Below are 56,915 nucleotides of genomic sequence, written 5' to 3' on the forward strand. Positions count from 1 at the left end.
CAGATTAAGTCGAGACTAATTCAGGTTAAAGCAACGCGGGATTACTCCTCGTCGTCTTCGTCCCACTCTTCGTCTTCATCACCTTCAAAGTAGGTACCCCAGCCGTCATATTCGACCTGATGCTTTTTCGCTAAGGCTTCCAGCTTGATCGCATCAGCAGTAATACTGGCCGCTTCCAGTGATTGCTCACGGATGGCATCAAATACCCAGGCACTGCCGCCGTCTTCAAATTCCACTTCTTCAGCGTCAGTCACTTCATAGCCCAGCTTAAATAATTCAACAGCCAGCTTTTCCAGTTTATTAAAATCCTGGTCATAAAAGTGATGCTCAATGGTGTACATCGCATCCGGGTCGCTGCCATCTTCTAATAAGGCAGCGATAGTTTCTTCAGTAAATTCTTGCCAGTTTTCCATGGGTTATTACTCTGATTGCGGTTGTTGCTGCGAAGTGTAGTCGTTACCCAGCTCAGCATCAAGGGCGCTGATCTGCGCCGCCATCTGGTTGCGCAGATCTTTGGCGAACTGACGGATATTCTGCTCTTTGCTCAATTCTACCGGTGCCTGCATCTGAATAATCACCTTACCATTATTCCAGCGATTAAGCTTAAACTGCTGATGGGTGCTGCTCATACAGACCGGTACCAGCGGGACTTTAGCTTCCAGCGCGATATGAAAGGCGCCCATCTTAAAGGGCAGTAAACCCCGGCCATAGCTGCGGGTGCCTTCCGGGAACATCCACACCGAGATCTTTTGATTCGAAATCCGCTCGGCCGCCGCCAGCATAGTGCTTAGCGCCTTAGTTTTATCATCACGGTCAATCAGGAAATTGCCACTTAGCCAATACAGCTGGCCAAAAAACGGAATATATTTCAGGCTTTTCTTACCAATGGTTACGGTACGCGGCAGCACTGAACCACTTAAGGTAAAGAGATCGAGATTATTCTGATGGTTGGCGACAAACACATAGGGTTCACCGGCATGGATCGCCGGATCGCGGCGGATTTCCACCTCAATACCGAGGATGCGAGACACACTGCCATACCAGAGGCTAAACCAATACACATTATTGGGATGGAACGGGCGCAGCAAACAGATTAGTAAGCCCGCCACAGTACTGACAATAAAAAACAGCGCTAACAGCAGTAAACGAACAACGGCAACCAAAACAGGCCCCTTGCAAGGTCAAAGAATAACAAGGGGCCTAGTATAACTTATTGCTCGGCGTCTCTGGTTTGATCACTGCTGCCGTTGACAATCACCTCATCAATCCGCTGCAAACCGCGAGGCAGTTTATTACCACGCCGGCCACGCTCACCCTGATAATGCACCAGATCGTCCATTTTCAGACTGAGTTTACGCTTACCTGCCACCAGCGTGACACTGCCGGTTGCCGGCACCACCGCCAGCTGGGTAACATATTCTTCGCGGCTGGCGGCACGAGCCGACGGAATCGACATCAGCTTATTGCCCTTACCCTTACTGAGTTTCGGTAACTCTGTTACCGGGAACAACAGCATCCGCCCTTCGTTAGAGATACACAGCAGCAAATCATGCTCCGGATCGCCAACAATCACCGGCGGCAACACCTTAGCACCAACCGGTAAACTCAACAGCGCCTTACCGGCTTTATTGCGACTGAGTAAATCACTGTATTCGGCGACAAAACCATAGCCAGCATCCGAAGCCAGCAGCAGGCTTTGTTTCTCATCCCCGAGCAGCACATGCTCAATACTCTCACCGGCGACAATGGTAAAGCGACCGCTTAACGGCTCGCCCTGACCGCGCGCCGACGGTAACTCATGGGCTTCAGTGGCAAAGCAGCGACCGGAGGAGTCTAAAAATACCGCCTGCTGGTTAGAGCGGCCTTTGGCCAGTGCTTTAAACGCATCACCGGCTTTATAACTTAACGCATTGCCATCCACATCATGGCCTTTGGCACAGCGGACCCAACCTTTTTCCGACAGTACCACTGTCACCGCTTCGCTGGGCAGCAGCTCTTTCTCGGTTAAGGCTTTGGCTTCTTCGCGTTGTACTATCGGGCTGCGGCGCTCATCACCATATTTTTCGGCATCAGCCAGCAGTTCATCCCGGATCAGTTTGGTCAGTTTTTTCTCGGAGCCTAAAATCGCCTGTAGTTTGTCCCGCTCTTTACTCAGCTCATCCTGCTCGCCGCGGATCTTCATCTCTTCCAGCTTGGCCAGATGCCGCAGTTTTAATTCCAGTATGGCTTCGGCCTGACGTTCGGTAATGCCGAAAAAGGCGACCAGCTCAGGTTTGGGTTCGTCATAGGTGCGGATAATCCGGATCACGTGGTCAATATTCAGAAAGGCAATTAATAAACCTTCTAATACATGCAAGCGATCCAATACCTTATCCAGCCGGTATTGCAGGCGCCGGCGCACCGTATCGCGGCGGAAAATCAGCCATTCGCCAAGAATTTCCACCAGATTGCGGACCTTTGGCCGGTGATCCAGACCAAGGATATTCAGGTTAACCCGGTAGCTTTTCTCCAGATCAGTGGTAGCAAACAGATGCTGCATTAATTGCTCAACATCAATCCGGTTTGAGCGCGGCACTATCACGATGCGGGTCGGGTTTTCATGATCCGACTCATCGCGTAAATCCGATACCATCGGCAGCTTTTTCGCCTGCATCTGCGCAGCAATCTGCTCCAGCACCTTGGAGCCCGAGGTCTGGTGCGGCAGCGCTGTGATCACAATATCGCCGTCTTCCTGCTGATACAGGGCGCGCATCTTAATGCTGCCACGGCCGGTCTGATACACGGCTGCGATATCGTCGGCTGACGAAATGATTTCCGCATCAGTCGGATAGTCCGGACCTTTCACATACTGCAGCAAGTCGGTCACACTGGCCTGTGGGTTATCCAGCAGCGCAGCGCAGGCATTGGCCACTTCGCGGGCATTATGCGGCGGAATATCGGTTGCCATGCCCACGGCAATACCGGTGGTGCCATTAAGTAAGATATGCGGTAAGCGTGATGGCAGCACCTTAGGTTCGTCCATGGTGCCGTCAAAATTCGGGATCCAGTCCGTCGTGCCTGAGCCCAGCTCTGATAACAGCACTTCACTAAAGCGCGACAGCTTAGCCTCGGTATAACGCATTGCCGCGAACGACTTAGGATCGTCCGGCGCCCCCCAGTTACCCTGACCATCCACCAATGGATAGCGGTATGAGAACGGCTGCGCCATTAATACCATGGCTTCGTAACAGGCCGAGTCACCATGCGGGTGATATTTACCCAGCACGTCACCGACAGTGCGGGCCGATTTTTTATATTTCGCCAGATGCGATAAGCCCAGCTCTGACATGGCGTAAATAATCCGCCGCTGTACCGGCTTTAAGCCATCACCGATATGTGGCAGGGCCCGGTCCATAATGACGTACATCGAATAGTTCAGATAGGCGTCTTCGGTAAAACGCCGCAGCGGTAACTGTTCGGTACCGTCAGCGGCAATCAGGGTTTCTGTCATGACTTTTCCTGTTTCGTCAGTTCGAGTTTACGGCGCTGCTGTTGGTTTTTTCTAACTAGCATAAACAAAGCAAGGATCAACGCAATAATACCCATTGCTATTGCCAACCACATCCATTGGATTTGTCTGGCGCGGTTGATTTCAGCCAACCTTAGCGCTTTCACCTGCAATTCTTGCTCTAGCAAGGTCTGTCTTGCCAGTTCCCGTTCGGCTTCAAACCCCATGCGCAGCTTCGCTAACTCAATTTCATTTTCTTTGTCTCGAAATTGTTGAAAGCCACGGACAAAAGCTTGCAAGTTTTGGTAGGCACGTTGATATTGCCCCTGTTCTGCTAACAGCTCAGATTTCAACAACTGCAGCGCTAACAACATATTGCCGGGATCGTCATGTTCCAGTTTTTGTAAATACTCTTCGGAAAGCTGTAGTTGCTGCAAGGCGAGTGAGTTTTGTTGCAGTTTTTGATAAATCAATGCCTTCTCGTAGTGATGGCCAGACAAATAATAAGCAGATTGAATAACATTTAAATACTCCTCTGCTTTTTCCATGTAATTCAACGCAATTTGAGGCCGGCCCATTTCGTTACTTGTGATAGCGAGCCCGCTGTAGGCGTAATACATGCTCAATAAATCATTGGCAATTTGAGCCGACTGCAGCATCCGATCAAAGCTTTGCAGTGCTAATTCAAAATTCTCTAAATAACTGTAATTCCTAGCCAAGTTATACAATACGGTGACCTTATTGCGTTGCCAGCCTAACTCGTCGTACAAGGTCAGAGCTTGTTCCAGAAACTGTTGGGCTTCCTGCTCAAACGCTAAAGACGAATACATTAAACCAAGCTGCGCATTCACCTCTGCCAGTAGCTCTTTGTCTTGCAGAGTAGAAGCTTCTTGATAGGCTTGCTTTAACGCTTGTAAAGCTTGCTGATCGCGATCTTGTAACGTGTCGATAGCTGCGATGTTGACCATCGCACGTATTCGCAACTTGTTATTCTCCAGCGCTATGGCAGTGTCACTCGCCTGCCGGTACAAAGTCAGCGCCTCAGTTAGTGCCAATTGCATTTCTCTGGCATACCCCAGTTCCAGCAACAGTTCTACCTGCAGCAAACTCGGTTGCTCTTCCAGTAGCGCCAATCCACGTTGAGCTGCCTGCTGTTGCTCGGGATAGCGACCAAGATGGCTATATACAGTAGCTTCAATATTTAACCAAAATGCCTGCTGTGTTTTAGTCAGATCGACAAAGACATCTTGCTGTTGTTGCAGTTGCTCCAACACGCTTTCGGGAGAGCGATGCTTTTGTGCATCTAACTGCTGTAACCACTCTGGCACCACAAGGGTTTGAGCCCAGACAGGAAAACTGCTGCTGAAAATTATCGCAGCCGAGATAGCAAGCAGCAAAAAATGATAGCGAAACATAGAGCCCAACATCATGTTCTTCCTTTAATGTCAGGCGACTATTGCCCGATCACCCTTTTGCTCTAACCACTCCTTACGATCATTAGCACGTTTTTTTGCCAGCAGCATATCCATCAGCTCTAGCGTTTGCGGCGCATCATCGATCGTCAGCCGCACCAGGCGCCGGGTATTCGGATCCATGGTGGTTTCGCGTAGCTGTAACGGGTTCATTTCACCCAGACCTTTAAAGCGTTGCACATTGACCTTGCCACGTTTCTTCTCGGCTTCAATCCGATCCAGAATACCGTTCTTCTCTTCCTCATCCAGCGCATAGTAAACGTCTTTACCAATATCAATCCGGTACAACGGCGGCATGGCAACAAACACATGGCCCTGTTCCACCAGATGACGGAAGTGCCGCACAAAGAGCGCACAAAGTAAGGTTGCGATATGCAGACCATCAGAGTCAGCGTCAGCCAGGATACACACCTTGCCATAACGCAGCGCCGACAGATCCTCAGAGTCCGGATCAATACCAATAGCCACCGAGATATCATGCACTTCCTGCGAGGCCAGAATTTGCGAGGACTCGACTTCCCAGGTATTAAGGATTTTACCGCGTAGTGGCATCACTGCCTGAAATTCACGGTCGCGCGCCTGCTTGGCAGAACCACCGGCCGAATCCCCTTCGACTAAAAACAGTTCAGTACGGGCTAAGTCCTGGGCCGCACAATCGGCCAGCTTGCCGGGCAGCGCCGGGCCAGAAGTAACTTTTTTGCGGACGACTTTTTTCGCCGCTTTTAAGCGGCGCTGCGCGTTGTTAATACAGAAATCGGCCAGTGCCAGTGCAATATCGGTATGCTCGTTTAGCCACAAGCTAAAGGCATCTTTCACAATGCCGCTGACAAAGGCCGCCGACTGCCTGGATGACAAGCGTTCTTTGGTCTGGCCGGCAAATTGCGGATCCTGCATTTTCAGCGATAGCACATAAGCACAGCGATCCCATAAGTCTTCCGGTGACAGTTTAATGCCACGTGGTAACAGATTACGGAACTCGCAGAATTCACGCATCGCTTCTAACAAGCCCTGACGCAGGCCATTGACATGAGTACCACCCTGCGCCGTTGGGATCAGGTTGACGTAGCTTTCGGTGATCAGTTCACCGCCTTCAGGTAGCCACAGCAGTGCCCACTCTACGGCTTCGGTACTGGCGACAAACTGACCCACAAAGGGTTGCTCAGGCAAGGCCTGATACTGTTGCACCGCTTCGGCCAGATAATCGCGGATCCCGGCCTGATAACACCATTGGTATTGTTGCTGGTTAACTTTGTCGTCAAATTTAACCGTAAGGCCGGGGCATAGCACGGCCTTAGCCTTCAGCACATGCAATAAGCGACTGACGGAAAATTTAGGCGAATCAAAATAGGACGGTGTGGGCCAGAACCGCACCCGGGTACCGGTATTGCGTTTGCCCACGGTACCGGTTATCGCCAGCTCAGAGACTTTGTGACCATCCGCAAAGGCCATCTCATAAACATTACCATCACGACGGATGCTGACTTCAACCCGGCTGGACAGCGCATTGACCACCGAGATCCCGACGCCGTGTAAGCCACCGGAGAATTGATAGTTCTTATTGGAGAATTTACCACCGGCGTGCAGCCGGCACATAATCAGCTCGACGCCGCTGACCCCTTCCTCCGGGTGAATATCCACCGGCATACCACGGCCGTTATCAATGACTTCGATCGACTGGTCATCGTGCAGGATCACCTGCACCAGATCAGCATGCCCTGCCAGGGCTTCATCGACACTGTTATCGATAACCTCCTGCGCCAGATGGTTTGGCCGGGTCGTATCGGTATACATGCCGGGACGGCGTTGTACCGGCTCTAAACCGGTTAACACCTCAATGGATTCGGCGTTATAGAGTTGTTCAGTCATATTGTTGTAGTTGCTTCCTGTTTACGGCTGTTGCAAACAAAATTCTGCGATCTGTGTCAGATATTGCTGATAGCCAACAAAGCTATGATCACCGCCTTCGACCAGCTCAAAACGGGCGCCCTGATAATACTTAAGAGCCTGGCGGTAATCTAACACCTCATCACCGCTTTGCAAAAGGACAAAATACTGTTCTGGCCGCTTTAACGTCAAGGGCATCAGACTGGCCAGCTGACTCATGTGCTCAGTGCGCACCTGATAGCGTTGCTGTAACACCGGGTGCTGATACTCACCAATGTAATCTGCCAGCACCTTGTGCGGAGCCACTGCCGGATTAATCAGACAGGCGCGGCAGCCATACTGCTCGGCCAGTACCGTCGCCAGAAAGCCACCGAGCGAGCTGCCGATGATGGCGGCTGGCGGCGCGGTGATCTGTTGTTGTAGCGTCGCCATGGCTTCGGCGGGCGTATAGGGTAAGTCCAGCGCCTTTAGCTGCACTCCCGGCAGCGCGGCAAAATAATCCTGCGTCAGACGGGCCTTTTCCGATTGGCTGGAACTGGCAAAACCATGTAAATAATAAAGTTGCTGCACACTAAAGCCTCTTAAACTGCCAACTGACTGCACCTGCTGCGGCAAATTGCCACTCACACCACTGTGGTCCCTGTTCCACGGTCTGCCAGTCGGGCGTGGTTAAAAATTGCACTGAGGTCGCCGGACAACCGACCAGCTGAATACCGTCCTGCACCCGTTGATAGGCCAGGTGGGCATGACCATGACTTAGCCCCCGCACCCGCGTTTCAGCCAACAGCAGCTGCCAGAACTGTTGCTGTTCAGTCAGGCCATAACGGTCGATAAAACACGCCAGCGGCTGCGGATGATGATGCATAAACAGCCAGAAATGACTGGCGGTGCTGGCCGAAAAGTGCTGCTGTAAGGATTGCTGCTTATCGCTGTCGAAGCTACCGGCCGGTGTGGCACCGGTGCTGTCCAACAACCACAACTGCCAATCGGCCAGCGCTAATACACTGGCGGCATGAAAAGGCGGCTGCTGTTGCAGCTCAGCGAGTAGCACCGGATCATCATGATTACCCGGTACAAAAAATACCGGGCAGCGCAATCGCGCCAGTAACTGCGCCAGCAGTTGGTAGCTGGCGCGGCTGTGGTCCTGGGTTAGATCGCCGGTCAATAGTACCGCATCAGGCGGTGACTGCAGCAGTTGTTCTACAATCTGCTGTAAATGTAATGCCGGCTGACAGCCCTGATACCAGCCGTCGGCACTGGCCAGCAAATGGCAATCGGTCAGCTGCACCAAACGATAGCTGGCTTGCGGGGGAAACAGATAAGACTTCATCGTTAGCAAGATACTCTTAAGGCAATGCTTCTGGCTCGGCGCGGTAACCGGCGCGGGCGCAGAGCCGCAACCAGTCGCGGAGCAGTAGATTAATCTGACGTTTTTCATCCGGTTGCGACATGGTCGGGTTCGGATAAGGATAAACCGCCGCAAACCGCCATTGCTGCTGTACCCGCACCACTTCCGCTAAGCGGGCATCGTGATACAGCTGCACATCAAAGCTGGGCTGAAAGTAATGCTGTTGTCCCTGCCAGAGCTCAATTTTTAATTTGGTGGTAAAGGGCGCGACGTCCAGAATAGTCAGCCGGTAAATATCCTGACTACTAAACTGAATAAAGCTCTGCTCTGCCACAGCCAACACCGGCGGCAACAGCCGGTGCAAAGCGGCATAGTTGCGCTCACACAGGCTTAAAAAATCCGGCAGTTTTGGCACATAGACGCTTTTTAACAATCAGTCCCCCAACGTGCAGTTACATCCGCTAAATGCAGCGCCAACCATTGTAGTGCAATTACGGTGGCCGCATTATCAATTTTGCCCTCCGCCAGCAACTGCATCGCAGTGGCGCGGGGTAACAGATGCACCTTAATATCTTCGTGTTCGTCAGCCAGCCCAAACACCCCTGGCGTTACCGCAGCAGTTAACCGCCCCAGATACAACTGGATCCGTTCAGTGCTGCCACCTGGGCTGGAGTAATAGTGTAACATGGGCCACAGCTCTGTCAGCTGAATGCCGGCTTCCTCTTCGGCTTCGCGCCGCGCTGTCAGTTCCGCACTTTGCCCGGGTTCAATCATGCCGGCAATCGCCTCCAGCAACCAGGGACTCTGACCACTACCCACAGCCCCAATCCGGAACTGCTCCACCAGTACCAGCTCATCGGTTTGCGCATTGTACGGCAGCACTACTACCGCCTGTCCGCGCTCAAATAATTCGCGGGTCATGACCCCACTCCAGCCGCCGGCGAAGCATTTATGCCGTAACTGCCAGCGTTCAATCCGGAAAAAGCCCTGAAAAACCGTGCTTTTGTCGATTATCTCCAGATCCGAAGCGGAAAAAGACGGATACTGCTCAACCTTGAATTCTGACATCGGTGTCCTCACATTTTGTTACACTCTTCAGGGTAACTTTACGGTTTAATCGTTCCCTAGTTTACGTTAACAGGTTATCATTTGGGCACTTATACGCACTTTCCTTTACCACCAGGATTTATAAAGATGAAAAAAACCCTTTTAAGCACCTTGGTGCTGTCATCTCTGAGCTTTTTCAGCCTGCAATTAAGTGCTGAGGATTTACAAGCCGTTTATCAGCTAGCCACCCAGAAAGATCCGGTGGTACAGCGCGCGGCCGCTAACCGTGACGCTGCCACAGCCCGTATTGATGTGTCCAGATCACGCTTGTTGCCCTCGGTCAACTTTGGCGCCGATGTCACGCGTAGCAGCCGTGATAACTTGCGCTTTAGCGGCAGTAACACTGTCGGCGCCGGCATCCGGGCCAGCCAAACGTTATTCAATTGGAACGACTGGAAAAGTTTGTCCCGCGCGGAAAAGATCGCACTACAAAGCCAAACCGTTTACAACGCTGAAGTGCAGGATTTAATTGTTCGGGTGACCAGCGCCTACTTTGATGTGCTGCGGGCCCGCGATAACCTGACCTTTGTGGAAGCAGAAAAACGTTCAGTAGAGCGCCAGCTGGAGCAAACCAAACAACGCTTTGCCGTGGGTTTAACTGCCATTACCGATGTACATGAAGCACAAGCACAGTTTGACAGCGTCGTCGCCCGGGGCATCAGTAGCGAGAATGCACTGGAAAACGCCCGCGAAGCACTGCGCGAAATTACTGGCCAGTATCATGCTGAAATTGCCCAGTTAAATACCGATAAATTTTCTGCCTCACGGCCGTCACCAGAGGTGGTCAGCGAGTGGATGAATATCGCTGAGCAGAATAACCTGACGTTACAGGCACAGCGTATTGCGCTGGATGTGTCGTCACTGGATATCGAGTTGGCCAAAGCGGGTCACTTGCCAACCCTGGATGCCACCGCAAACCTGGGCGTATCGAAAACCTCAGGTATCGACCGCGCCGACAGCAGCTCTATCGGCATTAATCTGTCGGTCCCCATCTATTCCGGTGGCGGTACCGAAGCAGGCGTGCGGGTCGCGCAAGCGAATTATGTTGAGGTTAGCCAGGCACTGGAACAAAGCCATCGTTCCGTCGTGCGGCAGGTGCGTAGTTCTTTTAATAACGTCAACTCACAGATGTCGGTGATCCGGGCTTTGGAACAAGCGGTGATTTCGGCGCAAAGCGCACTGCAGGCAACAGAAGCCGGCTTTGAGGTTGGTACCCGGACTATCGTTGACGTGTTGCTGAGCACCCGTAACCTGTTTGACGCCCAGCGTAATCTGGCCGGTGCCTGTTATGACTATATTCTGGCCCAGCTGCAGCTAAAGCAGGCTGCAGGTAATCTGACCGAACAGGACCTGCTGGCAATTAACGCAGCCCTGACTAACTAAGTTGGTTGCGGGTGTAGCTCAGGCTGCACCCGCCCATGCTCCTACCAGTTTCAGCTTTCCCGCAGTCATTTTTCCGTTACAATACCGGCAACCTGAGTTTTCGGATGCGTAGATAGTGGTGAATGCTCCCCGTTTTAGTTGGCGTTTTTTGTTACCGCAATACTGGCTGGTATGGCTGGGTGCGGCCTTTCTGTACCTGCTCAGTTGGTTACCTTACCGCGTATTAATGGGTATCGGCGCCGCTTTCGGCCGCTTATTGTTTAAAGTGCTGAGATCCCGCCAGAAAATTGCACGCCGTAATTTAGAGCTGTGTTTTCCCGATATGCCCGCGACCGAGCGCGAAACCCTACTTTGGCGTAATGCCGAAGAAAGTGGCAAAGCTATGTTGGAAACTGTAATTGGCTGGTGGTGGCCAGATTGGCGGATCCGCAAGCTGGCCCATTTTAAAGGCTACGAACATATTCAACAGGCGCTGGCTGAAGGCAAGGGCGTGTTACTACTGGCCGCCCACTTTCTGCATCTGGAAGCGGCTTGCCGGGTATTCGGCTTAACGCATCCCAGTGTTGGCTTTTACCGGCCGAACAACAACCCACTGTGGGACTACTTGCAGTACCATGGCCGCGCCCGCTCGAATAAATATATGATTGGTAAGCGGGATGTCAAAGGACTTATCCAGGCCCTGAATGAACAGGAAGTGTGTTTTTATCTGCCGGATCAGGACTATGGCCGCAATCGCGCCGAATTTGTGCCTTTTTTTGCTGTTGCTGAGACAGCGACCACGACCGGTACCCTGCTGTTTGCCAATGCCGCTAACTGCGTGGTGATCCCGGTTATCACCAGTCGTTTAGCTGACTATCAGGGTTATCAGATTGAAATTCTGCCACCGTTTCAAGACTTCCCCAGCGGGGACGATAAACTGGATGTGACCCGGGTAAATCAGTGGGTGGAACGGGCGGTATTGCAACAACCGGAACAATATATGTGGCTGCACCGGCGCTTTAAAACCCGACCGGATCCCAATGCGCCCTCGCTTTACTAAATCTGGCGCCGGAGCGACCTATGAAAGTATTTGTTAATGTGATTTTACTGCTGCTGGGCATAGTGCTGATCTATTTTCTGGTGATTAAACCTGATGTGTTGATCAATCCGGAAAAAACCAATACCGCAGCAGAGGGCTTCAGCCGGTTTTATGCCAACTTCCGCAATAGCATTATGCAGGGCAGCTCTAAGAGTGAGTATATTATTACGCTGCAAGATAGCAGCAAAGACCTGATCCCTCAGCTACGCCGGCGCGAACTTCAGGTAACGGCAGCCGATCCAGCCTGGCGCGGCGCTAATACCCGTCGTCGTTTTCAGGCCGGTGAAACAGTCAAGCAGGCGCTGGGCCAATACGCACAACAAGAAAATCTGGTACTGTTTTGGACTCTACCACGCGACTATGTGATTAAGCAGTTCTTTGAAACCAACGGTACCCTGCTGGATACCGTACAAGAACTGGCATTTACCATCAGTCCCGACTTTAAACAACGGGTTACCGGTTGGTACTGCCCGCGGGCACGGGCTCTGGTGATGACCGATCTGGAACATGAGTATCTGCGGCAGAGCTGTATCGCTACGGCACCATCCCTGCCGGCTCGTCGTTAAGCCACTGCTGCCAGGCCTGGTTGACGGCCTGGCGCAATAATACCAACCGCTGTTCGTTACTGTGCTGCAAATTGCTTTGCATGGCCGGCATCAGCGTGGCGCGGTGACCCACCCCTCGTAACAGCTGATAAGCTTCGGCAAGTTGTTCCGCTTGCTGAGGGCTAATTAAGCCAACCTGAGCCGCCGCCTCCAGGATCCGGATATTGTCACTGTATTGATAGAGCTCGGCATGTTGTGCGCCATAAGCCAGTACCAGGTACTGACTGATAAACTCCAGATCAACAATACCGCCGACGCTATGTTTAACATCCGTGCTGTCGGCACCATGGTGCTGGCGCAGCTTTTGCCGCATGTCGCGTACTTCCTGCTGTAATTTCACCAACTCTCTGGGCTGACTGAGGATTTGTTGCCGGATCCCGGTAAAGCGGGCACTCAGGGCCGGCGAACCAACGATCAGGCGGGCACGCACCAGCGCCTGATGCTCCCAGGTCCAGGCCTCTTGCTGCAGGTACTGCTGATACGTATCAATATGGATCGCCAGCAAGCCCGAATTCCCGGATGGTCGCAAGCGGGTATCAATCTCATACAGCACACCACTATTGGTACGGGTGGTACTCAGATGCAGAATGCGCTGCACCAGCTTCAGGTAAAATTGCAGCGAATCAATAGCCCGCTCGCCGCTGGTTGGCGCCTGGCTCTGACATTGATGCACAAACACCAAATCCAGATCGGAGCCATACCCCAGTTCCAGCCCCCCCAACTTACCGTAACCTATTACCGCGAAACCTTTATCCTGCTGACTGGCGCCGGCTGGTAAGCCGAAACGCTCGGTCATTTGTTGCCAGGCCAGCTCAACCAACTGTTCGATAATGACTTCGGCCAGCCAGGTCAGATGATCGCTGACTTTCATCAGTGGCAACACCCCACTGATATCGGCGGCTGCGATGCGTAACTGCTGTGCCTGTTTAAACTGCCGCAGGCTTTCCATCAGCAACTCCAAATCATCCTCCGGCACCCGCAACAGATAGAGCCGCAGACGGTCCCGGTAATCATCTTTATTGGCAACCTGATATAGCTGCGCCGGATCAATCAGCTCATCCAACAACATCGGATAACGGGCCAGATGCTCGGCCAGCCAGCCGCTTTGCGCGCACAACAGGACCAGCTGTTGCAAGGCCGGTGGATTTTCAAACAGCAACTCAAGGTAAGCGGTACGGGTAACAATTTGCCGGAACACTCCGAGGATCCGGCTTAATACCGCCGTCGAAGCCTGCTGCTGTTCCAGCCAATGCAGTAAGCGCGGGATCAACTTGGCCAGGTAATCGCGGCCGCGCGGCCCGACAGAGCGTCGCTGACAATCCTGTTTAAACTGCTGCAGCTGGGCAACCAGCTGTTCAGCCTGTTCGCTATCCAACCAGTCGAGCTGTTCCGCCAGTTCAGTGCTGGGTAGCTCACTATCCCATAACAACCGCCCGAGACTGATCTCTTCGGCTTCCAATTGCTGCTCGGGCTCGATCACCTGTTTAAACTGGCTATGGATACGCTGCATCGCCTGTTCAATCTCGGCGGTCAGTGTGGACCAATCCGGCCGCTGCAAAGCCGTCAGCAACATCTGTTGCTGCTCAGGATCGGTCGGCAGGGTTTGCGTTTGCTTATCCTCCATGCCTTGCAGCGCTTGTTCAACCCGGCGCAACCACAGGTAGTCTTGCTCCAGCATGGTTGCACTGGCTGCGTCCAGGATCCCCTCTGTCCGAAGCGCCTTGAACGCCAGCAAAATAGAGGCTTGCTGCAAACTGGGGATCCGGCCGCCACGGATCAGTTGCAGGGTTTGCACAATAAATTCAACTTCGCGAATGCCACCGGCCCCCAGCTTGATATTGTCACGCCGGTTACGGCGGCGATTCTCCTGCTCAATCAGCTGCTTCATCCGCCGCAGCGACTCAATGGCCGAGTAATCGATATAGCGCCGATAAATAAATGGCTTCAGTAAAGCAGTCAGTTCCACACTGTGACAGGGATCCGGATTCAGCACCCGGGCTTTTAACATGGCGTAACGTTCCCATTCCCGGCCCTGCTCCTGATAATAGTCTTCCAGTGCCGCGAAGCTCAGTACCAGCGGGCCGCTTTCCCCAAAAGGGCGTAGCCGCATATCTACCCGATAGCAAAAACCATCCGCCGTCACCTGATGCAGGGCGGCGATCAGTTTTTGTCCTAACTTGGTAAAAAACTGCTGATACTCCAACGGCCGCCGGCTGCCGGCAATTTCACCATTGGCCGGATAAGTAAAAATCAGATCAATGTCTGATGAAAAATTGAGCTCGCGCCCGCCCAATTTGCCCATGCCCAGGATCAATAGTGGCATCGGCTGTCCTTGCTGATCCAGCGGGGTACCGTGCAAAGCACTGAGTTGTTGGTACGCCCAGTGATAAGCACTGTTGATCAGGCAATCTGCCAGCGCGGAAACCTGACTCAGGCTGGCAGTGATCGGTTGTAACTGCAGAATGTCCGCAGCCAGGATCCGGCTCAGGCTGGCATTGCGGTATTGTCTTAGCAAGGCAAAGGCTTGCTGCTCACTGAGATCCGCTGTTTGCGCCAGCGGATCGCTAAACCCCTGCTGTAAGCTACTTGCCAGCCGTTCCGACTCAATCAGTTCGCTGACTAATGCCGGTTGTTGCTGTAGTGTTCTGGCCAGAAAGTTGCTGGCCTGCAGCAACAGATGCAAGTTAGCCTGCTGTGATGGCGTTAAAGTGGTGACGATTGAGTCAGTGCTTGTCATCTTTTTTCCTCAGCAGCCGGATTGCTGGCGTTGCCACAGCAAACGGGACAACTTTAGCAACCATAATTGATAACTTTGCTGATTGAACAGCAACCCCTGCTGCTCAGCAAGCTGGCGCAACAGGCCACGGCCCTGGCTGGCAAGCAGTTGCTCGCCCTCATCCTGCAGGATATCCGTCAGCAGCTGCAGCTCAGCTGCGACATCCTGCAGCAGCGCCAGATTGAGTTGCTGGCTATAACAATTCTCCAGTTGCTGTAAGCGCTGTAAATGTCGTAGCAAACGTTCCGCTGGCAGTACTGAGAGTGGGATTTCAGGCGGATAAGGAGTGCCATGCTGCAGATAAAGCTGATACCCTCTGGCCGCTTTACTCAACCAGCCTGCCCTCAGTGGCAAAGCCTGTAACAGAAACTCCGCCAGGTCAAACAACGCCAGGGCGTCGCCATCCAGCAGTTCCAGCTCCAGTTCAGAAATCAGCTGCCGGCGCTCACCGGAGCGTACCTCGCCCTGATCATAGACCACCTCAATTGCAGCCTGCGGCGTGTTCAGCTGCCAACTCTGCCGGGTGAAGTCGGTGCGAAACAGTTCCAGCAAGTGCTGTTGTAGCGCAGCAAGCTCGGCCTCTGCCGGCCAGATATTGCTTGGAAAGGCCGCCAGCTCTGGCACCACACCAGCGCAAGGCTGGTTATATTCGGGCCGGATCTGCAAAGCGCCATGCTGTTGCCCCGCCAGTTTAATGGTTTGTTCAAATCGTCCCTGCTTTTGTCGGGTTCGCAAGCCCATATCGTGGCGACGGAACCACTGCTGTGGGGTATCAAAATACGCATTCAGTAACGGCTGGGCAGGGTTTGCCGTGACCTGCCCATAGAGCGCCAATAGCTTACCCACTTGCGGTGCGTCGGCTGCGCCGACTAAAAACTTTAACTCTAGCTCCAGACTCATGCTGATCTCTCCTGCAATAACACAGTGCCGGTATTAGCCCTTGTAAACTGCTACACAACTGCCTATCATCGCCAATACCCATGCACTACTGCTTTGATTTTGGTCAGGATACCTATGTTCAGTTTATTTCGCAGCTTTTGTCAGTGGTTATTTTTGTTTAGCCTGCTGCTATGTGTATTTGCCGTTAAGGCGCAAACCAGCGCTACCCCGGCCTTTATTTCCGATAATCTGGTAGTTTATCTGCACTCAGGTCCGGGTAATCAATACCGGATCGTTGGCACCCTGACTGCTGGCAGCAGCGTGCTGCGCCTGGCTGAAGAAGAAGGCTATGTCCAGGTGCAAACCGAGGATAACCGCAGCGGTTGGTTACCGAAAGAACACTTGAGCTTAACCCCGGGTCTGCGGGCGCAGTTAGCGGAACTGCAGAGCCGTTTTGAACAACAAAGCGTCCGTTTAACTGAGCTGGAACAGGATAGCGGTCAAGGGCAACAAGTGGTGCAGCGCCTGACGCTGGAGCGCGACCAGGCACTGGCCGAACTGGAACAGTTAAAGCGTACTAACGAGCGGCTTAGTAATGAGCTGGATGCGCAGCAAGCCAGTTTCTGGCAACAACCTATGGTTTTAGGCGGCGCCCTCTTACTGTTTGGTCTGTTATTCGGGCTGATTTTGCCCAAGTTGGTACCACAGCGTCGCAACAGCGATCGCTGGATGTAACATGGGGCGTTAACTTTGTGCCGGTGGCGTACTCGCATCGGCATGCAGTTTCAGCGGCAAGCCCTGATCGTTTTTCACCTGCTCGATCACCACATAAGTATGGGTTTGCGCCACACCGGGCAAATCCACAATCTGCGCCAGAATACTGCGGTAGGCTTCCATATTCGGCAGCCGCAGTTTCAGTAAATAGTCAAAACCGCCCGCCACCATATGGCACTCCGCCACCTGCGGAATTTGCACTACGGCATCGCGGAACTTATCAAACACATCACTGGTGGTGCGGTCCAGCGTGACCTGTATAAAGGCCGCAGTACCATAGCCGAGCTTACTGCTGTTTAGCCTGGCGCCATAGCCTTCAATAAAACCCTCTTTTTCCAGCCGCTTTACCCGGTCAATACAGGGGCTGGCGCTTAAATTCACCTTCTTTGCCAGGTCGACATTGGCAATACGCCCTTCTTTTTGCAGCGTATCCAGAATACTAATATCGATCCGGTCTAACGCTTTAATTTTGCTGTTCGTCGTCATGGCAGTATTTTTTTGGGTTTTGGCTATTATTGACAGAATTATATACGGTTAAATTAAAAAAATAACCACCCTATGCGGCAGCCTTTTCTCTACAATGCCGCCAATAATATGGCCTACTTTCAGGATACTTTTCTATGCTGTTTAACGGTTCACTGGTTACTACCGACCCGCTGCGTCAAACCATCCGCAATCACTACCGCGCCGATGAAGATCAGGTGTTAGATTTTCTGCTGCCGCTGGCCGAGGTTGATGCCAAAACCCGTAGCCGTGCCTGGGAGCGGGCCCGTCAGCTGGTGCTGTATATCCGCCAGTCACAGGTTGGCAAAGGCGGTGTTGATGCGCTGTTAAACGAGTTTTCGCTGTCGACCGAAGAAGGTCTGGTGCTGATGTGTCTGGCCGAAGCCCTGCTGCGGGTACCGGACAAAACCACCGCTGACCGTTTAATCCGCGACAAGCTGTCACAGGGTGACTGGAGCTCGCACCTGGGCAACAGCAGCTCACTCTTTGTCAACGCCTCGGCCTGGGGGTTGTTGTTAACCGGTAAGCTGGTGAATTACTCCGACGACGAGCGCAAGCAGCAATTTGGTTTATTAAAACGCACCTGTGGCCGTTTAGGCGAGCCGGTGATCCGTCAGGCGGTGCGTTATGCGATGCAAATTATGGGTACCCAGTTTGTGCTGGGCACCACCATCGACAAAGCCCTAGCGCGTGCGGTGGAAATGGAGGCCAAAGGTTTTAGCTATTCATACGATATGCTGGGGGAAGGCGCCCGTACTATGGCCGATGCTGACCGCTACTTTGCCGCCTATATGACGGCGATCCATGCCATCGGTAAAGCGGCTAACGGCCGCGGCCCGATTAAGAGCCCGGGCATTTCGGTGAAATTATCGGCTATCCATCCACGTTACGAATTCAGCCATCTGGACCGGGTGCATGCCGAGCTGGTCCCTCGCCTGAAACAACTGGCACTGGCTGCCAAGTCTTACAATATCGGCTTTACCGTTGATGCTGAGGAAGCCGATCGGCTGGATATGTCGCTGGATGTGATTGGCGCGGTATTCAGCGATCCGGATCTGAACGGCTGGGAAGGCTTTGGTTTAGCGGTACAGGCCTATCAGAAACGTGGCTTGCATGTGATTGAGTGGCTACGCGAACTGACGGTAAAAGTCGGCCGCAAGCTGATGGTGCGCCTGGTGAAAGGCGCCTATTGGGATACCGAGATCAAACTGTCACAAGTGGAAGGGCTGGACGATTTCCCGGTATTTAGCCGCAAACCGTCAACTGACGTCTCCTATCAGGCCTGTGCTAAAAAACTGCTGGCTTACCGCGATAGCATCTATCCGCAGTTTGCTACCCACAATGCCTATACCGTGGCCACTATTCTGGAAATGGCTGGCGATCTGACCGGTTTTGAATTCCAACGTTTACATGGCATGGGCGACGCGCTGTATGACTTAGTGGTTGCCAATGAAAAAGTGCCCTGCCGTATCTATGCCCCTGTTGGTGAACACTCGGATCTGTTGGCCTACCTGGTGCGGCGCTTACTGGAAAATGGTGCCAACAGCTCCTTCGTCAACAATATTATCGACGAGAGCATTCCGGTCGAGTCGCTGCTGCAAGATCCGGTTGAAGTGGTAAAAAGCTGGCGCCAGAAGCGCAATCAGTCTATTCCGCTGCCGGCGAATTTATATGGCGCCAGCCGCCTGAACTCAAAAGGCATGGATCTGACCGATATTAATCAGCTGACGCCGCTGAAACAGCATATGTCTGAGTTTGAGCAGCAGATCATCAGCCAACAGGCACCGGCAGGTGCGGTAGCAGTAGTCAATCCGGCGAACCTGCAAGAAGTCATCGGCTATCTGCACTACCATAGCCCGGAGCAAATGCAGCAACTGCTGGCCAACGCCGAGCAAGCCTTTACCAGCTGGTCGGCAACCGCCATCAGTGAACGGGCGGCGCTGTTGCGTAAGTTAGCCGATGCCATGGAGCAACACCGCGACGAATTATTAACCCTTTGTGTCAAAGAGGCCGGCAAAGTACTGGCCGATGCGGTAGCTGAAGTACGCGAAGCGGTCGACTTCTGCCGTTACTATGCCCATCAGGCCGAGCTGCTATGTGCCAAACCACAGCAGGCGCGTGGCGTGTTTTTATGTATCAGCCCGTGGAACTTCCCACTGGCAATCTTTATCGGTCAGGTCGCGGCAGCGATGGTAGTGGGTAATACCGTGGTCGCCAAACCGGCAGAACAAACCAGTCTGATTGCGCTGCGTACTGTGGAATTACTGCGCGAATGCGGTATGCCGGAGCATGTGGTGCAACTGGTGATTGCACCGGGTCGTCAGGTTGGTGAACACATAGTGCCGGATCTGCGGGTACAGGGCGTGATGTTTACCGGCTCTACCGAAACCGGCTGCTGGATCGCCCGTAAACTGGCAGAACGCGGCGGCGAGCCGGTGCCTCTGATTGCTGAAACTGGCGGTCAGAACTGTATGATTGTTGACTCTACTGCCCTGCCAGAGCAAGTGGTCGATGATGTGATTTCATCTGGCTTCCAGAGTGCCGGCCAGCGTTGCTCGGCACTGCGGGTGTTATTCCTGCAGGAAGATGTGGCCGATAAGATTATTACGATGATTAAAGGCGCCATGGCCGAGCTGCATGTTGGCGATCCGGCCTGGTTAAGCACTGACCTGGGCCCGGTTATCGATGCCAAAGCCCATGACCGGCTAACCAGCCATGTGAATTATTTAAAGGATAAAGCCAAGCTGCATTATGCCTGTGCTATTCCGACAGAGGGCGAGCATTATTTCTTCGCGCCGCACCTGTATGAAATTGCCGATTTGACGGTGCTGGAGCGTGAAGTCTTTGGTCCGGTGGTGCATATCATCCGCTTTAAGGCCGAACACGTGGAAGATGTGATCCGGCAAATCAATGCTACCGGCTATGGCCTGACCATGGGCGTACACAGCCGGATTGAGCAGTTTACCAGCAAGGTCGCCCGCGAAATCAAAGCCGGTAATATCTATGTTAACCGCAATATGATTGGCGCCGTGGTAGGCGTGCAGCCTTTCGGTGGCCGTGGTCTGTCTGGTACAGGTCCGAAAGCCGGTGGCCCGCTGTATCTGGAGCGACTGGTAAAAGACAACCTCAGTGTTGATTGTGCAGCGCTGGATGAAGCGAAAAAAGCCCGCTTACTGGCCGAAACCACCAGCAGTGCTGTGGCTTATGCGATGCCGGCAGCTGCAGTGGCACAGCAAAAGTGGTCACAGCTGCCAACCACGGCGCGTACCTCCGTGCTAAGGCAATTTCTGGCATCCTTAGCCAGCAATCAGGTGGTAAGTCGCCAGGAGCCGGATCTGGAGCAGGTGTTAATGGTCGCCCGCGCCAAACTGCAACGGGTTGAACTGGAGTTAAACCGTCCGATTAACCTGCCTGGACCAACCGGTGAGAGTAACGTGCTGGTATTGGATCCACGTGGCATTCTGGCCTTATTGCGCGATGACAGCAGCAGCTTTAGCCACTGGTTACTGAGCATTATCACCGCGCTGGCAGCTGGTAATGCTGTGATCACCGCGGTGGAAGATGCCGAGCTGCCAGAAGCCGAGGCCTGTATTAAAGCGCTATTGGCGGCGGGTATGCCACAGCATCTACTGGCTGTAGTCCGGCTGGATTGTCTGACCACCTTGCTGGCGCATCCGGAATTAAACGGTGCCATTATTGAAGTCAGCAGCGCGCTGAAGCCGCTGGCTGCTGAGCTGATTGCGGCCCGTGAAGGCGCCATTCTGCCGTTGATTACCTCACCGGCCGATGAGCGGATGCTGCACCGTCTGGTCACCGAAAAGACCATTACCATCAATACCACAGCAGCCGGCGGTAATGCCTCGCTGATGACGATGGCGGATAACATCGGCTAATAGCGACTTTTTTTGTTAAATCAACGTAAAAGCCCACCCTATGGTGGGCTTTTTGCTATGATAGTAGTTGTAGTTTAAGGACTCAGGGCAAGGATAGATGTCTTATCAGCGCGTAACCATTGACCAGCTGCAGCCTGGTAGCTATGTCGTTCAGGTTTTGGAGCAAACCGGTGATCTGGCGATCAAGCATGCCGGCTGGGTACGTAGCGTTGAAACTATTCGCCGCCTACGCGAGCAGGGCGTGCTGGCGGTAGCAATTGATCCGGCCCGGCAGCTGACTCCCACAGCAGAACCGGTCGCGACACCAACCGAACCCGCCACCAGCGCTGAACCGGCCGCCTTTCGGGCGCTGTTTGCCGATGAACAACCTAAAGCTGCCAGGGTGATAGAGCAGACCCAGGCCATTCAGAAGCAAGTGCTGCAAGCCGCCGCCCATAATGAAGCCATTGATCTTAGCCTGGTGCATGAAGTCAGTGCCGGCTTGTCTGATGCTGTTAGCCGCAACCCCGATGTGTTACTTTGCCTGGGGCGTATTGCGGAACAAAGTGATCAGCTGCTCAGGCACAGTCTAAATTGTGCTATCTATATGGCCGCTTTTGCCCGCTTTCTGAACCTGCCAAAACATAAAATCCAGGCGCTGATCACGGCCGCGCTGTTACATGATGTCGGTAAAGCCCAAAATCCGCAGTTATTGCACGCCGAAGACGCCGCGGCAATCAGCACCAGCCTCGCCGTATTGCAGCGCAGCGCGGCCCTGGCCGGTGATATTTCACTGTGGATCAGCCAGCATTGCGCCTGCCCGGATGGCACTGGCCAGCCGCCGATCCGCGATCATCAACTGGATAATGGCAGTAAGATGTTAGCGATCGTCAACCAATACGAACAAATGTCAGCACCGGAGCATGGCTATGTTAATCCAATAGTTGTTGCCCGGCAGTTACTGGCATTGGCGCCCGCCAAGCTGGATGGGGATTTACTGCAGCTCTTTATTAAATGTATCGGTGTGTATCCACCGGGTACAGTAGTCAAACTCAGCACCGGCCGGCTGGCGCTGGTACTGGAAAATAACAGCAAAAAGCCGACGGCACCGAAGGTTAAGGTGTTCTACCATAGTGTGCATCAGCACCATATTCCGCCTAAGGTGGTAGATTTGGCCCGTTTTCCGGACGAACAGATTGAAGCCTGCGTGGATTTGAAGAAACTGGGGCTGGATGTCAGGAATTACCTGTAATCGCTTACCACTCGCTTAAAGCTCGCATACTGAAAAGCGTATTACCAAACTCCAGCAACACATAGTGCGGGGTGATCTCTTTCAAGCGCACATCGGCCGTGATCCACTGCCCTTCCTGTAACGACTTACCATTCACCTTGACCCAGCGCTGTGCCGGCTGGGTGGCAAACACATGCGCTTCGAACTTCAGACGCGGTAACTGACGTTGCAAGGTCAGATCCAACATGCCAACATCCTGCGCCGGCGCACTGTGTGCGGTTAGATTGGCCGCTGGACGACTTTGCTCCGTCTCAGCCAGAGCACTGGCAAAACGCTCGCGCAGCTCCGCCGATACTTCCGGTTCTGGCTGCGCCACTGGCTCAGCACGGGCGGTATTGGTAGTTAGCGTGACTACAGGTTGCGCCTCGGGCAGCGTTTCGATTACCGGCGTCGGCGCTTCGACCTTAGCGGGCTGTGCCGGCGCAACCGCCGCCGCTGGCGCTTGCAGCAGTGTGGCCGCAATAGTGGTGCTACTGGCCGGGGTAACAACGGGCTCGGTAACTGCAACAGCAGTCGTTTTACCTGGCAGCAGCAGATAACCGGCGATAAAACCCGCTAACACTGCCAATAACAAGGCCAGGCTAATCGCCAGATTGCGCCAGAACTGTGAAACCGGTGCCGCAACCGGTGCTTGTTGTTTTAACGCATCCATCAGGATCGACATCTTAGTCTCCACGCCACAGCGGCAGAACTTGTACTGCCAGTAAGAAGCCGAGGATTATACCGAACAACGCCAATAGCGGCCAGAGCCAGCCTGGCAGGCTTTTCTCAGTCGTCGACGCTTGATTCAGCGGCAGGATCTCGGCCGCAGCACGTTGCACTTCGTTGGCTTCCACCACTGCTTGCTGTTTACCATAGGCTGCCAATAACGCCCGATCAGCCAGCAGGTTAAGTAAACGCGGAATACCACCACTGAGCTCGTACAGCTTTTTCACTGCCTTGTCGTTAAAGACCGGCCGCTCACAGCCGGCCACTTTCAGCCGAAAACGCACATACTGCTGCACCTCGCTGAGATTAAGCGGCAGCAGATGATAACGGGCGGTAATCCGCTGTGCCAACTGGCGTAAATCGTTGCGCTGTAATAGTTGTTGCAGTTCTGGCTGACCAATCAAAATCACCTGCAGCAGCTTTTTGGTGTTGGTTTCCAGATTGGTCAACAGCCTTAGTTGCTCCAGTACTGCCGGCTGCAAATGCTGAGCTTCATCGATAATCAGGATGGTCTTTTTACCGGCGTCATGATTTTTTTGCAGCCGCTGGGTAATTTTATCGCCCAATAACTTCAGGCTGGCGTCGGTTTTTCTATAGCGGATCTTTAGCTCATCACAGATTGCCGCCAATAGTTCCAACTCAGATAAGGTAGGGTTCAGAATAAAGGCCACATCGGTTTGCTCGTCCAGCTCCTGCAACAGGCTGCGCGATACCGTGGTTTTACCGGTGCCGACCTCGCCGGTTAACAGCACAAAACCACCGGCATCACCCAGGCCAAAGCGCAGATGTGCCAAAGCCTCCGCATGGCGGGGGCTTAAAAACATAAAGTCCGGGTTGGGTGCTATCGAAAACGGCGGGCTGCTAAAACCAAAAAATCCGCTATACATCGCTATCCTGTTTATCAGCACTGCAAATTAGGCCAAGGCGGGTATAATGGCAAAAAAACAGCAATCAGGAAAGCGTGTGCAAATTTATCTTGTTGGCGGCGCCGTGCGCGACGAACTGCTGGGCTATCCCTTTACTGAGCGTGACTATGTCGTCGTCGGCGCCAGCCCGGCGCAGATGCTGGAACTGGGCTATCAGCAGGTGGGTAAAGATTTCCCGGTATTCCTGCATCCGAAAAGCAAAGAAGAATACGCCCTGGCCCGTACCGAGCGTAAAGCCGGCTCTGGCTATACCGGTTTTAGCGTTTATGCTGCGCCTGATGTGACGCTGGAGCAAGATCTCGCCCGTCGTGATCTGACCATTAATGCGATTGCTAAAGCCGCTGACGGCAAGCTAATTGATCCCTTTGGCGGCCAGCAGGATCTTGCCCACAAGCTGCTACGCAATGTCTCTGCTGCCTTTGTGGAGGATCCGCTCAGGGTTCTGCGGGTTGCCCGCTTTTATGCCCGCTACGCCCATTTAGGTTTTAAGGTAGCACCACAAACACTGGCTTTGATGCAACAACTAAGTCGCAGTGGCGAATTACAAACGCTGAGTGCAGAGCGGGTGTGGGTCGAAACTGCCAAAGCGCTTGCGACACAAACCCCGGCCGCTTACTTTGCGTTATTACAGCAATGTGGTGCGCTTGACGCCCTGATGCCCGAGCTGGCCGCGCTGTGGGGCGTACCCCAACCGGAAAAATGGCACCCGGAAATTGATACCGGAGTCCATACTTTGCTGGTGCTGGAGCAGGCGGCCAAGCTGTCAGAAAAAATCGAAGTCCGTTTTGCCAGTTTAGTACATGACCTGGGTAAAGGGGTTACCCCAACCGAACCGTTACCTTCCCATCATGGTCACGAGCATACGGGTTTACCATTAATCCAGCAGCTGTGTGAGCGCTTACGGGTACCCAATAGTTGCCGTGAACTGGCACTGCTGGTTTGCGAGTATCATCAGCTGGTGCACCGCGCCCAAGAGCTAAAAGCCAGCACCGTGCTGAAGTTTTTCAATGCGATAGATTTATGGCGCAAACCAGAGCGACTGAACGAGATCCTGCTCTGCTGCACCGCCGATCTGCGCGGCCGTACCGGCTTTGAGCAGGCGGAGTATGCGCAGGCGGCTTATTTACAACAGTTAGCAGAGGCCGCACTTAAGGTAACAGCGCAACAGGTCATGGCTACGGGTATCACAGGCCCGGCGATTAAAGAGGCATTGCAACAGGCGCGCTTACAACAGCTGCGACTGCAGGGCCTGAAATGAAGGTTTTGTGACATCGGGCTGTTTTACTTGACAGCTACGGTTCAATCTTTATACTGCGCAGCAATTTTAACCAAAGCGAGGACCCACTGTGGGCGAACAATCTGGAAGTAGGCCGTGGCCTGTTTCAGTAAAAAGCGTCTGATAGTGTAGCTCCTTTGGTGTCTACTCTGTCAGCGACAGAGTAGTGACTGTAATTCTTCGCGAATCCTCTCCTGCTCTACCACAAACAATAACCTTACAACGTATTTTTAGTTGCGCACTGCAACTGAGATCGTCAACTGGTGTTTTGTTTGAGCCTTTTTACCGTTTCAGGCACTCTCTACCCATTTAATCTGTTAACTAACGCATTCTGCTGCCGTTTTTTGTGCGCGCATCGCTATCCACCTTATTTAGCGTGGTGATGTTGCACGCCTCCAAATGTCTTGGCTTGTTGAATGTTGCCGTTAAAACCTGATTAGACCTAACTGTTAGCCCTGGTGGCCGCTTCGCCCTAACCGAAGAGGAACAGGCACATGTTACAGCAGAACCATGTTGCTTTGCGTGATGCAACCTTAGCCCCATCCAAATCGTTAGTCCTTACCCGGCTTGCTCTGAGCCTGAGCCTGGCGGCTATTACGCTACCTGCCTTAGCAGGTAGACCAATGCTAAACGACGATGCCACCATCGTCGACCACTGTCAGCTGGAAAGCTGGGTTGAACGCCAGGCTGGCGCCAATACCTTTTGGGCGGTACCGGCCTGCCGGGCCTTTGGCGTGGAATGGGGTATTGGCCTTGCCAAAACACCGGGCGGCGAACCACAGCAGTATGCCTTTGCGGCCAAGACCGAGCTGAAAACGCTTGAGAGCAATGGCTTTGGTATCACCGCGCAACTGGCTTATCAGTTTGCTGCTGACGCCCGGCAAGAGGGTGATTGGCTGTTAAACCTAGCCTACACCAGAAGCCTGGCAGATGACGCCGTCCTTATTCATACCAACCTGGGCCACCTGAAGCGCGATAGCGCAACAAACGACTGGGTCGCCGGCGTCTCAGCGCAGTTTGCCGTCCGGGAAAATCACTGGGTATTTGCAGAACTGTACCGTGAACAGGCTGGCCGGCCACTTTATCAAATTGGCTATCTGGCGGAGCTGATCCCAGAGCGGTTACAGCTCGACTTCAGCTACAGCAACAGCCTTGGCCGCTCGGGTCGTGCCGACCTGTTCACTGCCGGCCTGGTATTTTTCTTTAGCCTGCGCTAGCGTCTCACTGGCGGCAGGCTAAAAACAGCATTTAATGCAAAGGCATCTCCGCCTTCAAAACCTGATGCCGTTAATGAAAGAAGGTTAAAAACACCAGCAAACCAGCACCTAACAACAGCCGGTAAATAACAAAGGGTAGCATCCCCATCCGGCTGATAATTTTTAAGGAGAAGTGGATACAAATCAGGGCACTGATAAAGGATAAACCCAGGCCAGCAGCCAGCGCGGGTAAATCATAGGCTTGTGGCTCTTTTAATAGCTTACTGGCCTGATAACCACCAATCAGTACAATAATCGGGATCGACAATAAAAACGAGAAACGGGCGGCGCTGGCTCGATCCAGCCCCAGCATCAAGCCTGCGGTCATGGTAATCCCTGAGCGTGAGGTGCCCGGGATCAGCGAAATGGCCTGGGCAACGCCAATAATCAACACCTGGCGCCAGCCCATCTTTTCCATCACAGTATGTTGTTTGGCAGTGGCATCGGCATACCAAAGTAAGGAGCCGAAGATCAGGGTGGTAATGGCAATCACCCAGGGCGAGCGCAAATAGGTTTCAATGGCGCTGGCAAAAATCAGCCCGGCCAAACCTGCCGGTATAGTGGCAGCGATAACCATCCAGGCTAGTGTGCCATAAGTGCTTTGTTTACCGCGGCAGGAATTGACCCAGCCTACAGTAAGTTGGCCGATATCCTGTCGAAAATACAACATCACCGCCAATAAGGTGCCGACATGCACCGCGACATCAAAAGCAATGCCCTGATCTTCCCAGCCGAAAATGGCGGACGGCAGAATCAAATGGGCGGAGGAAGAAATAGGTAAAAATTCGGTAATACCCTGAATAATCGACAGGATAATCACTTCAAGCATGCTCAAGATTAGTCACTCCATGAAAAATCAATTGGCCAGAGTTTCTGGGGTTTGTTGTAGTTTTGCCACAAAGTCGCGTAGCTTAGTTGGGTTAACGGATGAATTTGTTCCGCGGCAATTTCGGCCAACGGCCAGAGTACAAACGCATTTTCGGTTATCTCACCACGGGGCAGCTCAACCGGCTGCTGACACACCAGCTGATCGTAGGTTAGTAAATCCAGATCCAGAGTGCGACCACAAAATTTTTCCGCACCGCGCACCCGGCCAAACTGATCTTCAATTTCTTTTAACAGCGTGACGCACTCGGTCAGACTCAGCGTCGTTTCGACACCGACCACCAGATTATAAAAAGGGTCGCCGTTAAAACCGACCGCTTCGCTTTCATACACTGAGGATAGGGTCAAAGCACCAAAATGTTCGGCCAGTTTACGTACACCAGCGCGCACGTAGTGCTCCCGGTCGATATTCGAGCCGACGCTAATATAAATCAACGCCATTAGCTTAGCGCCTCGCGGCTACGCTGAATGCTGACACCAACGGTTTGCGCCGCAGGCACAGCACCCGGCTTGTACACTGTGACTTTAACATCCTGGGTCGCAAACTCGCTGAGCAGCAGCTGGGCAACCCGCTCGGCCACAGTTTCGATCAGTTCAAGCGGTTGCGCAGTAATCAACGTCACCACCCGTTCACTAATCACCGCATAGTCCAGCGTGTGGCGCAGTTCGTCACTGTGTCCGGCCAGGCTCAGATCATAACTGAGTTCCAGATCCAGCAATAAGCGCTGCTTGATCTGTTTTTCCCAGTCGTAAACGCCAATCACCGTATCAACGGCAAGTTGCTTGATAAAAACGATATCCATCCGGTGAATTCCGCATTGCGTTATTTTTCGTTTCAGGTAGGCTGGTCGGATAGGTGAAATGCAGGAACACCCGTATTCTGCTGCCCGAATAAACTGTCGTCATAGTATCGCAAAAATGGGTGCTGAGGAACCACGGAATGACCCTGCTGATCCTGATCATGATGTTAGCTGCTTACCTGCTGGGTTCGATTTCGTCGGCCGTGCTGGTGTGTCAGTTATTTCGTCTGCCGGATCCGCGCTTTCATGGCTCAGGTAATCCCGGCACCACCAATGTGCTGCGCCTGGGTGGTAAATTGCCAGCGGTATTGGTGCTGGTCTTCGATATCCTGAAAGGCACTATCCCGGTCTGGGGCTCATACTTTCTGAAAATTGAACCACTGTGGTTGGGGATTATTGCGATTTGCGCCTGCCTGGGGCATATCTATCCATTATTTTTTGGCTTTAAAGGCGGCAAAGCCGTGGCCACTGCCTTTGGCGCCATGATGCCGATTGGACTGGATCTGGCGGGCTTGCTGATTGGTACCTGGCTGCTGGTAGTATTACTGACCGGTTATTCGTCGCTCGGTGCGCTGATCACCGTCGCGCTGGCGCCGCTCTTCACCTGGTGGATCAAACCACTCTATACCTTGCCGGTACTGATGCTAAGTATCCTGATTATTGCCCGTCATCATGAAAATATCCGCCGACTCTACCGCCGGCAGGAAAGTAAGATTTGGGATAAATCCAAGCGGGTACGCGAATAACCCGCTTGCGACCGTTTCCATAAGTGCCGCGTTAAATCGCTGGCAGCTGCTCCAGTGGCCAGCGTGGCGTAACACCAATCGATAAATCCTGTTGCTGCCCGGCTTTTAAACGCTGGTAACCGGCAAAGGCAATCATAGCGCCGTTATCGGTGCAAAATTCCTTACGTGGATAATACACTTCCCCTTTCAGGCTTTGCATTAATGCCGCCAGTTGCTGGCGTAGTGATTCATTAGCACTAACACCACCGGCAATTACCAGCCGCTTGTAGCCGGTTTGCTCCAAAGCGCGGCGGCATTTAATCAGCAAAGTATCCACCACTGCCTGCTGAAAAGAGGCGGCGATATCAGCCTGCACCTGTGCCGAGTTGCCTTCTTTTTGAATCACCATCGAGGCCGCGGTTTTTAAGCCGCTAAAGCTAAAATCCAGCCCGGGACGATCGGTCATCGGCCGCGGAAAGCTGTACTTTTTCGCATCGCCCTGCGTGGCAAGTTTCGCCAGTAAAGGCCCGCCTGGATAATCCAGCCCCATCAGCTTGGCCGTTTTATCAAAGGCTTCACCGGCGGCATCATCTATCGACTCCCCCAATAACTGATACTGACCGATACCTTTCACCGCCACCAGCTGGGTATGGCCGCCTGAGACCAGCAACGCCAGAAACGGAAACTGTGGCGATTTTTCTTCCAGCATCGGCGCCAACAAATGGCCTTCCATATGATGTACCGCCAGTGCCGGTTTTTGCCAGGCAAAGGCTAAACTACGGCCCAAGGTTGCCCCGACCAGTAACGCACCCGCCAGGCCGGGGCCGGCGGTGTAGGCGACGCCATCGATATCGGCAGCGGTTAAACCGGCTTCACTGAGCGCCTGCTTGATCAGTGGCAGGGTTTTACGGACGTGATCGCGAGACGCCAGTTCAGGCACCACGCCGCCATAATCGGCATGTAGCGGGATTTGGCTATACAATACATGGCTAAGCAGGCCGCGCTCACCATCGTAGATGGCAATGCCGGTTTCATCACAGGACGTTTCTATTCCCAGTACTCGCATGTATTAAACCTCAATTTCGGGCGTTAAAGCGGGAAAAAGATCGCTAAGTGCAGCACACTTCGCTATACTCCTCGCCCTTAAAAACGTGCATTGTAGCGGCTTGGCGCCCTGGTCGCCAGAGGATCTGATTTAAGATCGCACAAGCGCTTTACTTTAGTGGTGCTTTTTGCGTAGAATACCGCACCATTTTTAATCGTATTGGTTAACGAAAACCAGTTTTGGCCTGAGGTGAGAATTTAATGCCTGTAGTTAAAGTAAAAGAGAACGAACCGTTTGACGTAGCCCTGCGTCGCTTCAAGCGCTCATGTGAAAAAGCCGGCGTTTTAGCTGACGTACGTGCAAAAGAGTTCTACGAAAAACCAACGTGGATCCGCAAGCGCAAGAAAGCTGCTGCTGTTAAGCGTCACGCGAAGAAAATGTCTCGCGAAAACGCACGTCGTATCCGCCTGTACTAAGTTACAGCTGCCGGATAACGGTGCAGGGCTCACCAGCCCTGGTTTAAATGCTTTATCTGCACACCGTGTTCTATGAACACGGTTTGTCTTTTTCTAAGACCCGAATAAAAAGGACAACAGTGGCAGGACAAATTCCCCGTCAATTTATCGATGAGCTACTGGCCCGCACGGACATAGTAGAACTGATTGATAAGCGCGTACCGCTTAAAAAAGCCGGTAGCCGCAATTACACGGCCTGCTGCCCTTTTCATAACGAAAAATCTCCGTCTTTTACTGTCAGCCCGGATAAGCAGTTTTACCATTGCTTTGGCTGCGGCGCACATGGCAATGCCATCAGCTTTATGATGGAATTTGAGCAGTTGGAATTTGTTGAAGCCATTGAAGAGCTGGCTAAAGATCTGCATCTGGAAGTGCCACGCGAAAAAGGCCAATTTAATAACAGACCACAAGCCCAGGCTGATGACTACACGCTAATGCAACAAGCGGCCAGTTATTATCAGCAGCAACTGCAGCAACATCCGAAAGCCGCAGAGGTGCAGGCCTATCTGACCAAACGCGGCCTGAGTGCGCAGAGTATTACCGACTACCAGCTGGGTTACGCGCCAGAGAGCTGGGATGGGCTGCTGAAGCATTTTAACGCCAACAGTAAAGCCAAACGCGACCAGCTCTACGATTTAAAACTGATTAGCCGCAACGACAACGGCCGCGAGTTTGATTTTTTCCGTGATCGCTTGATGTTCCCCATTCGCGACAAGCGCGGCCGGGTGATTGCTTTTGGTGGCCGGGTACTGGGTGATGGTCAGCCTAAATACCTGAACTCACCGGAAACCCGGCTATTTCACAAGGGCCGTGAGCTGTATGGCCTGTATGAAGCGCGGCAGCAACCGGGCCATCTGGAACGGTTACTGGTGGTCGAAGGCTATATGGATGTAGTGGCATTAGCGGAACACGATATCCGCTTTGCGGTGGCCTGCTTGGGCACCGCCACGACCTCAGATCATTTTCATACGCTGTTTCGCTATACCAGCCAAGTGATTTGCTGCTACGACGGTGACCGCGCCGGTCGTGATGCCGCCTGGCGCGCGCTGCAAAATGCCCTGCCACAGCTCAAAGACGGTGTGGAGCTAAAATTTGTATTTTTACCCGATGGTGAAGACCCGGACTCGCTGGTGCAAAAAGAAGGCAAAGCCGCCTTTTTAGCACGGTTGGCACAAGCAAGGCCTCTCAGCCAATATTTATTTGAGCATTTACTGGCTGAAAGCGACCCCAACTCCGATGCCGGTAAAACCGCGCTGGCGGCTAAGGCTACGGAGCTGATCCGACAGGTACCGGGCACCTACTATCAGGAACAGCTGAGCAGCAAGCTGGATAATTTACTCGGCCGCCAAAGTGCCCGCACAACCAAAGCTCAGGCCAAAGCACGGCCAACGGCACCATCGACCACGCTAAAAATAACCCCAATGCGCCGGGCTATTGCCCTGTTGCTGCAAAATCCGGGCTTAGTGCAGGTCATGCCGGATGCCCCCGAGCTGGCCGACGCCGCCTTGCCGGGCATCAATTTATTGCTGAGCCTGCAACAGCATATTCTGACGAAACCCGGGGTTACCACAGCACAATTACTGGAATACTGGAGAGATCTGCCAGAGCATACCATACTGTTAAAGTTAGCAAGTTGGGAACATCAAATCGCGCCCGAGCAGCTGACGCAGGACTTCCTCGATACCTTTCATTCGATTGAGGATTTATATCTGCAACAACGGCTGGAAGCGCTGGAACGAAAAGACAAGTTACAACAACTGACAAAAACCGAGTGGCAGGAATATCATTTGCTGCTGCAAGCGCTGAAAAGCAAAAAACCGCGTCCGGTGAGTTAACGGCGGCTGGCTAGAAAAGCCCCGCTTTGTTATAATCGCTAGTTCGCATTTTTAGATTAACAACTTTGGTGGAAGATAAGTCTCTATGGAGCAAAGTCCTCAGTCGCAGTTAAAACTCCTGATCCTGAAAGGTAAAGAGCAAGGGTATCTGACCTTTGCCGAAGTGAACGATCACCTTCCACAAGACATTATCGACTCTGATCAGATCGAAGATATTATTCGCATGATCAACGATATGGGCATTCAGGTATTTGAAAGTGCCCCAGACGCTGATGATCTGATTATGTCTGATGCCACCGCCGATGAAGACGCGGTAGAAGAAGCGGCTCAGGCCCTGGTTAGCGTAGACAAAGAGCTGGGTCGTACTACCGATCCGGTACGGATGTATATGCGGGAAATGGGTACCGTGGAACTACTGACCCGCGAAGGCGAGATTGATATCGCCAAGCGGATCGAAGACGGTATCAACCAGGTGCAAACCTCAGTCGCCGAATATCCGGAAGCCATTACTTACCTGCTGGAACAGTGGGACAAGTACGAAGCAGAAGAAATCCGCTTAAGCGATATCGTGTCTGCTTTCGTTGACCCGAATGAAGTCGATGATGCCCCGGTAATGGGTAGCAATATCGGCTCCGACTTACCGGAAGAACATCAGGACGACAGTTCTGATACTGACGATGACAGCGACGAAGACGGCGATGCCGACAGTGATGACGGCGACAGCGGCCCGGATCCGGAGCTGGCAAAACAAAAATTTGCCGAGCTGCGTACCCAGTACGAGGTGACCCGCAATTCGATCGTGCAAAACGGTCGTGAGCATCCCACTACCAAAACCGAAATTGAAAAGCTAAGCGAAGTCTTCCGCTGCTTCCGCCTGGTACCTAAGCAATTCGACCGCCTGGTTAAAAACATGCGTGAGATGATGGACCGGGTGCGGGTGCAGGAACGGCTGGTAATGAAACACGCCGTTGAATACGCCAAGATGCCGAAGAAAAACTTCGTTAAAGCCTTTACCGGCCACGAAACTTCAACTGCCTGGGTTGATGCCGAAATCAGTGGCAACAAACCCTATTCAGCAAAACTGGCCGAAGCCAAAGACGAATTATTCCGCTGTATTGAAAAGCTGAAAAAGATCGAAGAAGAAACTGGCCTGAGTATCTTTAAAATTAAAGATATCAACCGCAGGATGTCGATTGGTGAAGCTAAAGCCCGCCGCGCCAAGAAAGAAATGGTAGAGGCGAACTTGCGTCTGGTGATCTCGATTGCCAAAAAGTACACCAACCGCGGCTTGCAGTTCCTGGACTTAATTCAGGAAGGTAATATCGGCCTGATGAAAGCGGTAGATAAGTTCGAATACCGCCGTGGCTATAAGTTTTCAACTTATGCGACCTGGTGGATCCGCCAGGCGATTACGCGCTCTATCGCTGACCAGGCGCGGACTATCCGCATCCCGGTGCATATGATTGAAACCATCAACAAGCTGAACCGTATTTCACGGCAAATGCTGCAAGAGATGGGCCGCGAGCCGTCACCAGAGGAATTATCAGAACGGATGCAAATGCCGGAAGATAAGATCCGTAAGGTACTGAAGATCGCCAAAGAGCCGATTTCAATGGAAACGCCGATTGGTGATGATGAAGATTCGCATCTGGGCGACTTTATCGAAGACTCCAGCGGTGAATCACCACTGGACTCTGCGACCATGGAAAGCCTGAAAAACGCCACTAACGAAGTACTAGCCGGCTTAACCGCCCGCGAAGCCAAGGTACTGCGGATGCGTTTTGGTATTGATATGAATACCGACCATACCCTGGAAGAAGTGGGCAAACAGTTTGACGTAACGCGTGAGCGGATCCGGCAAATTGAAGCCAAGGCCCTGCGTAAGCTGCGCCACCCTTCACGCTCTGAAGTGCTAAAAAGCTTCCTGGACGAGTAATTACAGTTCTGTCCGCTAGAAACCAAAGGCGCTATTTAGCGCCTTTGGTGTTTTAAGCGTTATCAGCGTAAAAAAGCAGCAACCAATTGAAGTTAGTGTCAGAAGCCGGATGACAAAGTTAGTAAAAGTTTTTATACTGCCTCGCGTTTGCATGGCCCCATAGCTCAGTTGGTTAGAGCACTCGACTCATAATCGATCGGTCGCTGGTTCGAGTCCAGCTGGGGCCACCATCTCCCCTGATTTACTTCAGAAAAATCAATAGCGTAAAAGCTTTATAACTTTGCTGTCGCGCCCTCTGTCATGGCTTTATAGGCTAACTTAAACTTACACTGAGCTCTAGTAATGCGTTCTTTACCGTTATCACTTTAATGTGATTTCTGCATTCATCTTCATAAGGCTTCTGGCAATTGGCAATCCGTTTTAGCCGTGCGCTGTTAATAGCTCACACAATGGCTGGTTAATATAGTAATTGCCACGGCCTATTTTTTGTTTCTGTAAAAACCCATGCTCAACCAGCAACTCCAGATACTTCGTCGCCGTAATACGGCTCACACTTAACTCCTCCACCAGAAATTCGATCTTGGTATAAGGATGAGAAAACAGATTATTTAATAGCCCCTGGCGATAAATTTTCGGTAGCTGCTCGCGCAACCGGTGTTTTACATCTTGCATCAAGATTTTGATATTGGTGATCAGGTTGATGGTATCTTGAGCAGTTACCGTAATACCGTCCAGCATATACAACAGCCAAGGCTCCCAGTTACCTGTTTCACGCACCTGCTGCAATTGTATGTAGTAATCAGCTTTATGCGTAATAATAAAACGGCTTAAATACAATACCGGCAGGTTGAGTAAGCCTTTCGCCACCAAGTACAGAATATTGATAATGCGCCCGGTACGGCCATTGCCATCGTAAAACGGGTGAATACTTTCAAACTGATGGTGGATCAGTGCCATCTTAACCAGTGGATCCGCGTCACAAAGGCTATCGTCATTGATATACTGCACTAAGTTAGCCATAAGCTGGCTGATCTCATTAGCATGTTGTGGCGGTGTATACACTACTTCACCGGTACGGGCATTTTTTAGTGCTGTGCCGGGTAAACGGCGTAAACCCGCCTGATTATGCTCTAACTGTTGCTGTACGGCTAAAATATCATCCAGCCGGATTAAGCCAGTTTGCCTGACGGTAACAAAAGCTTGTTTCAGTGCGAAAGCATAGTCTTGCACTTCTTTGGTTGCCGGATTGGTTAACGCTTCTTCAAACAAGTTGGCTTTGTAAAGCTCATCATGGGTGGTGACAATATTCTCCACCTCCGAGCTGTCTTTCGCTTCTTGCAAGGCGAGAGTGTTAATTAAGATGGCTTCATTCGGGATACTGGCAGCTACCCCTTTAAGCTCTGCCAGATAACGATGGGCTTCAGCCGCTTTTTTCAGCACATTGCGGGTTTCCCAAATAGCTATATCTGCCAGTGGTAACTGAGGTAAGTTATTATGCATAGAAAATCGCTTTTTCTAATCTTGTGGTGAGCAATATACATAGAAAAACGCAAAACTTATACATAACGTAATCTAAATGTATAAAAAATAGAAGAAGCTATACATAAATTTCGATAGCAACGGCTTCAAGCATATTGCTCCCTCACATAGCCTCGCTTAACTCCGAAAGCACCTGGTCCAACGAGCTTACGCACAAAAAACCACTTGGCGAATCTCAAACCTAATTTTTACTCTACAACCGCTGCACACCAAACCGAACCTGCACCCCAACCTGGCGATATAAGCCTGTTAAATACTGCTGCAATGACTGGGCTAAATCGTCCTGTGGGCAATCGCACCATAACAAAAAGTGCGGCGGCATAACGCTGCGCTCTTGTTGTGATGGCGGGTTACAATCACTGCGGATCACAAAGTTAGCTGATCCGGGTAAGGTCAGCCGGCTTGGGATTATGCCGCGAACAGTGATCTGCCGGCTCAGATATTGGATCTGGGTACTTTCATCGGCCTGGCCGCTAAATTGCTCAGTAAAGTCATCGATCTGCATTGGCAAGCGTTGCTGTGGCAAGCCCAGCTGCTGCAGTAAAGCGTAGCTGAGCCAAAGATCATTATTGCCTGTTGGACCCAACCATTCAGGCTGGAAAATAAAACTTTGCAGCTCAAAACAGTACTGTATTACCAACACCGGCTGCATACCAGTGCCCTGTAATTGCAACAGCTGACTATCAAAGCTGGTGACTGCCCGATTACGGATATCGAGGCTGAGAAAGGCCTGTAATTGCTGCGCTGACGGTAACGGTGACGCAGCATCTTTCCCGGCAGCTACCGCAGTAGCCGTTTGTGGTGTTACCAGCCAGAGTTGCCCGGCAGCCATAGCCTGCGCGCCGTAAAGCAAGGCACTGAACAGTAAACAAGCGATAAGGTTACGCATCAGAACTCTCCCGCGTTGAGCTGGTAACAGGTCCGCAAATATCAGCGAAACCGCTACTAATTTGTACAGACAAGCAAAGCCTAGTCAGGCAAGGGTGCCTTTACCAGCATCCAGATCAAAGTTTCAGCATTTTTCTATAAAGTATTGAAAAGCTAAAACTGTCGTCTTACTGTCAGCTGACAGTAGGCGGACTGGCAGGGTATTGTCGTCACGCTTGTCAGGTCCGGCACACTGTAATAGGGGTAGACCAACCGAGGAGAAAGATGATGACTAACCAAACCGACGCTACCCTGAGTTTTTTTGACTATGGCGACCACACTATTAAAGTCATGTGCTCAATGAGCAGTGGCAAAGAACAGGTTTATGTCGATGAACAGCTGGTATCGGAAAAACGCAGTTTTCGCTATCACTCAACTCACCAGTTTGAGCTTGATGGCAAAAAAGCCGAGATCCGGGTTAAAGTTGCCAGCATTTTTAAAGGGCCCTACTACATCGAGTTTTCGGTCGATGGCAAAACCATTGATAGTGACGAATGGGATCTGGCCCGGATGCTGGCGCACCTGAAACAACTACGGCAACAGCAGCCGTTGTGGCAGCGTCTTGGTGTATATTTTATGTTCGGTTTACTGGGCGGTGCCTGCGGTGCCCTGATTGGCTACAGCCTGGCTATCTGGTTTAAGGGGTAAGCTATGCAACTGAATCCACAGCTTATCCGGCAGCTTAGAACCGAAAAAGGTTGGACCCAGCAACAACTGGCCGAAATTTGCGCCCTAAGCCTCAGAACCATTCAGCGGGTGGAAGTACATGGCATTGCTTCACTGGAAACCAGTAAAGCCCTGGCCGCCGCCTTTGCGTTAGACCGACAACAATTAACATTACAAACAAACGCTGAGCCGGCAGCAGATGCCCGTGGCGGTGTGCCGCTTTGGGTGCCTGCCGTAACCTTTCTGGCAGGTGTTTTGTGTGGCGGCGTATTACTGCTGCAGTTTACGCCCTGAGCCACTGACCTAGCGCAGGGCGCCCGCCCTGCGATGGTCCTGAAATTTATGAGCTTTGCCGGATTTTTAGTGGCAGAGCGCGCCGGAACAGGTAAGGTACAGGCAACAATCATTGCTATTGAGGTTCTATGAAACTGTTTCCCCTGGCCGGTCTGGTGACGGCCCTTAGCATCATTCCTGCCCTGGCAGTTAACCCAGCCGCGGCCAATACCACTAACAATGCAGCGACTTCAGAGCTCACGCCACTGCAGGCCGAAGATATTTTCCGTCTGGCCGGTGCCAGCGATGTACAGATTTCCGCCGATGGTAAACGGATTGTCTATGTGCGCCAGCAGAATAATATTATGACTGACCGCACTGAAAGCAGCTTGTGGCTGCTGGATCTGGCAACCGGTGCCCATTACCCGTTGTTTGCCGACAAGTTCAACTATAGCCAGCCACGCTGGGCACCGGATAATAACCGAATTGCCTTTGTGTCAGACCGTGATGGCAGCAGCCAGATCCAGGTACACTGGTTAAACGAACAAAAAACTGCGGCGATCAGCCAGCTGCAAGTTCGGCCCAGTCAGCTCAGCTGGTCGCCGGACGGACAGCAACTGGCGTTTCTGGCTGAGGTGGCCGCACCGGCAACCGACTTTGCCAAAAGCGTCTATCAACCGCGCAAGCCGGCTAACGCAAACTGGTCAGCCAGCCCAATAGTGGTTGAACGTACCTACTATCAGGCCGATGGCCGCGGCGTAATGCGCTCAGCTTATGCACAAGTCTTTGTGGTTCCGGCGTCAGGCGGTGTCGAACAGCAACTGACCAGCGGCCCTTACCAGCATAGCGGGCCATTGGCCTGGACGGCGGATAGCAAAGCGCTGATTTTCCCGGCCAACCGCCACCCGGATTGGGAGCTGCAAAGCCGGCAAGCCGATTTGTATCAGGTAGATGTGCATAGCCGGCAGCTTAATCAGTTAACCCGTTTAGACGGGGAAGAAGCTGAGCCGAGCCTGTCACCCGATGGCAAAACTCTGGCCTTTACCTATACCCGTCCGGATGCGGTCTCTTATGTAAATAGCAAACTGAAGTTGCTGGATCTGCGCTCAGGCGAGATCCGGATGCTGGCAGCGGAACTGGATCGCAGCGTCGAAAGCCCAAGCTGGGTGAATAATTCGACGCTGACCTTTCAGTACACCGATCGTGGTCAAACCAAGGTTGCGCAAATTAGCACCCGCGATCGGATGACCGATCTGGTGGCCGATTTAGGCGGCACCAGTTGGGGCCGGCCTTATCTGAGCGGCATGTATAGTGTGGCCGCAAACGGCACTGTCGCCTATACCCAGGGTAGCAGCCAGCGCCCGGCTGAAGTGGCAGTTTTTAGCAATGGCCGCAGCCGCACGCTAACGGATCTAAATGGCGGTTTATTATCGCAGCGTAAGCTGGGCCAGGTACAGGAACTGCGTTATACCTCTGCTGCCAGTAACGAAGAAATTCAGGCCTGGTATATTACGCCGCCTGATTTCGATCCCAGCAAAAAATATCCGCTGATCCTGGAAATTCATGGTGGACCACATCTGGCCTATGGTCCGCAGTTTGCGGCTGAACTGCAACGCTATGCCGCAGCAGGCTATGTGGTGCTGTATAACAACTACCGTGGTAGCACCAGCTATGGTGAGCGTTTTGCCATGTTACTGCACTACAACTACGCGTCAGAGCATGATTTTCAGGATCATATGTCGGGGGTTGATGCCATGCTGGCCAAAGGCTTTATTGACGAGAACAACCTCTTTATTGCCGGTGGCTCTGCCGGAGGGATCGGCACCCTTTATGCGGTAGGCCTGACCAACCGCTTTAATGCCGCCGCAGCGACAAACCCAGTGGTGAACTGGACCTCGAAGGTGCTATCCGCCGACAGCTATGTCGGTCAGATCCGCAATCAGTTCCCCGGTATGCCCTGGGATCAGCAGGCGCACTACTGGCAGCGCTCGCCGTTATCGCTGGTTGCCAATGTCAGTACGCCGGTACTGCTCTTTACCGGTGAGCAAGACCGCCGCACGCCAATGGCCGATACCGAGCAGTACTATCAGGCGTTACGGCTGCGACAAATCGATAGTGTGATGGTGCGGGTACCGGATGCCAGCCATGGCGTGACCAACCGGCCATCCTGGATGATTGCCAAAATTGAGCATGCACTGGCCTGGTTTAAGCGCTATCAGAAAGACTAACCTAGCTTAACAACTGCGGCGCTGGCATTGCCCGGCGCCGCTGCTTATCCTGATACATCGCCACATCGGCCAGACTAAGCAGCAAATCAATATCCTGGCTATCACCACTATGCCAGCTTACCGCTCCCAGGCTGGGGCCATGATACAGTAGCTTAAAGTCACCCAGCGAAAATACCCCACTGCAACATTGCCGGATCCGGTTAATAATCAGCTCACTTTGCTCGGTTGAAATCTCCGGTGCCTGACACAGCAACACAAACTCATCGCCTCCCTGACGGGCGACAAAATCCCCTTTGCGCAGAACCTGTTGTAAGCGCTGGGCAATTTGCCGTAAGAACTCATCCCCGGTTTCATGACCGAACTGGTCGTTAATCAGCTTAAATTTATCCAAATCGACGAAGATCAGATAAAAACCCAGTTGTTGCCGGACACCTCTGGCGATCAGCCGTTCCAACTCTTCCAGTAGATAGCAACGGTTCGGTAAACCCGTTAAGGCATCATGCCGGGCGTGGTAAGTAAGTTGCTGGTTTGCATCCAGTAACATGCTGTGCTCATCCAATCTGGCGGCCAGCAGGGATAAAGAATTACTGATGCCGGAAAGAATTAATAATTGCTCAGAGCAGCCACTATCCGCCAGTTGTAAGGCCAGCAAACCGGCAACCGGCTGTTGCCCAACAAAGATATTAATCAGATAAGCCGGGGCATCTAACAGTTCAGGCGGGCGAAACTCCGGGTTGAGGGGAACAACATTGCGGCAACGATCCTCTGCGCTCAGCGTAGCAAGCCACTGCGCCAGCGCTTGCTGCAGTGCCTGTTGTGCCGGATCTAACAGCAGTAACTGTTGCTGAGGCGTTTCAAAGGGCAGTAGTTGCTGCCACTCTCCACTTCGCTGCATCACCTGGGCAACTTGCATCACCGCGAGGCTAAGGGATTGGGCGGCAACGCAAATTTCACTAACGGCGGCCAGCAGGCGCAGTTTACCAAGCTCACGCTCGGCGGCGCTGGCCCTAGCTAAGGCAGCATACTGTAATTTATCCCTGGTCCATTGCACACTAACCAATTCGGCACACAGCTGCAGCACCTGCAACACCTCATCCGGGTTGTCCAGCTGAACCTGCTGCGAACTGGCGCCACATAGGGTTCCGCACACCTCGCCACGGGTATCCAGTACCGGCACGCTGAGGTAAGTTTGCAATCCTAATGCTTTGGCTGCGGCAGAGTCTGGCCAGATGTTTGGCACATCATTGGTGATAAAGCGCCCACTTTGCAGCGCTCTTTTACACAGCGTATCGTGCCAGGGCACTTCCAGGCCTTCGGTCAGCTGTAACTGCCCCGCATTTAAAACATATTCAACACGCTGCATGCCAGCATCAACATTAATACTGGTCAGGTAGGTCGACTCCAGGCCGGTTAGCTGCTGAATAAGCCGTAATATCGGCCGGGTTAACTCTTCAACGGTATTAGCGCTGGCAACAAAGCCGGCTAACTGCTTTAACTGTGCGTCCATTGACACCCCATATCGCTACTAATCGGATTAGTTATTAGTGTAGTAGAGCGCCACGCCCTTGTAATAACTTAAATCAAACCACCCAAACAGACATATTTTAACTGGGTATAGTCATCGAGCCCGTAACGCGAGCCCTCTCGGCCGTAACCCGATTGTTTGATACCGCCAAAAGGCGCGGCAGCGTTAGAAATAATGCCTTCGTTCACACCCAGCATACCAACTTGCAATGCCTGCGCCAGCCGGAATACCTGACCCAGCTGTTGGCTATAGATATAGCCGGCCAGACCATAATCGCTGGCGTTAGCTAAGGCTATGGCTTGCTGTTCAGTGCTAAAGCTGGTGATGGCCAGCACCGGACCAAAAATCTCCTGCTGGAATAGCTGCATCTGCGGCGTAACGCCGGTTAGCAGTGTTGGCTCGAAAAACAAGGAGCCGGCCGGATGCGGCTTGCCACCATGCAGCAAGGTCGCGCCTTGGTCGAGCGCATCGTCCAGTAACTGCTGCACCTTAGCCACCGCTTTAGCCTCTATTAAAGGCCCAATAGTCACGCCGGGTTCAGTACCAGCACCGACCTTAAGTGCCTGCACTTTAGGTAACAGGATTTGCAAAAACTGTTCAAGAATAGAGTCTTCGACCAACACCCGGTTGGCACAAACACAGGTTTGGCCGGCATTACGAAACTTGGCGGCAATTAACCCCTCGGCGGCGGCTTCCAGATCGGCACTGGCAAACACGATAAAGGGAGCATTACCACCCAGCTCCATACTGACCCGTTTTACGCCCTCTGCACATTGCTTTAGCAGGGTTTTACCTACAGCAGTAGAGCCGGTAAAACTAAATTTATTGACCAGTGGGTGGGTGGTAAGCACCTCGCCCAGTTGCTGAGCGTTAGTGCCAACCAAGACATTAAAAATTCCGGCCGGTACGCCAGCCCGCTGCGCCAGCTCGGCGCAGGCTAATGCTGAGAGTGGCGTTTGTGCTGCGGGTTTTACCACAAAGCTGCAACCCGCAGCTAACGCAGCGGCCGCTTTACGCATTAACATGGCATTGGGGAAATTCCAGGGGGTAATGGCCGTGACGACTCCCACGGCCTGCCGTAGTACCAGGATCTGTTTATCGGAGGCAGGCGCCGGAATAATATCGCCATAGAGCCGTTTCGCCTCTTCGGCAAACCAGCCCAGGTAAGAGGCGCCGTAACGAATTTCTGCCCGCGCCTCAGCCAGCGGTTTCCCCTGCTCTAACGTCAACAATAACGCCAGATCGGCCTCATGCTGCAACAACAGTTGCTGCCATTCTATCAACACGGCAGCGCGTTCTGCCGCGGCCAGTGCGGCCCAGCCCGGTTGCGCAGCCGCCGCTGCCTCAACTGCCATAGTGGCATCAGCCAGGGTCGCTTCGTCAACCTGCGCCAACGTCTTACCATTTGCCGGGTTTACCACAGCAAAGCGATGGGGGCCTGCTGCTTGCCACTGGCCATTGATAAAAGAGCGGGTTTTAACTAACGCCGGCTCGGTGAGGGCTAACATAGGCGGCACTCCTGCTTAGCAAGGGAATTGCCGCTATTAAAACATGCTCTTAAGACAGATAAAACCTAACTTTGTTATCAGGTTAGCGTTTATATTGGGTAGGACAGTAAGCGCGGTTAATCTCCGGGCTGCGCAGCTTCAGGTGCTTGGTTTTGCGGCCACTGACTCTGGCGCGCCAAAGCCGGAAACTACTCGCCTTTAACTCCGCACGCATAAAACGGATCAGCACACTCTCATTCAGGCCATATAGATTTTCAATCGCTTCAAAGGGGGTACGATCTTCCCACGCCATTTCGATAATGCGCGAGCGCTGCTCATCATTAAAGGTCATTGGCATCCTCCATTACCGCATAACGCTGATATAGCTCCAGCGGTGCAAACTCCGAAAAAATATTGAGAGCCATAATGACTTATCAAAAAACCATAATGGTGATTAAACGTATAAACTGAGCTAACCGATTGCCTGGCAGGAAAATTTTTATGCGTTTTTATTGGCTGTTATTGTTATTACTCGCAGGCTGTACCAGTGTGCCGGAAAAGGTGACGCCGGTCAGCCCTTTTGAGCTGGAGCGCTATCTAGGTACCTGGCATGAAATCGCGCGGCTGGACCACTCGTTTGAACGCGGTTTAACGCAGGTAACGGCGGAATATAGTTTGCGTGATGATGGCGGTATCAGCGTCCTTAATCGGGGCTATGATGCGACAAAAGAGCGCTGGAAAAGTGCTACCGGCAAGGCGTATTTTGTTGGCGACAGCAATACCGGCCGCTTAAAGGTGTCATTTTTCGGGCCTTTTTATGGTGGCTATAATATTGCCAAGCTGGATCCGGATTACCAGATAGCCCTGGTGGTCGGGCCCAATCTGGATTACGCCTGGCTGCTGGCCCGCAAGCCACAGTTGTCCGCTGCAGAATGTGCGCCCTATCTGGCCGAAGCCGAACGCATTGGCATTGCCCTGGATCAGCTGATCTGGCTGGCGCCTTGTAGCTAGCCCAAAAAAACGCCGGCACTGCGCTTTGCACAGGCCGGCGTACTGTTGTGTTAAAGGTGGAATTAAGCTCGCGCTGGGATCCGCTCTAGTACGGCCAACAGCAGCTGCCAGTACTGACCGACAGTTTCGATATTAACCATCTCATCCGGACCATGTGGGTAGCGGATAGTTGGGCCAATCGACACCATATCCATCTCTGGGTACGGCTTTTTAAACAAACCGCATTCCAAACCGGCATGGATCACCATAATCACCGGCTCTTTGTTATAGATTGCCTGATAAGTATCTTTAACAATCGCCATGACCGGCGAAGCTGGATCGGGCTTCCAACCCGGATAAGCACCACTGAACTTCACCGCAACACCAGTCAGGGCCGCTAATGATGCCAGGGTGCTCTCAACCTGCTCGCGGCCGGAGTCGATCAGCGAACGGATTAAACAGACCACCTGAACGGTATCGCCGGTGGTGGTAACGACACCCAGGTTTAATGACGTTTCTACCACACCGGCAATATCGTCGCTCATCCGCACGACACCGTTCGGGCAGGCATTAAGCAGGTGTAGTACCTTATGCTGGCTGTCATTATTCATCACCTGGGCCGGTAAAATGGTCTCGGCTACGGCGAATTTAATCGCCGGCTCCACGGCTGACAGTTCTTGCCGGATCAGGGTTTCAAAGGCGGCTACTGCCTGCTCTAAGCGGGCGCGGTTATCTGCGGCCAGCGTTACGGTAACGCCCGCTTCACGCGGAATCGCATTGCGCAGCGAGCCACCGCTGATTTCACTGACTTTCAGATCCAGTGCTGCCGCCTGCTCAACCAGAAAACGCGCCAGTAGTTTGTTGGCATTGCCGCGGCCAAGATGAATATTCACTCCAGAGTGGCCACCTTTTAAGCCACTTAGGTTTAAACGGTACGCCTGATGACCAGCTGGTACCGGTTGCCATTGCATGGGGATACTAAACTCGGCATCGACACCACCGGCGCAGCCCATATAGATTTCGCCTTCCTGCTCCGAGTCGGTATTAATCAGGATCTCGGCGTCGAGCAGGCCAGCTTCCAGACCAAAGGCACCGGTCATACCGGCTTCTTCGTCGATCGTTAACAGTACCTCTAACGGACCATGTTTAATGTCGTCACTACCTAAAATAGCCAGCGCCGACGCCATACCAATACCGTTATCTGCACCCAGCGTGGTGCCCCGGGCCGTGACCCATTCGCCATCGACATAGGCATCAATAGGATCTTTAGTAAAGTCGTGCACCTTATCGGCATTTTTTTGTGGCACCATATCCAGATGCGCCTGGATCACTACGGTTTTGCGGTTTTCCATCCCCGCTGTCGCCGGCTTTTTAATGATCAGGTTGCCTACCTTGTCTTCCACGACGGTTAAACCTTTATCGCGGGCCCAGGCCTGAATATGCCGGCTAAGCGCCTGCTCATGTTTGGACGGATGTGGGATAGCACAGATTTGAGCGAACCATTGCCATAGCGGCTGCGGGTATAACTGCGGGTATAAACTGGAAATAGCGGTCACAACAACTCCTGATCAAGGGGCAGAGAAATTGTCGTGATTTTATCACAACCTGTATCGCAGGCGCATAAGCCACCGGCTAATCGCCGGCGGGCTGCGATTAATAACGTAAAGCCGGATAGACAGTCGTCAGCTATTTCTTACAACTGACGGCTTTAACCCATTAACATCCAGATTGCGACGCCAAACATCAGGCTGGCACCAATGCGGTTTAAATACTGTACTCTGTTGGTTTTCGCCAGAAACAACGCCAGCGCCTTACCGCCACTGGCATACAACAGCATAGAGCCAAACTCCAGCAGCAGAATAATGGCCACCAGCACCAGCAATTGCGGCCAAAACGCCAGTTTGCTATCGATAAAGGGCGGTAATAACGCCATATGAAAGGCCCAGCCTTTGGGGTTAGACACGGCGGTAATAAAGCCCTGACTAAACAAGGTGCGCCGCGGTAACAACACCGGCGCTGTGCCCAGCTGCGGCAGCGCCAGTTTGCCTTTGGCGCGCCACATTTGGATGCCAATATAAGTTAGATAGGCGGCACCAAGCAGTTTAAACCACTGAAACAGGTCCGGAAACTTCAGCATCAGAGCGGCCACGCCTAATACCGCCGCCATGGCAACTAAACCCACGCCCAGCATCTCGCCCCACATCATCCAGAAGGTACGACGCACGCCCTGACTCATCCCCAAGGTCATGGCCAGCGTCATACACATGCCTGGCGTCACAGAAACAAATAAAAAGGTGGGAATAAAAGCGCCCAATAATGTCAGATTAACCATAAGTACCCCGGTAGACTCACCGCTTATTCTGGCGACTTCTACTTATTGCAGCAATAGCTAAACTAACTTTTAGATTATCCTGGTCAACCGCACGCCTCCTTTTGCAGTTAAAACAGCGCCAGAAAAGCAAAATCTAACCGGCAAGCGTCATCCAGCCCCAGACTGGCGCCCGCTTCCTGATCGCTGTTATGCTAGCGCTACTTTGACTGATGCAGATTGAAATCCCTGATGAAAATAGTGGTAAGAAGTTTATTAAAAGGCCTGGCGATTGTACTGCCGTTAATTATTACTATCGAGCTGCTGCGCTGGCTGCTGACCACGATCGAAAGTGCACTCGCTCCAGTGGTGCAACTGCTGATCCCGGCCACCTGGTATCTGCCTGGCACGGCAATACTGTGTTTTGTGATCGCCTGTGCGGTAATTGGTTTTAGCTCGCGCTGGGCAGGTGTGAACTGGCTCTGGCAGTTGCCGGGCAAAGTATTAATGAAACTGCCGGGCAGCAAACAAATTTACGGCATGTTGCAAGATTTAATTGATGTGATGGCCGGCAAGAACTTTAGTGATGGCTCAGTGGTGATGGTGAAGCTGCCGTCATCCGAGATTGAACTGATTGGCATTGTTACCAAACAAGGCGGCCAGGCAGAAGACCGGATGTCGTCACTGATGCAGGAAGAACAACTGGCGGTGTTTATCCCGATGGCCTACAACGTCGGCGGCTACACCATTATAGTGCCACGCAGTTGCACCCGCAGCCTTGATATGAAGCCCGCCGAAGCCCTGCAACTGGTGCTTAGCGGTGGTTTGGGTAGCAGCAAAGCGCCGGGAAAATCATAAGCGCCGCTATCGAAGACAGACCCCCGGCGTTGCTTGCTGTTATTCGAGATCCAGATTTAAAGTGCGCAGCTCTCTTAACGTCTGGGACTGCAACATTTCTAAGGTTTTATGGTGCGGCTCTGGCCGTTGCGTTTGCGCGTCTACCCGCACAAATACGATATCATCGGCAAAGCAGATGGTTTTTTTGGTGGCCTTGTTACGCACCAGACAGCTTACCGTAATAGAGGTTCGGCCCACCGCTTTGGTGGCCAAACCAAACTCGACCACGTCACCCAGCTTAGCCGGGCTTTCAAAACTGATGGCACCCATATGCTTGGTCACCAGGCTATTGGTTTCTAACTGACAAATGGCGTAAATCGCCGCTTCCTCGTCTATCCATTCTAATGCCCTGCCACCAAAGAGGGCATTGGCATAATTTAAATCACCTTGCATCACCAACCGACGGCTTAAAAAACGCATCTTCTCACCTGTAACATCATTGTTTGAACGTTAAGTATATCCCTGTTGGCGTATTGCACCAATGCACCAGCCGCTTTAACGATAGCAAGACTGCCGCCATTTTGCGATATCCGCTGACCGGCCAACCGATAGCGTCACTCCGCCTCTGACAGTTTCGACTACACTTGATCACAACCACAAACCACACCTTAATTGCAGGAGATGCATAATGTCAGGCAATACCATAACCCTACATCGGGTAGTAAAGGCCCCGCCAGAGCGGGTTTATCGCGCCTTTTTAGAGCCGGAGGCGTTAGTAAAATGGTACCCACCGCATGGTTTTACCTGCCGGGTACTGAGTATGGACGCCCGGGTTGGTGGTGGTTATAACATGGCTTTCACTAACTTTAGCAGCGGCAAAAGCCATAGCTTTGCCGGCACTTTCCTCGAGTTAATACCCAATAGCCTGATCCGTCTGAATGACCAGTTTGACGACCCTAATTTACCTGGCCCGATGCAGGTAACGATCCGCTTAAAGCCGGTATTAATAGGCACCGAACTGACGATCGAGCAAAGCGGTGTGCCGGAAGCCATACCGGCTGAATTCTGTTATGCCGGCTGGCAGGAATCCTTGCAGCTGCTGGCGCTGCTGACCGAACCAGAAGTCAACGATTAGGTGAGATAAAAGCGCTGCCATACGGCATTGATTGAGCAAGCAAATAATTTTCTTTGCCGGCTACTGTTTTCAGTGCGCACAAGGCTTTATGATCGCAACCCTGTTATTGCCCTGCGCGATTACCTTCAATGCAAAATATCCTGCTGTATCTGATTACCGTCCTGATTTGGGGTTCGACCTGGTTTGCCATTGAGTTTCAGCTGGGCGAAGTGGCCATTGAAGTCTCGTTGTTGTATCGCTTTGCGCTGGCCGCGGCATTAATGTGGCTGTACTGCTGGTATCGCAAGCTGGATATGCGTTTTTCGCTGCGCCAGCATGGCTTTATTCTGCTGCTGGCCAGCCTGAATTTTGCGCTGAATTTCCTGTTTATCTATCAGGCGCAGCAATATCTGACTTCAGCCATGACGGCGATTGCCTTTACAACGATGTTGCTGATGAACATTATTAACACCCGGCTGTTTTTCGGCAAACCGGTGGCTAAACGTATCTATTTTGGCGCCCTGCTCGGCATTGCCGGCATCGTTGTGTTGTTCTGGCCGGATCTGGACGGTATCGATTTCACCAACACCAGTTTACTCGGCTTAATCCTGATCTTATCCGGCGCCCTGTCAGCGTCCTTTGGCAATATGGTCAGTGTACGTAATTCGCGGGAACAAATGCCGATTATGCAGGTTAATGCCTGGGGTATGCTGTATGGCAGCCTGGTGCTGCTGGCCGCCGCACTAATCAAGGGCCACAGCTTTACTTTTAGTACTGAGCCGGCCTATCTGCTGTCGCTGGTCTACCTCGCGGTATTTGGTTCGGTGATTGCTTTTGCCAGTTACTTTGCGTTACTAAAACAAATAGGCCCGGAAAAAGCCAGCTATACCATAGTACTGTTCCCGTTAGTGGCTGTGGTGCTAAGTACCCTGTTTGAAGATTTTCACTGGACCAGTTACACCTTTAGCGGCTTTGCGCTGGTGTTGCTGGGTAATGCCATCGTCCTAACGCCTTTTGACCGCATTCGGGCCCTGCTTAACCGTGAGCAGCCAAAGCTAGCCAACTGAGGTGCGTAGCAGAGTTAAGTCGCTCTGAAACCTATCGAGGTAGCAGAGTTAAGTCGCTCTGAAACCTATCGAGGTACCAGCGTAAAAACGATAGCAGCGTGGCTAGAACGCCTGTCGCTCCCGTAAAAATCGGGCAAAGCGCGGTATCCCATTGCTGGTGTAACCATTATAACGATAAGTAATTTCGCTACCGATGGCCGGCGGTGTTTGCCGCAAGGCATCGGTTAAGCCGCTGCCAATAGCAAACTCCAGCCCTTCAGGTGTTCTGACAATAAGCGCCCCTACCATGCCCTGATATTTCCCCCTACCAGGCCGATAGCCAATCACTGTCGCTTCGGCATCCTGATAGGTTTTAAGTTTAAGCAAATCTGCGCTGCGGCCGGTTTTATAGTGCGCATCCTGATGATGCAGCATTAAGCCCTCAGCGCCAGCCTGCTCCAGCTGTGTTAACGTTGCCAGTAAGGTTGCTCTGTCCGCAACACGGAACTGTGGTACTACCTGCAGAAAAGGGCTATTTTGCTGCTGTACCAGCAGTTGCATCATCCTGATCCGTTCAGTGAAAGTCCCCTCTGCCTGCGGCAGTTCAAAAATATAATAGGCTAACTGCTGCCACTCACTATTTACTGGCTGCTGCTTGCTCACCGTACTTAAGATTTGTGCAAACTGCTGCCTGGCAAGCCACAGCTCACCATCGAGCGGCCGTGGTGGAAAGTCTGCGGTAAACCAGGCTGGCGCCTGAATAATATTGCCACCACGGGAAATCAGCTGTTTGCCATCCCAGTAAGCCCGCACACCATCCAGCTTTTCACTGACCCAATACTGCCTGACATCAATATTATCCTGATAATCCTGTGCCAACAGCAGATCAGGCTTTGTCACAGCCAAGAGTGGAAAACTACCGAGCACCAGCAAAAAATTAACATTTTAAGCATTATTTTGCTTCCTTTATGCAAAATAGTGAGTGTAGCCGCTGAGCGCCTGAGCGCAACTTAGCTGGATACTGGCTAGACTGAAAACGGTGACAAAAGGCTAACGCGGGTTAATCCAGTACCGGTTTTAGATAGCCTGCGCCCAGTTGCCGCATCTGTTGTTCAACCCAACTGACGCGTTGCTGTAGGTAGGGTGTTAATTGATTCGGATCGCGCCGACGCGGGCTTGGCAACAGTACTGCTAATCTGGCAGCCTGATTGCGGCTTAATTGGCTGGCTGATTTACCAAAGTAATACTGACTGGCCGCTTCCACACCATAAATACCGGGTCCGAATTCGGCGATATTCAGGTATACCTCCAGGATACGCTTTTTGCCCCAAAGCACTTCCAAGCTCAGCGCTAACGCTGCCTCCAACCCTTTTCGCAGCAAACTGCGGCCAGGCCATAACAACAGGTTTTTTGCGGTTTGCTGGGTGATGGTACTGGCGCCACGCAAACCGCCGCCATCGTCAAAGCGCTCCAACGCATTACGGATTTCATCGATATCAACACCAAAGTGCTGCGGGAAGCGCTGATCTTCTGACGCCACCAGCGCCAGCGGTACATGTGGCGGCAATTGTGCTATGTCGATCCACTGCTGCTTAACCGGATACGGGCTTTGTAACATAAAGGCGGTTGTCGGCGGCGGCACAAAACGTAAGATCAGAAGTAAAATTAAGACCAACGCTAACAATAGCAGTGCCAGCTGCAAGGTACGCCAACATAGCAACCCCAGCCAACCGAATACACCGCGCTTCTGCTCTGTCATCTTGCCTCTTTAGTCACTTGCAACCGTCAATTGTTAGTACCCGTTTGCTCATTCGGCGGCGAGTCGATGATAAGCTCCCGATGCACACATACCGCAACATTTTTCGGCCGGATAGGCTTACCCCGCCCTTCCAGATGGGCACGGGTAAAGGCCGCGCCAAACAACAAAATCATCGAAGAATAATTCACCCATAGCAGTAATAATGCCAAAGAACCGGCAGCGCCGTAAGCCGAGGCTGTCGCGGTATAGGCCAGATAAACAGAGATAAAAGAGCGACCGATAGTAAATAACAAGGCGGTAATAAAGGCACCCAGCAACACGTCACGCCAGGCCAGCAGTACGTCGGGCAAAATTTTAAACATGGCGGCAAATAGCAAGGTGATCACCAGTAAGGATAAGCCCCATTCCATACCCACCATCGCCCAGCCTGGCACGGGCAACCATTCCTCCGCAAACGCCATTACACTGCGTAGTGCCACCGACAGCAGTAATGACACCATCATAATAAAACCAATCGCCAGAATAATGGTTAACGATAACAAGCGGCTTTTCAGCAGCGCCCAAAGATTGTTACGCTTTGGCCGCGGTGCTACACCCCAGATCTGATTCAGAGATTGCTGCATCTGTGCAAACACTGTGGTAGCACCAATAATGGTGGCAACAATACCGACTAACGCCGGGATAAAGCCACTTTGATCAATTTGCGAATTAACCACGGCAGTCTGTATCACTCCAGCCGCTTCTGACCCTAAAGTTTCTTCGAGCTGGGTAAATAACTCCCCTTGCACCGCCCGCTCACCAATAACCAGCCCGACCAGTGCCACCACGACCACTAAAATAGGCGCAATCGAAAACACCGTAAAAAATGCCAGCGCAGCAGCATAAATAAAGGCCTGGCTATCAAGCCAATGCCGAAAGGCTGCCGCCAGAATACTCAGCCAGTGTCGCACTGTGTTGGGGAGTTTATTGAAGATATGACTCAGCATGCCCGATATTACCTTTGCCGCGACGCGCGCTTTATTTCTGTTTGTATCAGTGGTCTATGATAGCAAGAAAGTGTCAGCACAAAAGTCAGTTTAACCATTACCATGGACGTTTTCGCTAAGCTTGCCTGTTAAGACACTAAATCACAATCACTTACGTCAAGGCTAGTGCCCCAGAGCTGACCATTTGCCCTACCCTAAAGCAAGGGTTACACTGCCTTTATCAGCTAACCATCTGCAACGCGGGGCCCGGTTTGAATTTCTTACCAATACTGCAGTTATTACAACAACGGTTGCCAAATTTAATGGCAGTTTACGCCTTTGGCAGCCAGATACAGGGCACTGCGGATAAAAACAGTGACTTAGATTTGGCTGTGTTGGTCGCAGGCTATGCCGATGTGATTGAACTTTGGGATATTAGCAGTGACCTGGCTGAGCTGGCGAACTGCGAAGTCGATCTACTCGACTTTCGCGCCGCGACCACTGTAATGCAGTATCAAATCCTCACCACCGGTAAATGCCTGTACGCTATCGACAGCAGTGTCGGTATTTACGAAGCCATGGTGTTATCGCAAATGACGGCACTAAACGAGGCCCGCGCTGGTTTAGTGCAGGATATTAGAGAACAGGGAGCAGTGTATGGCCGTAACTAAGCTACCGGATGATGTATTACTGAATAAAGCTGCGACTATCGAGCGCTGTGTTAAGCGAGCACGGGATGAATATCAGCAAGATCCGCTCAGTTTCGCCAGCAACTTTACCCGTCAGGATGCCGCGATTTTAAATATCCAGCGCGCTTGTGAAGCGGCACTGGATATGGGCCAACATCTGCTCCGCAAATACAAACTAGGTATACCGCAAAGTTCGCGTGATGTATTTACCCTGCTTGCCACAGCAAACTTCTTACCAGCGGAATTAGCCGAAAAAATGAAAAAGATGGTCGGCTTTAGAAATATTGCGGTGCATGAATATCAACGTCTGCAACTGGCAATAACCGAGTATGTGATTACTCAGCGGTTAGATGATTTTAGCGAGTACAGCCAACTGCTGCTCAGCAAAGATGAGGCTTTTACATCCTCACCATAAGACCTGTTGACCTAAACCAACTGGCGACGGGCATTAATCAGCTTTAGCAGCTCCACCGTGGCCGTGGCATCAGCCAGGGCGCGGTGGTGGTTATTAAGTTTAATCTCAAACTCTTCACACAACTTACCCAGGCTATAGGATGCCAGTCCCGGGTAATAGCGGCGCATATTCACTACCGTGCAGAGCTGCGGCATCTCGAACGGCAATTCACAGCGGGCAAACTCGCTACGGATAAAGCCGTAATCGAACTTGGCGTTATGGGCAACAAAGACTGCGCCTCGTAAAAACTCGGCAAGCTTGTCGGCAATATCAGTAAAGGTGGGCGCATCGGCTACCATCGCATTGCTAATACCGGTTAAGCGGCTGATAAAAGACGGGATAGTGCGGCCAGGATTAAGCAGGGTGCTAAAGGTGTCTAACACCTCACCGGCCTGGACTTTTACTGCGCCAATTTCAATCACCCTGTCGGTGCCAGCTTTGCCGCCAGTGGTTTCGACATCCAGCACCACATAGAGCCGGTTGGGGTCGACTATCCACTGCAGTTTTTCAATCCGGGCGTTAAAACCGGCGTTATTCAGGGCTAGCAGCCGGGCGAGCTGATGGCGCTGAATTTTATCGCCGGGCGCTTTAACTTCGATAAACTGCAGCTGCTGCTCTGTAATCAGCAATAAATCCGGGTAGCCGCTGCTATTACGGTTAAAGTCCTGCGCCATGGCACGGAGTATTGGCGCAAGAGCACTCTCAGCCGGTTCGCCGCTTTTGTCATTTTCACCATTTTTCTGATGGCTGCGCGGCGCGTATTGCAGCAAAGGTAATAGCTGTTCAGCGAGATCGCTATGCCAGTAAAACAGGCTATTAGCTTTGCCATAATGCGCGGTTAACGCACTTAGCAGGATGGTTGCGGCATTTGGCGCGGCTAGCTGCGTTAATTTATGCTCGATGGTTGTTTGAAATTGCTGATAAAAGCCACCCGCACTTAAATTACGTGGCCGCCGCTCGAACGGGTTATGCAGCGCACTGTCCTGATGTTCGAATAACTCATGCCAGAACCACAGACCAAACAACGCCAGCCACAGGTTATTTTCGCTGTGAAACACCCGATAACCGAGCGCCTGATAATGCGCGATGAGCCCGGCTTCCGCTTTGCCCAGATAGAGCTCGTCTACGCCAATTTGCGGGGCCGCATGCAGCAGCTGTTGCGCTGGTATGCTGAGCTGTTCGAAACCGGCAAGCCAGGTGCTGGCAGAAGGTGTCAGACAAGGGCCATAATGCGTCTTTACAAACTGCAGTAACTCCTGAAAGTGCTGCAGATAGTAACGGGCATCCAGCTCCGGTCTGACCGCCATGCGTTTAACTAAGCACCGTGCTAATCAGATAGCCGGTATAACCGATAAATATCGCCAGCAACAGGGCACCTTCAACGCGGTTAATGCGGCCTTGTTTTTTATAGCCGTATCCCATCACGAAAATGGCTGCCGTTAATACCGCCATCAGCGTCCAATCACGGGTTAATACCACCGCTTCAACTGCCATCGGCTCAATGGCCGCAGCTATACCTACTACCGCTAAGGTATTAAACAGGTTAGAGCCAATAACGTTACCCAGCGCAATATCGTGCTCGCCTTTTTTAATCGCAATCAGCGATGAAGCCAGCTCCGGTAAGGAGGTGCCAACCGCAACCACGGTTAAGCCGATTATCAGATCACTGACGCCCAGGCTTTGTGCGATAAACACCGCGCCGTACACCAGTAACCGCGACGCCAGGATCAGTAGCGTCAGGCCAACCAGCAGCCAGATAATGGCTTGCTTCAGCGTCATTTGCTCGGCACTGGCCAGCTCGTCGCCCATTTCCACTGCCATCGCATCCTGGGGATTACGCATGCCCTGCCACACCGACCAGCCCATCAACACAAAGAATACCCCAAGCAGACACCAGGCATCGAAGCTACTTAATTGATGATCGAATAATTGCCAGCCGGCGAATAGTGTCACCAACATCAAAATCGGCAGCTCTTTGCGAAGCACTTGCGAGTTCACGGCGATCGGGCTTAATAACGCGACCAACCCGAGGATCAGCGCAATATTGGTAATATTGGAGCCGTAGGCATTACCCAGTGCCAGTGCCGGATTACCATCAGCCGCAGCCATGGCAGAGACCACCATTTCCGGTGCTGAGGTACCAAAACCGACAATCAACATACCAATTAACAGCGGCGGCATACCGGCATACTTTGCTGTCGCCGCAGCACCATCGACAAATTTATCTGCGCTCCAGACTAACAGCGCCAAACCCGAAATCAGAGCTAACACGGCCCACAACATAGCTTACTTCTCCTGAAGGTGAACTGCGTTTAGTGTAGCATGGCGCCAAAATGGCTAATAGCTGGCCAGCACAGCTTTTTTTGCAGCCCTAACCGCGAGCTGCTAAGCTGCTTAAAAAGCCCGAAGGAGAGGTTGATGGCGTTAATTGGTATCTTAGCAGTGTTATTTTTGGTGCTGTTTTTACTACTGCCCTTACTGGAAAAATATGGTAGCAAGGGTGAGCAAGCCGAACAGGACTATCGTAAATATGGCCGCTGGATCTTGCCACTGGTCGCTATTTTGTTACTGGCGCAATTAATTAAGATGCTGCTTGGTTAGGGCACTAAATAATTTAAAAAATAATAGTTTAAAAATTCAACACCAGCATACTTTTAGACTATTTGATGCTGTAGTGCTAATTATTGCCAGCTCAGTGGATTTAAGCGATAAAATCGGCTAAGTAACTGATATAAAGCCGGATGTTCGGTATTAAGCTCAGCCGGCTTTTCAAAGAATACTTCAGTCAAGACCGCAAAAAACTCCGCCGGGTTGGTGGCACCATAGGGATCAAGCAATACAGGTAACCCCAGCGCCAGCCGCTGCTGCAAGTCGTCATACGCTTGCTGCATTACGCTTGACCACTGCTGATAATCACTACTACGACTTAGCACCGGCGCGCCCTGGGTCGGCCCCTGCTCCTGATCCAGTTGATGGGCAAACTCATGGATCACCACATTATGGCCATCGTGCGGATCGGCAGCACCCGAGAGCGTGTCCTGCCAACTTAGAATGACCTTGCCCTGGCCCCAGGACTCACCGCTGAGCACCCGTTGTTCCTGCCGCACCAAGCCCGCAGCATCGGTTTGTGCTGTGTCAACAATAAAAGCAGAGGGGTAGATCAGAATACTGCGTAATGCCGGGTAATAGTGATTTGGGCGGTTAAGTAATAGCAGGCAGGCCTGAGCGGCGATGGTCACCCGCATTTCATCGGTTACCGTCAGGCCATCGCAACCAATAAAGGCTTTTTCGGCGATAAAAATCTGCATATGCTTTTTTAACTGCAATTGCAGATCGGCTGGTAAGGCGCGGAAATAAGGCATCCGCTGTTTCAGAATTTTACGCCAGGCTTCAGGAAAGGGCCTGGCAGCAATGCGCTGGCGCTGCCAACGCCGGTAATAAGGTTGCCCCAGCACTAAACCAATAATCAACAGCGTCAGTACAGCTAAAATAAGTAGCGGCAAAAGGGTGCTCCGGCACGATCAGTCGAACTCTTTCAGTGGGGTAAAGTCTGATAAAATTCAAGCTGTGTCAGGTTGTGTGCACGCCCTATGCAGAGGAGTTTCGCCTTGTTTAATTTTCTGAAAAACCTGCTGGAAAAAGCCGCTGAAGGCTTACCCGGTGCAGCCGCCAGCCATCAACCCTGGCAGGCAGCCGGCCTCAGTGAGCCACAATTTATGGCAGTGGTGCTGTTGCTGCAGC

The 56,915-nt window shown here is 52.3% G+C and carries 55 protein-coding genes and 1 tRNA gene (1 of these 56 running past the window's edge); 24 read left to right on the plus strand and 32 right to left on the minus strand.

The window, feature by feature from the left end; all coding sequences use genetic code 11:
- Positions 1 to 41 precede the first annotated feature (41 nt).
- Genes rraB through nudF form a run of 9 tightly spaced genes read right to left on the minus strand, consistent with a single transcriptional unit; the run spans position 42 to position 9,259 of the window.
- The gene (gene rraB / locus A9165_RS06515; protein ID WP_008609175.1) at positions 42 to 413 is read right to left on the minus strand and encodes a ribonuclease E inhibitor RraB; all 372 of its coding nucleotides are present in this window, start codon (positions 411 to 413) and stop codon (positions 42 to 44) included.
- Positions 414 to 419: 6 nt separating this feature from the next.
- On the minus strand, positions 420 to 1,163 hold the full coding sequence (locus tag A9165_RS06520) for a 1-acylglycerol-3-phosphate O-acyltransferase (RefSeq protein WP_065955329.1): 744 nt from the start codon (positions 1,161 to 1,163) through the stop codon (positions 420 to 422).
- Between the two features lie 47 nt (positions 1,164 to 1,210).
- Positions 1,211 to 3,490 (minus strand): DNA topoisomerase IV subunit A, encoded by a 2,280-nt coding sequence (gene parC, locus A9165_RS06525; protein ID WP_065955330.1) that lies wholly within the window; start codon positions 3,488 to 3,490, stop codon positions 1,211 to 1,213.
- Positions 3,487 to 4,917, minus strand: coding sequence for a diguanylate cyclase (locus tag A9165_RS06530; protein ID WP_255365662.1), 1,431 nt, complete (start codon positions 4,915 to 4,917; stop codon positions 3,487 to 3,489). The genes parC and A9165_RS06530 overlap by 4 nt, the downstream gene beginning before the upstream one ends.
- 15 nt (positions 4,918 to 4,932) lie before the next feature.
- A complete protein-coding gene (parE, locus tag A9165_RS06535) occupies positions 4,933 to 6,825 on the minus strand; it encodes a DNA topoisomerase IV subunit B (RefSeq protein ID WP_065955332.1) in 1,893 nt (630 codons plus the stop codon).
- A gap of 21 nt (positions 6,826 to 6,846) precedes the next feature.
- Positions 6,847 to 7,413, minus strand: a complete 567-nt coding sequence (locus tag A9165_RS06540) for a YqiA/YcfP family alpha/beta fold hydrolase (RefSeq protein ID WP_065955333.1) — start codon at positions 7,411 to 7,413, stop codon at positions 6,847 to 6,849.
- Between the two features lies 1 nt (position 7,414).
- Entirely contained in the window at positions 7,415 to 8,173 is a 759-nt protein-coding gene (locus A9165_RS06545; RefSeq protein ID WP_065955334.1) for a metallophosphoesterase, read from the minus strand.
- 16 nt (positions 8,174 to 8,189) lie between these two features.
- Positions 8,190 to 8,624: a DUF1249 domain-containing protein gene (locus A9165_RS06550; protein ID WP_255365663.1), complete on the minus strand. Its 435-nt coding sequence runs from the start codon at positions 8,622 to 8,624 to the stop codon at positions 8,190 to 8,192.
- The gene (gene nudF / locus A9165_RS06555) at positions 8,618 to 9,259 is read right to left on the minus strand and encodes an ADP-ribose diphosphatase (RefSeq protein WP_065955335.1); all 642 of its coding nucleotides are present in this window, start codon (positions 9,257 to 9,259) and stop codon (positions 8,618 to 8,620) included. The genes A9165_RS06550 and nudF overlap by 7 nt, the downstream gene beginning before the upstream one ends.
- A 126-nt stretch (positions 9,260 to 9,385) precedes the next feature.
- Here nudF and tolC point away from each other — a divergent pair, with 126 nt between their 5' ends.
- The 3 genes from tolC to A9165_RS06570 all read left to right on the plus strand — a co-directional run bounded on the left by tolC (position 9,386) and on the right by A9165_RS06570 (position 12,325).
- Complete coding sequence (tolC, locus tag A9165_RS06560) at positions 9,386 to 10,681, plus strand: outer membrane channel protein TolC (RefSeq protein WP_065955336.1); 1,296 nt, start codon at positions 9,386 to 9,388, stop codon at positions 10,679 to 10,681.
- Positions 10,682 to 10,796: 115 nt separating this feature from the next.
- On the plus strand, positions 10,797 to 11,720 hold the full coding sequence (gene lpxL, locus A9165_RS06565; RefSeq protein ID WP_065955337.1) for an LpxL/LpxP family Kdo(2)-lipid IV(A) lauroyl/palmitoleoyl acyltransferase: 924 nt from the start codon (positions 10,797 to 10,799) through the stop codon (positions 11,718 to 11,720).
- Between the two features lie 20 nt (positions 11,721 to 11,740).
- Positions 11,741 to 12,325, plus strand: coding sequence for a TcpQ domain-containing protein (locus tag A9165_RS06570; protein WP_008609186.1), 585 nt, complete (start codon positions 11,741 to 11,743; stop codon positions 12,323 to 12,325).
- On the opposite strand, the gene glnE is transcribed toward A9165_RS06570, so the two are convergent.
- Complete coding sequence (glnE, locus tag A9165_RS06575) at positions 12,294 to 15,101, minus strand: bifunctional [glutamate--ammonia ligase]-adenylyl-L-tyrosine phosphorylase/[glutamate--ammonia-ligase] adenylyltransferase (protein WP_065955338.1); 2,808 nt, start codon at positions 15,099 to 15,101, stop codon at positions 12,294 to 12,296. The two genes, A9165_RS06570 and glnE, sit on opposite strands and share 32 nt — an antisense overlap.
- Before the next feature lie 9 nt (positions 15,102 to 15,110).
- Positions 15,111 to 16,040, minus strand: a complete 930-nt coding sequence (locus A9165_RS06580; protein WP_065955339.1) for an inorganic triphosphatase — start codon at positions 16,038 to 16,040, stop codon at positions 15,111 to 15,113.
- A 114-nt stretch (positions 16,041 to 16,154) separates the two neighbouring features.
- On the opposite strand from A9165_RS06580, the gene A9165_RS06585 reads away from it, so the two are divergent.
- Positions 16,155 to 16,754 (plus strand): TIGR04211 family SH3 domain-containing protein, encoded by a 600-nt coding sequence (locus A9165_RS06585; protein WP_065955340.1) that lies wholly within the window; start codon positions 16,155 to 16,157, stop codon positions 16,752 to 16,754.
- 9 nt (positions 16,755 to 16,763) lie between these two features.
- Here A9165_RS06585 and A9165_RS06590 read toward each other — a convergent pair whose 3' ends face one another.
- Positions 16,764 to 17,279, minus strand: coding sequence for an Lrp/AsnC ligand binding domain-containing protein (locus A9165_RS06590; protein WP_008609190.1), 516 nt, complete (start codon positions 17,277 to 17,279; stop codon positions 16,764 to 16,766).
- Between the two features lie 134 nt (positions 17,280 to 17,413).
- Between A9165_RS06590 and putA the strand changes: the two genes are divergently transcribed.
- Positions 17,414 to 21,190, plus strand: coding sequence for a bifunctional proline dehydrogenase/L-glutamate gamma-semialdehyde dehydrogenase PutA (putA, locus tag A9165_RS06595; RefSeq protein ID WP_065955341.1), 3,777 nt, complete (start codon positions 17,414 to 17,416; stop codon positions 21,188 to 21,190).
- Between the two features lie 97 nt (positions 21,191 to 21,287).
- Complete coding sequence (locus A9165_RS06600; RefSeq protein WP_065955342.1) at positions 21,288 to 22,421, plus strand: HD-GYP domain-containing protein; 1,134 nt, start codon at positions 21,288 to 21,290, stop codon at positions 22,419 to 22,421.
- Between the two features lie 4 nt (positions 22,422 to 22,425).
- Here A9165_RS06600 and A9165_RS06605 read toward each other — a convergent pair whose 3' ends face one another.
- Positions 22,426 to 23,124, minus strand: coding sequence for a general secretion pathway protein GspB (locus tag A9165_RS06605; RefSeq protein WP_065955343.1), 699 nt, complete (start codon positions 23,122 to 23,124; stop codon positions 22,426 to 22,428).
- A gap of 1 nt (position 23,125) precedes the next feature.
- Positions 23,126 to 24,055, minus strand: coding sequence for an ExeA family protein (locus A9165_RS06610; RefSeq protein WP_065955344.1), 930 nt, complete (start codon positions 24,053 to 24,055; stop codon positions 23,126 to 23,128).
- A 76-nt stretch (positions 24,056 to 24,131) separates the two neighbouring features.
- Here A9165_RS06610 and A9165_RS06615 point away from each other — a divergent pair, with 76 nt between their 5' ends.
- A complete protein-coding gene (locus A9165_RS06615) occupies positions 24,132 to 25,352 on the plus strand; it encodes a multifunctional CCA addition/repair protein (protein WP_176714598.1) in 1,221 nt (406 codons plus the stop codon).
- 512 nt (positions 25,353 to 25,864) lie between these two features.
- Positions 25,865 to 26,587, plus strand: a complete 723-nt coding sequence (locus A9165_RS06620) for a hypothetical protein (RefSeq protein ID WP_008609196.1) — start codon at positions 25,865 to 25,867, stop codon at positions 26,585 to 26,587.
- 70 nt (positions 26,588 to 26,657) lie between these two features.
- Here A9165_RS06620 and A9165_RS06625 read toward each other — a convergent pair whose 3' ends face one another.
- The 3 genes from A9165_RS06625 to folB are packed head-to-tail and all read right to left on the minus strand — an operon-like array spanning position 26,658 to position 28,314.
- Positions 26,658 to 27,461 (minus strand): undecaprenyl-diphosphate phosphatase, encoded by an 804-nt coding sequence (locus tag A9165_RS06625; protein ID WP_065955346.1) that lies wholly within the window; start codon positions 27,459 to 27,461, stop codon positions 26,658 to 26,660.
- A 2-nt stretch (positions 27,462 to 27,463) separates the two neighbouring features.
- Complete coding sequence (gene folK / locus A9165_RS06630; protein WP_008609198.1) at positions 27,464 to 27,952, minus strand: 2-amino-4-hydroxy-6-hydroxymethyldihydropteridine diphosphokinase; 489 nt, start codon at positions 27,950 to 27,952, stop codon at positions 27,464 to 27,466.
- On the minus strand, positions 27,952 to 28,314 hold the full coding sequence (folB, locus tag A9165_RS06635; protein WP_065955347.1) for a dihydroneopterin aldolase: 363 nt from the start codon (positions 28,312 to 28,314) through the stop codon (positions 27,952 to 27,954). Before folB ends, folK begins: the two co-directional genes overlap by 1 nt.
- Before the next feature lie 137 nt (positions 28,315 to 28,451).
- Between folB and plsY the strand changes: the two genes are divergently transcribed.
- Positions 28,452 to 29,057 (plus strand): glycerol-3-phosphate 1-O-acyltransferase PlsY, encoded by a 606-nt coding sequence (gene plsY / locus A9165_RS06640; protein ID WP_008609200.1) that lies wholly within the window; start codon positions 28,452 to 28,454, stop codon positions 29,055 to 29,057.
- Positions 29,058 to 29,088: 31 nt separating this feature from the next.
- Here plsY and tsaD read toward each other — a convergent pair whose 3' ends face one another.
- Positions 29,089 to 30,102, minus strand: a complete 1,014-nt coding sequence (gene tsaD, locus A9165_RS06645) for a tRNA (adenosine(37)-N6)-threonylcarbamoyltransferase complex transferase subunit TsaD (RefSeq protein WP_065955348.1) — start codon at positions 30,100 to 30,102, stop codon at positions 29,089 to 29,091.
- A gap of 239 nt (positions 30,103 to 30,341) precedes the next feature.
- Between tsaD and rpsU the strand changes: the two genes are divergently transcribed.
- The 4 genes from rpsU to A9165_RS06665 all read left to right on the plus strand — a co-directional run bounded on the left by rpsU (position 30,342) and on the right by A9165_RS06665 (position 34,597).
- Complete coding sequence (gene rpsU / locus A9165_RS06650) at positions 30,342 to 30,557, plus strand: 30S ribosomal protein S21 (RefSeq protein ID WP_008951050.1); 216 nt, start codon at positions 30,342 to 30,344, stop codon at positions 30,555 to 30,557.
- A 119-nt stretch (positions 30,558 to 30,676) separates the two neighbouring features.
- Positions 30,677 to 32,431: a DNA primase gene (dnaG, locus tag A9165_RS06655; RefSeq protein ID WP_065955349.1), complete on the plus strand. Its 1,755-nt coding sequence runs from the start codon at positions 30,677 to 30,679 to the stop codon at positions 32,429 to 32,431.
- Between the two features lie 85 nt (positions 32,432 to 32,516).
- Positions 32,517 to 34,367 (plus strand): RNA polymerase sigma factor RpoD, encoded by a 1,851-nt coding sequence (rpoD, locus tag A9165_RS06660; protein ID WP_065955350.1) that lies wholly within the window; start codon positions 32,517 to 32,519, stop codon positions 34,365 to 34,367.
- A gap of 153 nt (positions 34,368 to 34,520) precedes the next feature.
- Positions 34,521 to 34,597 (plus strand) — tRNA-Ile (locus A9165_RS06665).
- A 190-nt stretch (positions 34,598 to 34,787) separates the two neighbouring features.
- Here the strand turns inward: A9165_RS06665 and A9165_RS06670 are convergent.
- Complete coding sequence (locus tag A9165_RS06670) at positions 34,788 to 35,867, minus strand: Fic family protein (RefSeq protein WP_065955351.1); 1,080 nt, start codon at positions 35,865 to 35,867, stop codon at positions 34,788 to 34,790.
- Between the two features lie 232 nt (positions 35,868 to 36,099).
- Positions 36,100 to 36,795: a hypothetical protein gene (locus tag A9165_RS06675; RefSeq protein WP_065955352.1), complete on the minus strand. Its 696-nt coding sequence runs from the start codon at positions 36,793 to 36,795 to the stop codon at positions 36,100 to 36,102.
- Positions 36,796 to 37,061: 266 nt separating this feature from the next.
- On the opposite strand from A9165_RS06675, the gene A9165_RS06680 reads away from it, so the two are divergent.
- From A9165_RS06680 to A9165_RS06690, 3 genes are all read left to right on the plus strand, one after another.
- Complete coding sequence (locus tag A9165_RS06680; protein ID WP_065955353.1) at positions 37,062 to 37,481, plus strand: hypothetical protein; 420 nt, start codon at positions 37,062 to 37,064, stop codon at positions 37,479 to 37,481.
- Positions 37,482 to 37,484: 3 nt separating this feature from the next.
- Positions 37,485 to 37,793 (plus strand): helix-turn-helix domain-containing protein, encoded by a 309-nt coding sequence (locus A9165_RS06685; protein ID WP_065955354.1) that lies wholly within the window; start codon positions 37,485 to 37,487, stop codon positions 37,791 to 37,793.
- Positions 37,794 to 37,921: 128 nt separating this feature from the next.
- Positions 37,922 to 40,000: a S9 family peptidase gene (locus tag A9165_RS06690; protein ID WP_065955355.1), complete on the plus strand. Its 2,079-nt coding sequence runs from the start codon at positions 37,922 to 37,924 to the stop codon at positions 39,998 to 40,000.
- Between the two features lies 1 nt (position 40,001).
- Here A9165_RS06690 and A9165_RS06695 read toward each other — a convergent pair whose 3' ends face one another.
- The 3 genes from A9165_RS06695 to A9165_RS06705 all read right to left on the minus strand — a co-directional run bounded on the left by A9165_RS06695 (position 40,002) and on the right by A9165_RS06705 (position 43,364).
- Positions 40,002 to 41,507 carry a sensor domain-containing diguanylate cyclase gene (locus A9165_RS06695; RefSeq protein WP_065955356.1) on the minus strand — a complete coding sequence of 502 codons (1,506 nt, stop codon included), beginning with the start codon at positions 41,505 to 41,507 and terminating at the stop codon, positions 40,002 to 40,004.
- 68 nt (positions 41,508 to 41,575) lie between these two features.
- Positions 41,576 to 43,033 carry an NAD-dependent succinate-semialdehyde dehydrogenase gene (locus A9165_RS06700; protein ID WP_065955357.1) on the minus strand — a complete coding sequence of 486 codons (1,458 nt, stop codon included), beginning with the start codon at positions 43,031 to 43,033 and terminating at the stop codon, positions 41,576 to 41,578.
- A gap of 82 nt (positions 43,034 to 43,115) precedes the next feature.
- Positions 43,116 to 43,364: a TIGR03643 family protein gene (locus tag A9165_RS06705; protein WP_065955358.1), complete on the minus strand. Its 249-nt coding sequence runs from the start codon at positions 43,362 to 43,364 to the stop codon at positions 43,116 to 43,118.
- A 149-nt stretch (positions 43,365 to 43,513) separates the two neighbouring features.
- Here A9165_RS06705 and A9165_RS06710 point away from each other — a divergent pair, with 149 nt between their 5' ends.
- Positions 43,514 to 44,023: a lipocalin family protein gene (locus A9165_RS06710; protein WP_065955359.1), complete on the plus strand. Its 510-nt coding sequence runs from the start codon at positions 43,514 to 43,516 to the stop codon at positions 44,021 to 44,023.
- A 62-nt stretch (positions 44,024 to 44,085) separates the two neighbouring features.
- On the opposite strand, the gene A9165_RS06715 is transcribed toward A9165_RS06710, so the two are convergent.
- Positions 44,086 to 45,558: an aminoacyl-histidine dipeptidase gene (locus tag A9165_RS06715; protein ID WP_065955360.1), complete on the minus strand. Its 1,473-nt coding sequence runs from the start codon at positions 45,556 to 45,558 to the stop codon at positions 44,086 to 44,088.
- Positions 45,559 to 45,710: 152 nt separating this feature from the next.
- The gene (locus A9165_RS06720; RefSeq protein ID WP_065955361.1) at positions 45,711 to 46,334 is read right to left on the minus strand and encodes a LysE family translocator; all 624 of its coding nucleotides are present in this window, start codon (positions 46,332 to 46,334) and stop codon (positions 45,711 to 45,713) included.
- 228 nt (positions 46,335 to 46,562) lie between these two features.
- Here A9165_RS06720 and A9165_RS06725 point away from each other — a divergent pair, with 228 nt between their 5' ends.
- Positions 46,563 to 47,168 (plus strand): DUF502 domain-containing protein, encoded by a 606-nt coding sequence (locus A9165_RS06725; RefSeq protein ID WP_008951036.1) that lies wholly within the window; start codon positions 46,563 to 46,565, stop codon positions 47,166 to 47,168.
- 39 nt (positions 47,169 to 47,207) lie between these two features.
- On the opposite strand, the gene A9165_RS06730 is transcribed toward A9165_RS06725, so the two are convergent.
- Positions 47,208 to 47,627 carry an acyl-CoA thioesterase gene (locus A9165_RS06730; protein ID WP_065955362.1) on the minus strand — a complete coding sequence of 140 codons (420 nt, stop codon included), beginning with the start codon at positions 47,625 to 47,627 and terminating at the stop codon, positions 47,208 to 47,210.
- A 208-nt stretch (positions 47,628 to 47,835) separates the two neighbouring features.
- On the opposite strand from A9165_RS06730, the gene A9165_RS06735 reads away from it, so the two are divergent.
- Both A9165_RS06735 and A9165_RS06740 read left to right on the plus strand, forming a co-directional pair.
- A complete protein-coding gene (locus A9165_RS06735; protein WP_065955363.1) occupies positions 47,836 to 48,282 on the plus strand; it encodes an SRPBCC family protein in 447 nt (148 codons plus the stop codon).
- 128 nt (positions 48,283 to 48,410) lie between these two features.
- Entirely contained in the window at positions 48,411 to 49,328 is a 918-nt protein-coding gene (locus A9165_RS06740) for a DMT family transporter (RefSeq protein ID WP_008609228.1), read from the plus strand.
- Between the two features lie 102 nt (positions 49,329 to 49,430).
- On the opposite strand, the gene A9165_RS06745 is transcribed toward A9165_RS06740, so the two are convergent.
- The 3 genes from A9165_RS06745 to A9165_RS06755 all read right to left on the minus strand — a co-directional run bounded on the left by A9165_RS06745 (position 49,431) and on the right by A9165_RS06755 (position 52,052).
- Positions 49,431 to 50,207, minus strand: coding sequence for a DNA ligase (locus A9165_RS06745; protein ID WP_255365664.1), 777 nt, complete (start codon positions 50,205 to 50,207; stop codon positions 49,431 to 49,433).
- A 160-nt stretch (positions 50,208 to 50,367) separates the two neighbouring features.
- Positions 50,368 to 51,066 (minus strand): monofunctional biosynthetic peptidoglycan transglycosylase, encoded by a 699-nt coding sequence (mtgA, locus tag A9165_RS06750; protein ID WP_065955364.1) that lies wholly within the window; start codon positions 51,064 to 51,066, stop codon positions 50,368 to 50,370.
- 26 nt (positions 51,067 to 51,092) lie between these two features.
- A complete protein-coding gene (locus A9165_RS06755) occupies positions 51,093 to 52,052 on the minus strand; it encodes a YihY/virulence factor BrkB family protein (protein ID WP_065955365.1) in 960 nt (319 codons plus the stop codon).
- Between the two features lie 251 nt (positions 52,053 to 52,303).
- On the opposite strand from A9165_RS06755, the gene A9165_RS06760 reads away from it, so the two are divergent.
- Positions 52,304 to 52,702: a nucleotidyltransferase domain-containing protein gene (locus A9165_RS06760; RefSeq protein ID WP_065955366.1), complete on the plus strand. Its 399-nt coding sequence runs from the start codon at positions 52,304 to 52,306 to the stop codon at positions 52,700 to 52,702.
- Entirely contained in the window at positions 52,689 to 53,135 is a 447-nt protein-coding gene (locus A9165_RS06765; protein ID WP_065955367.1) for a DUF86 domain-containing protein, read from the plus strand. Before A9165_RS06760 ends, A9165_RS06765 begins: the two co-directional genes overlap by 14 nt.
- 11 nt (positions 53,136 to 53,146) lie before the next feature.
- Here the strand turns inward: A9165_RS06765 and A9165_RS06770 are convergent, their stop codons facing one another.
- Positions 53,147 to 54,481, minus strand: coding sequence for an exonuclease domain-containing protein (locus A9165_RS06770; protein WP_255365665.1), 1,335 nt, complete (start codon positions 54,479 to 54,481; stop codon positions 53,147 to 53,149).
- A 4-nt stretch (positions 54,482 to 54,485) separates the two neighbouring features.
- Positions 54,486 to 55,457, minus strand: a complete 972-nt coding sequence (locus A9165_RS06775; protein ID WP_065955368.1) for a calcium/sodium antiporter — start codon at positions 55,455 to 55,457, stop codon at positions 54,486 to 54,488.
- Between the two features lie 135 nt (positions 55,458 to 55,592).
- Between A9165_RS06775 and A9165_RS06780 the strand changes: the two genes are divergently transcribed.
- Positions 55,593 to 55,775, plus strand: a complete 183-nt coding sequence (locus tag A9165_RS06780; protein WP_008609237.1) for a hypothetical protein — start codon at positions 55,593 to 55,595, stop codon at positions 55,773 to 55,775.
- Positions 55,776 to 55,855: 80 nt separating this feature from the next.
- Here A9165_RS06780 and A9165_RS06785 read toward each other — a convergent pair whose 3' ends face one another.
- Complete coding sequence (locus A9165_RS06785) at positions 55,856 to 56,677, minus strand: zinc-dependent peptidase (protein ID WP_008609239.1); 822 nt, start codon at positions 56,675 to 56,677, stop codon at positions 55,856 to 55,858.
- Between the two features lie 105 nt (positions 56,678 to 56,782).
- Between A9165_RS06785 and A9165_RS06790 the strand changes: the two genes are divergently transcribed.
- Positions 56,783 to 56,915, plus strand: the start of a protein-coding gene (locus A9165_RS06790) for a TerB family tellurite resistance protein (RefSeq protein ID WP_008609240.1). The gene runs 344 nt beyond the window's last position; only the first 133 of its 477 coding nucleotides appear in the window; the start codon lies at positions 56,783 to 56,785; its stop codon lies off the right edge, out of view.

Origin of the sequence: Alishewanella sp. HH-ZS (genome assembly GCF_001704375.1) — a bacterium.
GTDB lineage: Bacteria > Pseudomonadota > Gammaproteobacteria > Enterobacterales > Alteromonadaceae > Alishewanella > Alishewanella aestuarii.

What these genes read in the sequence shown, in the direction of transcription:
- rraB (WP_008609175.1), bottom strand. Translation starts at nt 413, where the DNA reads ATGGAAAACTGGCAAGAATTTACTGAAGAAACTATCGCTGCCTTATTA.
- parC (WP_065955330.1), bottom strand. Translation starts at nt 3,490, where the DNA reads ATGACAGAAACCCTGATTGCCGCTGACGGTACCGAACAGTTACCGCTG.
- A9165_RS06530 (WP_255365662.1), bottom strand. Translation starts at nt 4,917, where the DNA reads ATGATGTTGGGCTCTATGTTTCGCTATCATTTTTTGCTGCTTGCTATC.
- parE (WP_065955332.1), bottom strand. Translation starts at nt 6,825, where the DNA reads ATGACTGAACAACTCTATAACGCCGAATCCATTGAGGTGTTAACCGGT.
- A9165_RS06545 (WP_065955334.1), bottom strand. Translation starts at nt 8,173, where the DNA reads ATGAAGTCTTATCTGTTTCCCCCGCAAGCCAGCTATCGTTTGGTGCAG.
- nudF (WP_065955335.1), bottom strand. Translation starts at nt 9,259, where the DNA reads ATGTCAGAATTCAAGGTTGAGCAGTATCCGTCTTTTTCCGCTTCGGAT.
- tolC (WP_065955336.1), top strand. Translation starts at nt 9,386, where the DNA reads ATGAAAAAAACCCTTTTAAGCACCTTGGTGCTGTCATCTCTGAGCTTT.
- A9165_RS06570 (WP_008609186.1), top strand. Translation starts at nt 11,741, where the DNA reads ATGAAAGTATTTGTTAATGTGATTTTACTGCTGCTGGGCATAGTGCTG.
- glnE (WP_065955338.1), bottom strand. Translation starts at nt 15,101, where the DNA reads ATGACAAGCACTGACTCAATCGTCACCACTTTAACGCCATCACAGCAG.
- A9165_RS06580 (WP_065955339.1), bottom strand. Translation starts at nt 16,040, where the DNA reads ATGAGTCTGGAGCTAGAGTTAAAGTTTTTAGTCGGCGCAGCCGACGCA.
- A9165_RS06585 (WP_065955340.1), top strand. Translation starts at nt 16,155, where the DNA reads ATGTTCAGTTTATTTCGCAGCTTTTGTCAGTGGTTATTTTTGTTTAGC.
- A9165_RS06590 (WP_008609190.1), bottom strand. Translation starts at nt 17,279, where the DNA reads ATGACGACGAACAGCAAAATTAAAGCGTTAGACCGGATCGATATTAGT.
- putA (WP_065955341.1), top strand. Translation starts at nt 17,414, where the DNA reads ATGCTGTTTAACGGTTCACTGGTTACTACCGACCCGCTGCGTCAAACC.
- A9165_RS06600 (WP_065955342.1), top strand. Translation starts at nt 21,288, where the DNA reads ATGTCTTATCAGCGCGTAACCATTGACCAGCTGCAGCCTGGTAGCTAT.
- A9165_RS06605 (WP_065955343.1), bottom strand. Translation starts at nt 23,124, where the DNA reads ATGTCGATCCTGATGGATGCGTTAAAACAACAAGCACCGGTTGCGGCA.
- A9165_RS06610 (WP_065955344.1), bottom strand. Translation starts at nt 24,055, where the DNA reads ATGTATAGCGGATTTTTTGGTTTTAGCAGCCCGCCGTTTTCGATAGCA.
- A9165_RS06620 (WP_008609196.1), top strand. Translation starts at nt 25,865, where the DNA reads ATGTTACAGCAGAACCATGTTGCTTTGCGTGATGCAACCTTAGCCCCA.
- folK (WP_008609198.1), bottom strand. Translation starts at nt 27,952, where the DNA reads ATGGCGTTGATTTATATTAGCGTCGGCTCGAATATCGACCGGGAGCAC.
- folB (WP_065955347.1), bottom strand. Translation starts at nt 28,314, where the DNA reads ATGGATATCGTTTTTATCAAGCAACTTGCCGTTGATACGGTGATTGGC.
- plsY (WP_008609200.1), top strand. Translation starts at nt 28,452, where the DNA reads ATGACCCTGCTGATCCTGATCATGATGTTAGCTGCTTACCTGCTGGGT.
- tsaD (WP_065955348.1), bottom strand. Translation starts at nt 30,102, where the DNA reads ATGCGAGTACTGGGAATAGAAACGTCCTGTGATGAAACCGGCATTGCC.
- rpsU (WP_008951050.1), top strand. Translation starts at nt 30,342, where the DNA reads ATGCCTGTAGTTAAAGTAAAAGAGAACGAACCGTTTGACGTAGCCCTG.
- rpoD (WP_065955350.1), top strand. Translation starts at nt 32,517, where the DNA reads ATGGAGCAAAGTCCTCAGTCGCAGTTAAAACTCCTGATCCTGAAAGGT.
- A9165_RS06670 (WP_065955351.1), bottom strand. Translation starts at nt 35,867, where the DNA reads ATGCATAATAACTTACCTCAGTTACCACTGGCAGATATAGCTATTTGG.
- A9165_RS06675 (WP_065955352.1), bottom strand. Translation starts at nt 36,795, where the DNA reads ATGCGTAACCTTATCGCTTGTTTACTGTTCAGTGCCTTGCTTTACGGC.
- A9165_RS06680 (WP_065955353.1), top strand. Translation starts at nt 37,062, where the DNA reads ATGACTAACCAAACCGACGCTACCCTGAGTTTTTTTGACTATGGCGAC.
- A9165_RS06685 (WP_065955354.1), top strand. Translation starts at nt 37,485, where the DNA reads ATGCAACTGAATCCACAGCTTATCCGGCAGCTTAGAACCGAAAAAGGT.
- A9165_RS06690 (WP_065955355.1), top strand. Translation starts at nt 37,922, where the DNA reads ATGAAACTGTTTCCCCTGGCCGGTCTGGTGACGGCCCTTAGCATCATT.
- A9165_RS06695 (WP_065955356.1), bottom strand. Translation starts at nt 41,507, where the DNA reads ATGGACGCACAGTTAAAGCAGTTAGCCGGCTTTGTTGCCAGCGCTAAT.
- A9165_RS06700 (WP_065955357.1), bottom strand. Translation starts at nt 43,033, where the DNA reads ATGTTAGCCCTCACCGAGCCGGCGTTAGTTAAAACCCGCTCTTTTATC.
- A9165_RS06705 (WP_065955358.1), bottom strand. Translation starts at nt 43,364, where the DNA reads ATGACCTTTAATGATGAGCAGCGCTCGCGCATTATCGAAATGGCGTGG.
- A9165_RS06710 (WP_065955359.1), top strand. Translation starts at nt 43,514, where the DNA reads ATGCGTTTTTATTGGCTGTTATTGTTATTACTCGCAGGCTGTACCAGT.
- A9165_RS06720 (WP_065955361.1), bottom strand. Translation starts at nt 46,334, where the DNA reads ATGGTTAATCTGACATTATTGGGCGCTTTTATTCCCACCTTTTTATTT.
- A9165_RS06725 (WP_008951036.1), top strand. Translation starts at nt 46,563, where the DNA reads ATGAAAATAGTGGTAAGAAGTTTATTAAAAGGCCTGGCGATTGTACTG.
- A9165_RS06730 (WP_065955362.1), bottom strand. Translation starts at nt 47,627, where the DNA reads ATGCGTTTTTTAAGCCGTCGGTTGGTGATGCAAGGTGATTTAAATTAT.
- A9165_RS06735 (WP_065955363.1), top strand. Translation starts at nt 47,836, where the DNA reads ATGTCAGGCAATACCATAACCCTACATCGGGTAGTAAAGGCCCCGCCA.
- A9165_RS06740 (WP_008609228.1), top strand. Translation starts at nt 48,411, where the DNA reads ATGCAAAATATCCTGCTGTATCTGATTACCGTCCTGATTTGGGGTTCG.
- mtgA (WP_065955364.1), bottom strand. Translation starts at nt 51,066, where the DNA reads ATGACAGAGCAGAAGCGCGGTGTATTCGGTTGGCTGGGGTTGCTATGT.
- A9165_RS06755 (WP_065955365.1), bottom strand. Translation starts at nt 52,052, where the DNA reads ATGCTGAGTCATATCTTCAATAAACTCCCCAACACAGTGCGACACTGG.
- A9165_RS06765 (WP_065955367.1), top strand. Translation starts at nt 52,689, where the DNA reads ATGGCCGTAACTAAGCTACCGGATGATGTATTACTGAATAAAGCTGCG.
- A9165_RS06770 (WP_255365665.1), bottom strand. Translation starts at nt 54,481, where the DNA reads ATGGCGGTCAGACCGGAGCTGGATGCCCGTTACTATCTGCAGCACTTT.
- A9165_RS06775 (WP_065955368.1), bottom strand. Translation starts at nt 55,457, where the DNA reads ATGTTGTGGGCCGTGTTAGCTCTGATTTCGGGTTTGGCGCTGTTAGTC.
- A9165_RS06780 (WP_008609237.1), top strand. Translation starts at nt 55,593, where the DNA reads ATGGCGTTAATTGGTATCTTAGCAGTGTTATTTTTGGTGCTGTTTTTA.